This is a genomic window from Saccharopolyspora karakumensis, from assembly GCF_004349225.1.
GTDB lineage: Bacteria > Actinomycetota > Actinomycetes > Mycobacteriales > Pseudonocardiaceae > Saccharopolyspora > Saccharopolyspora endophytica.
Map to the genome: position 1 here is coordinate 1 of NZ_SMLA01000052.1, position 49,614 is coordinate 49,614.

Sequence of the window (49,614 nt, forward strand, 5' to 3'; positions counted from 1 at the left end):
CCCGGGGAGAGGGGGCGTTCGGCCGGTTTGGGCGTGGCCGCCGGGGGTTGGCCGTTGGTGCTGGTGGGGGCGGAGCCGTTGAGCGGGGAGGAGTTCTTCTTGAACTCCTCGAACGGGTTCTCGCCGTCCAGGAGGTGCTTGGTCACCGCCGTGCGCGGGTTGAAGTTCCGGACGCTGCGGAGCTCATCGAGCGGCTTCTTCAGCTCGTCGAACTCGGGGCCGATCTCGGAACGGATCTGCTCGCGGGCACCGGTCGCGTACTCCTTGACCTGGCGGACCGCCTTGCCCAGCCACGCCGCACCCTCGGGCAGCCGCTCCGGGCCGAGCACGAACAACCCGACCAGCGCGAGGATCAGGATCTCGGGCCAGCCGACGCTATCGAACACCTCTCGACTCCTCTGGGATCCTCGTGGCTCGCGAACCGACGCCGAGCTGCCGACATCGCCAGCGTACCGACCGGGTGACGCCGGTCGAAGGGGGGAACTGGCGCAACTTCGCGCCGTGTCCTCCCGGTGGCCCGCTGTTCATGCCGTTGTGATCGGTCATTTCAGCGTCACGTCGAGCACCAGCTCGCGGCCCTGCCGGACCACGGTCACGGGGACGCGTTCGCCGACCTGGTGCCGGTCCACCGCCACGATGAGTTCGTCGGCGCTACCGACCTTGCGGTCGCCGACCTTGATGATCACGTCGCCTTCGGCCATCCCGCCACCTGCGGCGGAACTGCCGTCCTGCACGTTCTGCACCTGAGCGCCGTCGGCCAGCCCGTCGCTGACGGACTTCACGTTGACCCCGAGGTCGGCGTGCCGGACGGTGCCGGTGCGGATGAGCTCCTGCGCGATGCGCCGGACGTCGTCGATCGGGATCGCGAACCCGAGTCCGATCGAGCCGCCCTCGCCGCCCGAACCGAGCGTGCGGATCGCGCTGTTGATGCCGACCACCGCGCCCGAGCCGTCGACCAGCGCGCCACCGGAGTTGCCGGGGTTGATGGCCGCGTCGGTCTGGATGGCGTCGATGACCGCGTTGGTGTCGGTGCCCTCCCCGGCCAGCCGGACCGGTCGGTGCACCGAGCTGACGATGCCGGTGGTGACGGTGCCCGCCAGGCCCAGCGGCGAGCCGATGGCGATGACGTCGTCGCCGACCCGCAGCGCGTCCGAGTCGCCGAGCTGGGCGACGGTCGGGTTGGAGACCTCGACCTTGAGCACCGCGAGGTCGGTCTTGACGTCCCGGCCCACGACCCTCGCCGGGGCCCGGGTGCCGTCGTGGAAGACCGTCGAGACCTGCGCGTTCGGGGTGTCGGCGGCCATCGAGACGACGTGGTTGTTGGTGACCACGTAGCCGCCGCCGTCGATGACCACGCCCGAACCGGAACCGCCCTGCCCGCCGATGCGGACCTCGATGGAGACCACCGCCGGAACCACGCGCTGCGCCACCTGGGACACCGCGCCGCGCGGCCGGTCGCCCGCGCCCTGATCGACCTCGGCGAGCGTGACGTCCGGGTTGATCAGCGGGTTGCCCTCCTCGGCGGTGATCCGGCCGAGGAAACCGCCCACGAGGCCGACGAGCAGCGCGACCACGCCGAGGATCGCCAGCGCGCGCGGGTGCACGCGGTGGCCGAAGAGCACTTCCCGGGCGCTGAGCAGCGGTCCCCGTTCGCGTTCGCCGTCGTCGTCGGGCTGCTCCTCGGACACCGCGGGCGGGCCGAGGATCGCGCCGGCCGCCGGGTCCCGCCACGGGTCCCGGTCGCCGGAGTTCCACAGCGCCGGGTCGGCTTCGTTCTCCGGGGTCATGGGCTTCTCGCCCGGCGCGCGCTGCAGGGGGTCGTCGCTCTGCGGCGGGCGGCCGAACGCCTGGACCAGCGCATCCGGCGGGGGAGGGGCCTGTTCGATCCCGCGCGCGGCCAGACCGTGCTCGTCGGGGTCGAAGCTGCCCGACACGCCCTGGGGTCGGGCGAAGGCGTTGCGCTGCGACGGGTCGACCTCGGGCCGATCCAGGGGGCGCGGCTGGAGCCGATCGGACGTGTGCCCGTTGCTGTCGTGGGACTGGGAGGGAGCGGCGGCGAATCGGTCCGCGGGCACGCCGCGGCCCGTCATGGCGCCGCCCTGCCACGGGTGCACCGGCTCTGCCCCCTGCTGACCTCGTGCAGGGCCGTCCCGGCGCGCGTCGGGACCCTGCGCGGGCGTTCCTGGCTGGTCGCTCATCGCTCCCCGGGCTGTCCGATCGGGCTCGTCACATCGAGTGGATCACACGGGCGCGCGGCCCGCCTCACCGGCATGGTGCCGACGAACCCATTTTGCCCGCAGCTCGGTGAAGTCCGCGTGGAGTGGGCGCGAAATCGCCAGCCCGCTACTCGGGGGGCGGCGCGGTGGAGGCGACAGCCGGTGGTGCCGGCGCGGGCGGCGCGGGCTGAACGGCTGCGACCTGCGGTTTCGGTGCGGCCGAGCTCGCCGGGACGCTCTCCGACGGAAGCGCGGTGCTGCCCCCGGCCGGGATGACGGCGTTGGTGAAGGCCCCACCGGGAAGCGGTACGGGAGCACCAGGCAGTGGGTGCCCGTCCTCGTCGGTGATGGGCAGGTTCATGAACGCCAGGGCACCGAGCACCAGCCCGGAGAACACGACACCGGCGCCTTGCTTGGTGCGCCGGGAGGCCCGCCGGTCGGCGGAGTCCTCCGGCCGGTCGTCGTAGGAGGTGACGCTGGTGCCCAGCGGCTGCTGCGAGCCGCCGAGCGGCGTGGACGACCCCAGCACCGGTCCGCTGCCGAAGCGCTTCAGGCGTTCGGGGCGGGACACGGTGACGAGCTGACCGTCCTCGGTCAGAGCGAGGTTCTCGGGCTGTGCGGGGAGTTCGGCGCTGGAGGGGATGGCCTGCAGCGCCTGCAGGAGCTCCGGCGAGACCGACGGGGTGTCGGCCGCGCGGACCGCCGCGCGGGCCTGCCGCTGAGCGGCGGCGTCCGCCGTGCACGCGGGGCATCCGGCCAGGTGGGCCACCGCGCGGTCGTGGGCGCTCGGGCTGAGCTCGCCGTCGACGAAAGCGACGAGAGCGTCCAGCGCGAGGTGCTGCTCGGGCAGCCCCCACCCCCGCAGAACCGTCATCCGTCAATCCTCCCGGCTTGTTCGCGACGCGCTTCGAGCGTGGCCTTCAGCATCTGGCGCCCGCGGTGGATCCTGCTGCGCACGGTACCCAGCTTCACGCCCAGGGTGGTACCGATCTCCTCGTAGGAGAGGCCCTCGACGTCGCAGAGCACGATGGCCGCGCGGAACTCCGGCGGCAGCTGGTCCAGCGCCGCCTGCAGGTCGGGATCGAGGTGGGTGTCGTGGAAGACCTGCTCCGGCGTCGGACCGCCACCGGGCAACCGGTCGGTGTCCTCCGGCAGGCCCTCCATGCGCAGGCGGGACCTGCGGCGGGCCATGTCCAGGAACAGGTTGGTCGTGATCCGGTGCAGCCAGCCCTCGAACGTGCCCGGCTTGTAGGACGCCAGGGAGCGGAACACCCGGATGAAGGTCTCCTGGGTGAGGTCCTCGGCGTCGTGCTGGTTTCCGGACAGGCGGTAGGCGAGCCGGTAGACCCGGTCCGCGTGCTGCCGAACCACTTCGTCCCAGCTGGGCGGGGTCCAGGCGGCTTCCTCCGCGCCGGGGGAGACGGTGCTCGGCGTAACGCTCTTCTCGTGGGACCGGTCGGTGCCGGGGGCCACGCTCATCGGCTGTGTTGCCATCGGGCGAAAAGCCACCTCCTGTGGGCTTGCATCTACCAGAACGACTGGGGCGGGAGCGTTGTTCCCGCGCCCCGTTCACCGGTGAGACGCCGATGGGTGTCGGTTTATGACGGCTACTGTCGTCCTCCCTGGTGAAACCGGCATGAAAGCGGCCTGAGAAGGGCCTGAGAGTCTGGGTGAGGCTGCTCTCACCCGCTCGGCCCTGCACCCTTGATCACCCAGCGTGACGGAATGTCGCGCATGGAAACGGCCGTCTAACGATGTCGTCCGGAAACATCATCTTCGGGCGGAACGCCGATAACCTTTCGCGTTGTGATACCCGAGAGGTCGGTGGCCCGCTACTCGATGAGCGGCTGCGAGGTGGGTGAGCGGACACGTGCCCGCCCGATCGGCGATGGTCCGCAGGGCCAGCCGGTCGGTGCGTCGTCGCTGCACGTGCTGCAGTTCCTCGCTGCCGCGCTGCGGGCCAAGGCCGTCGTCGAGATCGGCACGGGATCCGGTGAGAGCGCCCGCTGGCTGCTCCGCGGGATGGTGCCGGACGGCGTGCTGACCTCGATCGACGCCGACCCGGCCAACCACCGCACGGCTCGGGCCGCGCTGCGCGAGGAGGGCATCGCGCCCGCGCGCACGCGGCTGATCAACGGACGTGCGGTGGAGATGCTGCCGCGCTTCACCGAGGGCGGCTACGACCTGGTGTCGGTCGGCGTCGCCAGCACCGACTACCCCGATTACCTGGAGCTGGGCGCGCGGCTGCTGCGGCCCGGCGGGGTCATCGTGTTCGCCGGGGTCCAGCTCGGCGAGCACGACCACCGCAGCGCGCTGGCCGCGGCCATCCGCGCGCTGGTCAAGGCCGTGCAGGACGACGAGGGCCTGGTGCCGGTGACACTGCCGACCGGCCCAGGCCTCCTCGCCGTCGCGAAGCGCTGACGTCTCGCTGTTGCAGGCTCATCTTGCTCAGCGGTGCGAGTGGCGGAACCTCAGCGGTCCTCTGGCTCCGGGAGCCGCAACTGATGTATGTCCAATACACGGCGTTGCGGCTGTCCTCACCAGAGAACCGCTGAGGACCCGCGGCGGTGCGAGCTGAGTCCCACACCTGAGACAGCGGCTGCCGCCGCTGTCGACGAAGGCGAGAAAGCCTAGGCCGGGGACACCGACAGGAGCTTGCCCGCCAGGCCGCGGGCTCGGGTGCCGAGGCGCTTGGCGATGTCGCTGAGCGCCACGCCTGCCGGGGAGTCCGGTTCCTGCAGCACCAGCGGCTCGCCCGCGTCGCCGCACTCGCGCAGCCTCGGGTCCAGCGGGATCTGGCCCAGCAGCGGCACCTCGGTGCCCAGCGCGCGGCTCAGCGAGTCGGCCACGATCTGGCCGCCGCCGGAACCGAAGACCTCCATGCGCTGGCCGTCGGGCATCTCCATCCAGGACATGTTCTCCACGACGCCCGCCAGCCGCTGGCGGGTCTGCATGGCGATCGCACCGGCGCGCTCGGCGACCTCGGCGGCGGCCTGCTGCGGGGTGGTGACCACCAGGATCTCGGCGTTGGGGATCAGCTGGGCGGTGGACAGCGCGACGTCGCCGGTGCCCGGCGGCAGGTCGAGCAGCAGCACGTCCAGGTCGCCCCAGAAGACGTCGGAGAGGAACTGCTGCAGCGCGCGGTGCAGCATCGGTCCGCGCCAGACCACCGGGGTGTTGCCCGGGGTGAACATGCCGATCGAGATGACCTTCACGCCGTGCGACTGCGGCGGCATGATCATCTTCTCGACCTGGGTGGGCTTGCCGCCGGCTCCCAGCATGCGCGGCACCGAGTGGCCGTAGATGTCGGCGTCGACGACGCCGACCGACAGGCCGCGGGCGGCCATCGAGACGGCCAGGTTGACCGTGACGCTGGACTTGCCGACGCCGCCCTTGCCGGAGGCCACGCAGTACACGCGGGTCATCGAGCCCGGCTCGGCGAAGGGGATGCGCGGCTCCTCGGCGTCGCCGCGCAGGCTGCGTCGCAGCTCGGTGCGCTGCTCGTCGCTCATCACGTCGAGCTCGACCTGCACCGAGGACACGCCGTCGACGGCGGAGACGGCGTCGGTGACCCGCTGCGTGATCGTCTCGCGCATCGGGCAGCCCTGAACCGTCAGGTAGACCCCGACCTCCACCGCGCCGCCGTCGCCGATGGACACGCCCTTGACCATGCCCAGGTCGGTGATCGGCTTGCGGATCTCCGGGTCCTCGACCTTCGTGAGGGCCTGTCGGACGGCTTCCTCGGTCGGTGCGGACTGCGTACTGGTCACGGTTACCTCGACAAGCGTTGGTGAACGTGGTGGGGACGGGAGCGAATCCCGCCGAACCAGAAAAGGGTCTCACACCCCTATTCGGCAGTTCCCATGTTACGGACGAGTAGCCGCCGCGGGGCAAGACCATCGCCGCCGGTAGGGCCGTTACCCGATGTGCTTGACCGGGGGCGCTGAGGAGTCAAGGGGATGCGGACAGTAATATCCGTCACGTGGCCGAGACGGCTCTGGACCGATTACCGACTCGAAACGAATTGCTGGCGTACCGCAGTTTTCTGCGCGCACACGCCCGGGTCACGCGCTGCCTGGAAGGCGATCTGATCGCCGAGCAGAGGCTGACACTGGCCGCCTACGACGTGCTGGAAGCGCTGACCGAAGCGCCGGAGCAACGACTCCGGATGACCGAACTCGCCGATGTCGTGCTGCTCTCCCGCTCGGGGGTGACCCGACTGGTGGACCGGCTCGAAAAACTCGGACTGGTGCGTCGCGTGCGGGTCGACTCCGACGGGCGCGGCGTGCAGGCGGTGATCACCGAACGGGGTGAGGGACGGCTGCGGATGGCCGCGTCGACCCACCGCCACGGTGTCGCGCGCTACTTCCTCAACGCCGCCGACGGCGAGCTGGAGACCCTGGTGCGCGCCTGCGAACGCCTGGCGGACGGGGGTGTGCCCTCGCCTCCTGGTCAGCGTGCGCAAGCATGAGCGGGTGAACTCCCTGATCAAGGCGGTCGGCCTGGTGCTCTGCGTCGACCAGCGGTTGTTGCTGGTGCGCTCCCAGGACCAGGTGGCCTTCTACCTGCCCGGCGGCACGATCGAACCGGGCGAGACCGAGCAGCGCGCGCTGCAGCGCGAGGTCGCCGAGGAGCTCGGGGTCGTCCTGCGCGAACCCGAGCTCCTCGCCCGCTACCGCACCGACGCGGTCGGCCGCGGCGACGGCGTCCAGGTCGATCTCGCCTGCTACACGGGCGCCGTCGACGGCGAACCGGTCGCCTCGGCGGAGATCGCCGAGCTCGGCTGGTTCACCCGCGCCGAGTACGCCGAGCACCGCGTCACGGCTCCGGCGATCGTCGAGCTCTTCGCCGACCTCGACCCCGGGCTATGACGTGTGCCCCCGGCCGGTGCGGGCCCTGCGCTTCTCCTGCGGGCTCTCCAGGCCGGGGATCTCCTCGCGGAGGCGGTCGAGCTCGCTGCGGATGTAGTCGCGGGTGGCGACCTCTCCGAGGGCCAGCCGCAGCGCCGCGAGCTCGCGCGCGAGGTAGTCGGTGTCGGCCTTGGTCTGCGCCGTCCGAGCCCGGTCCTCCTCCAGCGAGACCCGGTCGCGGTCGTCCTGCCGGTTCTGAGCGAGCAGGATCAGCGGCGCCGCGTACGAGGCCTGCGTGGAGAAGCACAGGTTCAGCAGGATGAACGGGTAGGGGTCCCAGGCGTACCCGACCGCGAGCAGGTTCACCGCGATCCAGCCGATCACCAGCACCGTCATCCAGAACAGGAACTTGCCGGTCCCCAGGAACCGGGCGATGCGCTCGGAGAACCGCCCGAACATCTCCGGGTCGAACGAGACGTTCAACCGGCGTTCGGCGCGGGGCTGGTCCAGCCGGCGGTGGGTGAGCAGCTCGGGCATCAGCGGGCCTCCTGGGACGTCGGCTCCTCCGGTTCCCGGTCGGGCAGGCCGCTGTGCCGCCATCCTCCGGGGAGCAGGTGGTCGAGCAGGTCGTCGACGGTGACCGCCCCGATGAGGTGCTCCTCGTCGTCGAGAACCGGCCCGCACACCAGGTTGTAGGCGGCGAAGTAGCGGGTGAGCTCCGACAGCGGTGCCAGCGGCGGCAGGCTCGCGAGGTCGGTGTCCAGCGCGCCGGCGACCAGCGTGGACGGCGGTTCGCGCAGCAAGCGCTGCAGGTGCACGCATCCCAGGTAGCGGCCGGTCGGGGTGGCGCTGGGCGCGCGGCAGACGAAGACCATGCTGGCCACCGCGATCGGCAGTTCCGGGTTGCGGGCCATCGCCAGCGCCTCGGCGATCGTGGCGTCCGGGGTGACCACGAGCGGTTCCGGCGTCATCAGGCCGCCCGCCGTGTCGGCGGAGAACTTCAGCAGGCGCTTGACCGGCTCGGACTCCTCCGGGGCCATCATCTCCAGCAGCCGGACCTTGTCGATCTCGGGCAGTTCGGCGAGCAGGTCGGCGGCGTCGTCGGGATTCATCGCTTCGAGGACGCTGGTGGCGCGCTCGTCGTCGAGGTAGGCGAGCAGGTCCTTCTGGTCCTCCTCGGGGAGCTCCTCGACGATGTCGGCCAGCCGCTCGTCGTCGAGCGCTTCGGCGACCTCGTAGCGCCGCTTGCTCGGCAGCTCGTGCAAGGTGCTCGCGACGTCGACCGCGCGCATCGTGTCGAACATCGACAGCAGCTGCTGCACGCCCTGCGGGCTGCCGGTGACCTCGGCGAACTCCAAGCCCTCCACCTGGTCCCAGTCCAGCACCTTCGTCGGCCCGCGGCGGCCCAGCCTGCCGGTGCGCTCGCGGACCGCGAGCTTGGTCAGCTGCCAGTCGCGGGTGCGGGTCTGCTCCAGCGCGGAGTCGACCAGCACCGCCGAGGCCGACTCGATGCGCACCTGGGCGTCGAGCAGCTCGCCGAGCACCAGCATCTCGTTGGGGCGCTTGGTGAAGGCCCGCAGGTTCACCGAGCCGGTGGTGAGGGTGACCGCGGCGGCCTCGATGCGGGTGACCCGCAGCATCGGCACGAAGATCCGCCGCCGGGTCGGCAGTTCCACGACCAGGCCGAGGACGCGCGGCGGTTGCCGCCGGACGCTGAGCGCGGCGACCACGTCGCGGACCCGCCCGATGGGTTCGCCGTCCGGACCGAACACGGACAGTCCCGCCATCCGGGCGGCGAAGACCCTGGTAACGGCCACCATGTCGATCAGGCTAGGGACAACGCGCCCACCTCGCCGGACGGCGTGATAGACACCTGGCATGAGCATGGTGGAAGGTGCGCGGCGCAGCTGCCTGGCGGTGCCGGGGTCGAGCGCGAAGATGATCGACAAGGCGCGCGGGCTGGCGGTCGACCAGTTCTTCCTCGACCTGGAGGACGCGGTCGCCCCGCTGGCCAAGGCCGAGGCTAGGGACCGGATCGTCGGCGCGCTCAACGAGGGCGGCTGGGACGGCAAGATCCGGTCGGTGCGGGTCAACGCGCTGGACACCGAGTGGACCTACCGCGACGTGGTGACCGTCGTCGAAGGCGCCGGTGCCGAGCTGGACTCGATCATCCTGCCGAAGGTCTCCGCACCCGACCACGTGCGCTGGCTGGACCTGACGCTGTCGCAGATCGAGCGCGCGCTGGGCCTGGAACCCGGCCGCATCGGCATCGAGCCGCAGATCGAGGACGCGCGCGGGCTGGTCGAGATCGACGCCATCGCCACCGCGTCGCCCCGCGTGGCCGCGCTGATCTACGGACCGGCCGACTTCATGGCCTCGATCAACATGCGGTCGCTGGTCGTCGGGCACCAGCCGCCCGGTTATGACGTCGGCGACGCCTACCACTACGCGCTGTTCCGCATCCTCACCGCGGCGCGCGCGGCCGACGTGCAGGCCATCGACGGGCCGTACCTGCAGATCAAGGACGTCGACGGGTTGCGCGCGGTCGGCGGTCGTTCCGCCGCGCTCGGCTTCGACGGCAAGTGGGTGCTGCACCCGGCCCAGGTGGACGCGGTCAACGAGCTCTTCTCGCCGCGCCAGGAGGACTACGACCACGCCGAGAACATCCTCGACGCCTACGAGTGGCACACCTCCGCCGCGGGCGGCAAGCGCGGTGCGGCCATGCTCGGCGACGAGATGATCGACGAGGCCTCCCGCAAGATGGCGCTGGTCATCTCGGGCAAGGGACGCGCCGCCGGGATGTCGCGCACCGACCGCTGGACTCCTCCGGAAAGCTAGGAGTTCGGGGGTGCGGCCGCGGCTGCTGTTTCAGGTGTGGGACTCAGCTCGCACCGCCGCCACGAAACCGTGCATTGGCATACATCAGGAGTGGCGCCCGGAGTCCACGAAGCCGCTCAGGTTCCGCTCCCCGCACCCCTGAGCAAAGCAACCCCGCACCACCTCTGAACCCGGTACGTTCGTGATCGTGGATTCTGGGGACGAGCTGCGCTTGGCGCTCGCCATGCGCGGTGGTGCGAGCATGGCGGTGTGGATCGGCGGAGCCGTCGCCGAGATCAACGCGCTGCGCGAATCGTTGGACGGCACCGGGGAATCCGAGCACCCGTGGGCCGCGCTGGCGCGGTTGGCCGGGTACCGGTCGGTGAGCGTCGACGTGCTCGCCGGGGCCTCGGCTGGTGGCCTCAACGCGGCGCTGATGTCGGCGACGCTGGTCTACGGGATGCCGTTCGAGCGGATGCGGCGGACGTGGATCCAGCTGGCCGACCTGGAGGCGATGGCCCGCCCGGTGCCGAAGTTCTGGCAGGGCGGACCCGCCTCGCTGCTGGAAGGCGACGACTACTTCCGCGCCGAACTCGCCCGCGTCATCCGCGACAACGCCCCACCCGCCGAGCAGCAGCCGGGCCGCCGCGCCGACATGCTGCTCACCGCGACCCTGCTGGATCCGCTGGTGGAGCCGCACTACGACGCCCGCGTCGGGCCGATGCCGCTGGAGCGGCGGGCCGCGCGGCTGACCTTCCACCACGAAGGCCGGGCCGGCGACCCGCTCTCGGACTTCGGCGACCTCGACGACACCGCGCTGCGCCTCGCGCACGCCGCGCGCGCCACCTCGTCGTTCCCGTTCGCCTTCGAACCCGCGAAGGTGAGCTCCGGGCCGGGCGAACCACCGGCCGGTGAACCGAACATGCTGGGCCTGTTCTCCGAAACCAGCACGGGCACAACGCCGTTCCGGGTGATCGACGGCGGGGTGCTGGACAACATCCCGGTCACCGCCGCGATCGAGGCGATCGCCCAGGCCCCGGCCGATCGGCCCACCCGGCGCTTCCTGCTGTACCTCAACCCCGATCCGGTCGTCTCGCACGGGCAGCGACGCGGTTCGGGGCGTGCCGTGCCGGTGACGGTCGCGGCGCTGCGCGGCCGGTTCACCCAGGAATCCCTGCTGTCGGACCTCGACGAGCTCGCCGAGCACAACCGGACGGTCGACGGGAACGCGTTGCGCCGCAAGGCCTTGTTCGCCCCGGTGCGCGAACGTCCCGAGCGGTGGGCGGAGCACGTCGCCTCCGTGGCCGCCGATCACGCGGTGGTGCGCGCGGAACTCGACGCGCAAGCGGTGCACGCGCTGCTGACCGACCCCTCGGATTCGGAGGACGGCACGCTGCTGCCGCCGGTGATCGGTGAACCGCTCGCGGAGTGGTCGGCGCGCACCCGAGACCTGCTTCCCGACCGGCTCGCGGCGCTGGCCCGGCAGGCCGGTCCCGAGATCTTCGACGACGCGCACGGGCTGCGCGCCGCCGTGCAGGAGTGCCTGGGCTGGGCCTGGGACATCGAACGATCCGCGCAGGTCGGTGCGTGCAAGGCGCAGCTGTACCGGCTGCGGGCCTTCGCCGGGGTGCTGGCCGGCCACGCCGACCGCTACTGGATCAACGGCGCGCGGCTGGAACCGATCGTGGAGACCTCCGAGCTCGACGACTGGGTCCGCAGGGTGCAGGGCCGCCGGGAACGCCTGCAGCACCGGCTGCCCTCGCCGATCGAGCCGCTGCTGGGAGCGGTGCTGCGCGCGGTCTCCGACGGCGACGGGTTCCAGCAGGCGCTGGCCGAGTTCGCCGCCGAGCTCCAATCCATGGTGGAGTCCGCGGGCGCGGACGCGGCCCCGGACGCCGACGGGGTGGACGCGGTGGCGCGGGCCCGGGAGGTGCTGCACGGCATCGCCGACCGGCTGGCCGAAGCGGCTCCGGCCAGGCCGGATTCCGTCGCGGCCGAACAGGTCGGCTACGCGCTGCTGGAGACCACCGGACGTCGTCCCGAGGTGCTGCGGCAGCTCGTCGTGCTGACCGCGCCGCTGGACGTCGGCCGCGCGCCGACCACGTGCATCGATCTGCTCCGCGTGGTCAGCGACGAGCACACCCCGCTGCCGTTCACCGCGCTGCGCCGCGACGGCGCGCTGCGCATCGAGGACAAGATCCGCGGCCTCGACCTCGGCAACTTCGGCGCGTTCCTGTCGGCGAAGTGGCGCGCCAACGACTGGATGTGGGGCCGGATGGACGCCGCCGCCACGCTCGTCGGCATGCTCGCCGACCCGCAACGCCTGGTGCGGCACGGCGATCCCGAGCGGCTGAGCGAGTCGCTGCGGGCCGTCGTCAGCAGTCCGACCGAGGCCGAGCTCGGTGCGCTCGACGAGTCCCGGGCCGAGCGGTGGCGCGGGTTCCTCGCCGAGGTGTGGGCGCGTCACGCGGGCGAGGTCCGCGCCGAGCTCGACGCGATGTTCGCCGCGCCCGACGACCAGCACCCGCTGACCGAGACCCGCAGGCTGCTCACCGAGCGTCTGCAGTGGACGATCGCCGCGGTCGAGGTCCCGCACGTCGAGTCGGTGCCGACAGGAGCGGCCCCGCACGGCGGTGCCGAACCGCCGGTGCCGCAACCGGACGAGCTGTCCCGCTCGGTGGAGAGCTTCGACGTCGGCCGCCAGCGGGTCCGCGACCTGGGTGAGACGCGCCTGCTGTCGCTGGCCACCCGCTTCGGCCTGCTCGGCCACCGCGCGGCCCAGCCGTCCGGGGCCGGTGTCCTGCGGTTCCTGGGACGTGCGGCGATGGCGCTGGTCAAGCCGCTGCTGATGCTCGCCGCGTTCGCGGTCGCCGCGCCGAGGCGAGCCGCGCTGCTCGGGTTCCTCTCGGCCTTCGCCCTGACGATCACCGCAGGTGGTGCGATGTTCGGCCCCGCGACGCTCCTGCCGGGCGACTGCCCGCCGAGGGCGATGTGCGCGGTGCGGTCGTCGACCAGCGGACCGGCGTTGATCGACTTCTCCGGTGCCGACGTCGGCGACTGGGCTCCGCTGGCCGGGCTGCTGGTGCTGGTGTTCGCGATCTGGGCAGGCCGCTGCTTCACCAGATCGTTCGGCAGCGGACTCGCGCGGTGGGCCCCGGCGCTCGCGGTCTGCGCGCTCCTGCTCGTCGCGGCGCTCGGCGCGCACAGCACCGGCCTGCGCCTCGGTCCGCTCGGGGTGGTGCTGGCCGCGACCGCCCTGACCTGGTTCGCCGCGGTGGCCTACCGCGTGCCCGCCAGGACCGGCGCGACGGTCCTGACCCCGCTGGTCGCGCTGGGCGTGCTCGGGCTCGTCGCCGAGGACGGATCGGACGTCGGCACCTGGCTGAGCCTCACCGCGCCGGCCCTGGCCTACGTCCACGTCCTCTACGCGAGCACCGTCGACGTCCTCAACCCGCGTCCCAGGCCGGCCTCCGCGGGCCCGGCCGCACCCGCGGGCTCCCGCCGAGCACCCAGCGCCGACCTCGTACCGCGTGCTTGACGCAGGTCAGCGGCCCGCTCCCGGCCCGTCACCCCCCGAGGACGCCCATCCCCTCCTCACCTGAGCGGGGTGGGTATCGGGTGCGCATCAGTGCGGGGACGTTCATGATCTCGGGGGGATGCTGCGAGGTAGCCTGGTCGTAGGGGCGGTTCGTCCCGGGATTTGCAGTTCAACGGAGGTGTCAGCGGTGTCCAACCCCTTTACCGGCGCGAGCCGGCCGGCGCCGGGCACACCCAACCTGCCCACGCCACCCACCGGCTGGCCGATCGGTTCCTACGGCAAGTACGAGGAAGCGCAGCGGGCCGTCGACCACCTGGCCGACAGCGACTTCCCCGTCCAGGAAGTCACCATCGTCGGCGTCGACCTGATGCTGGTCGAGCGCGTGACCGGCAGGCTGACGTGGGGACGCGTGCTCGGCGGTGGGGCCGCCTCGGGCGCCTGGTTCGGCCTGTTCGTCGGCCTGATCATGGGCATGTTCACCCCGCAGGGCAGCTGGATCGCCCCGGTGCTGGCCGGTCTCGGCGCGGGCATCGTGTTCGGCCTGGTCTTCGCCGCCGTCGGCTACGCCTCCACGCGCGGCCGCCGGGACTTCTCCTCGGCCAGCCAGCTGGTCGCGGGACGCTACGACGTCCTCGCCCAGCCGAAGCACGCCGAACAGGGGCGGGATCTGCTCGCCAAGCTCGCCATGCGTCCTCCGGCTTCGTAGGTCTTTCGACGGTCTTGTTGGTTGGTGGTGTGGGGTCACTGGCAACCACTCAGTGGTCCTGTTGCCGGGCGGCGCGGGTTTACTGACAACTACTCAGTGGTTCCTTTGCTCGGCGGTGCGGGTAGCGGAACCTGAGCGGCTCTCTGGCTCCGGATCCGAGACTTGTGTATGGACCAATACACGGCGCTACGGTTGTCCTCCCAGAGAGCCGCTGGCGAACCCGCGGCGGTGCCGGTTGCTCAGGTGGGGTAGTGAGAACGCACCTCCGGTGCTTGCCTGACGGTGTTTCTGCACCCCTTTCGGCCCCTAGTTTTGGGGCGTCGGGATCGTCTTGGTTTCAACGAAACCCCTGCTCCGGCGGCCGAAACGGCTAAGTGATCCGGGGCTAATGGGGGAGCGGTTGCATCGGTCGTTCACCGGTTCTTCACGGGTTGGCAACAAGGCACGAGAGCGCTTGCCCTCCGTGATCACCGGGCCTTAGCTTTCCAGCCACCGGCTGACCGCCGGTGGTCGTGGTGCGACGGAGCGTTGGCGAGATCCCGGGAGCTCGGTCGCGCTCGCGACCAGGGCACCGGAAGGACTGATGGTGAAAGTTCGCCGCACTCGTACGGCGGCATTGCTGGGCGCGTCCCTGGTGTGCGCGTCGGCGCTGACCGCATGCGGCCAAGCCGCACGTGCCAACACGATCAACCTCTACAGCGCACCCGAGGAGAACCTGCAGCACAACGTCGACCGCTGCAACGCCGCAGCCGCGGGCAAGTACAACATCGTCTACCACAAGCTGCCCCGGGACGCCGACGGCCAGCGCGAGCAGATGGTGCGCCGCCTCGCCGCCGGGGACACCGGCATGGACCTGCTCTACCTCGACGTCACCTGGACCGGTGAGTTCGCCGAGGCCAACTGGGTCCGCGAGTGGACCGGTGCCGACAAGGCCGAGGTCGAGCGGGACACGCTGCCCGGGCCGCTGGAGACCGCGACCTGGCAGGGCAAGCTCTACGCGGCGCCGAAGAACACCAACGTGCAGCTGCTCTGGTACCGCAAGGACCTCGTCGCCGAACCGCCCCGGAGCTGGAACGAGATGATCTCGACCGCCCAGCGCCTCAAGCAGGAGGGCAAGCCGCACTGGATCACGCTCACCGGTGCGCAGTTCGAGGGCCTGTACGTGCACTACAACACGCTGCTGGAGTCGGCGGGCGGGCGCGTGATCGGCGAGGACGGGAAGACCGCCGTCGTCGACCAGGGCGCGGTGCGCGGGCTGGAAGCCCTGCGCGACCTCGGCAACGCGGGCGTCACCAGCCCCGGCATGAACAACTCCGAGGAGGACGACGCGCGGCAGGAGTTCGAGACCGGCCAGTCGGCCTTCGAGCTCAACTGGCCGTTCGTCTACGCCTCGATGCAGGAGGAGAAGCCCGAGCTGGCCGCCAAGGTCGGCTGGGCGCGCCTGCCCGGCCTGGACCCGAACGTGCCCAGCAAGTCCACCATCGGCGGCGCCAACTACGCGGTCAGCAGCTACTCCACCAAGCCGGAGCTGTCCTTCGAAGCCGCGAAGTGCCTGCGCGACAAGGAGAGCCAGAAGTTCTCCGCCATCAACGACGGCGTGCCGCCCACCATCGAATCGCCCTACAGCGACCCCGAGCTGCAGGCCGAGTACCCGATGCACGAGACGATCCTGCAAGCCCTCAAGGACCCGGGGATGCGACCGGTGACCCCGGCCGCGCAGAACGTCTCGACGGTGCTGTCCAACATGCTCAGCCCGATCGCCGAGATCGATCCGCAGGCCACCGCCGAGCGGATGCGCCGCGAGGTGCAGAACGCCTTGGAATCCAAGGGAGTGATGCCCTGATGGCGACCCAAGATGCGCTCAGCGACGGCAAGAAGGCCGAACGCCGGTTGGGGATGCTGCTGGCGGCCCCGGCCGCGCTGGTGATGATCGCCGTGACCGGCTGGCCGATCCTCTACGCGTTCTGGCTCTCCTTCCAGCGCTTCGACCTGAAGTACCCGGACCAGCGCGAGTTCATCTGGTTCGACAACTACATCACCGTGCTCAGCAACACCTACTGGTGGAGCGCGTTCTGGGTGACGATCCTGGTCACCGCCGTGTCGGTGCTGGTCGAGTTCGTGCTGGGCATGTCGCTGGCGCTGATCATGCACCGGGCGCTGGTCGGCAAGGGGCTGGTGCGCACGGTCAGCCTCATCCCGTACGGCATCGTCACGGTCGTCGCCGCGTTCAGCTGGCGCTACGCCTGGACGCCGGACACCGGCTACCTGGCCAACGCCATCGCCCCCAGCGGTGCTCCGCTGACCGAGTACGGAAGCGCGCTGGCGATCGTCATCGTCGCCGAGATCTGGAAGACCACGCCGTTCATGGCGCTGCTGCTGATGTCCGGGCTCGCGCTGGTGCCCGACGACCTGCTCAAGGCCGCGGCGATGGACGGAGCGGGCGCCTGGCAGCGGTTCGTCAAGGTCATGCTGCCGGTGATGAAGCCGGCGATCCTCGTCGCGCTGCTGTTCCGGACCCTCGACGCCTTCCGCGTCTTCGACCACATCGTGGTGCTCACCGGGGGAGCGCAGGACACCTCGTCGGTGTCGGTGCTCGCCTACAACAACCTCATCAAGGGACTCAACCTGGGCATCGGATCGACGATGTCGGTGCTGATCTTCATCGCGGTCGCGCTCATCGCGTGGATCTTCGTGAAGCTCTTCGGCACCGCGGCCCCGGGCAGCGAAGAGAAGGGGAGGGGCTGATGGCCGGCCTCGGCGGGACACCGACGCCCGCGCGCAAAGCCAAGTGGGCCGCGCTCAACGTCATCGTGGTGGCCTACGCGCTGCTGCCGGTGCTGTGGATCCTGTCGCTGTCGTTCAAGACCTCCGACACCCTCTCCGACGGGAACCTCATCCCGCGGGAGTGGACTCTGGAGAACTACGCGGCGATCTTCTCCACCGCCGAGTTCACCCGCGCGCTGCTGAACTCCATCGGCATCGCGCTGATCGCCACGGCGATCGCCGTCGTGCTGGGCACCATGGCCGCCTACGCCATCGCCCGGCTCGACTTCCCCGGCAAGCGAGCGCTGGTCGGGACGTCCCTGCTGATCGCGATGTTCCCGCAGGTCTCCCTGGTCTCGCCGCTGTTCGACATCGAACGGACGGTGGGCCTGTTCGACACCTGGCCGGGACTGATCCTGCCCTACATCACCTTCTCGTTGCCGCTGGCGATCTACACGCTGTCGGCGTTCTTCCGGGAGATCCCGTGGGAGCTGGAGAGGGCGGCCAAGATGGACGGCGCCACACCCGCGCAGGCGTTCCGCCGGGTGATCGCACCGCTGGCCGCACCGGGCGTGTTCACCACCGCGATCCTGGTGTTCATCTTCTGCTGGAACGACTTCCTGTTCGCCATCTCGCTGACGTCGACGGCGAACTCGCGAACGGTTCCGGTGGCGCTGCAGTTCTTCACCGGCGACTCGCAGTTCGAGGACCCGACCGGGACGATCTCCGCCGCCGCCGTGGTGATCACCATTCCGATCATCCTGTTCGTGCTGTTCTTCCAGCGACGCATCGTGTCCGGACTGACCTCCGGCGCAGTGAAGGGGTAAGCAAGTGGCCGACATCGTGCTGGACAAGGTGACCAAGCGCTACCCGGACGGGGCGCTGGCGGTCAACGAGGTCAACCTGGAGATCACCGACGGCGAGTTCGTGATCCTGGTCGGTCCGTCGGGCTGCGGGAAGTCGACCACGCTCAACATGATCGCGGGGCTGGAGGACATCAGCGGCGGCGAGCTGCGCATCGGCGGGCAGCGGATGAACGAGCGCGCGCCCAAGGACCGCGACATCGCGATGGTGTTCCAGTCCTACGCGCTCTACCCGCACATGACCGTGTTCGAGAACATGGCCTTCCCGCTGCGACTGGCCAAGGTGGACAACGCGACGGTGAAGGACAAGGTCGCCGAGGCCGCGAAGATCCTCGACCTGAGCAACCACCTGGACCGCAGGCCGGCCAACCTCTCGGGTGGCCAGCGGCAGCGGGTCGCGATGGGCCGGGCGATCGTGCGCAGCCCCAAGGCGTTCCTGATGGACGAGCCGCTGTCCAACTTGGACGCCAAGCTGCGGGTGCAGATGCGCACCTCGGTGTCGAAGCTGCAGAAGCAGCTGGGCACCACCACCGTCTACGTCACCCACGACCAGACCGAGGCGATGACCCTCGGCGACCGCGTCGTGGTGCTGCGGGGTGGCGTGGTGCAGCAGGTGGGACCGCCGCAGCACCTCTACGAGAACCCGGCGAACCTGTTCGTGGCCGGCTTCATCGGCTCACCGGCGATGAACTTCGTGCCGGTGGAGCTCGCGGAGGGCGAGCTGCGCAGCGCCCTCGGCGACGTGCCGCTGCCGGAGCGGCTCCGCAAGGCCGCGGAGGCCGCCGACGCACCTCGGGACCTGGTGCTGGGCATCCGCCCGGAGCACTTCGAGGACGCCTCCCTGATCGACGACGCGGTCAAGACCAGGGGAGCGACGTTCACCGGTGAGGTGGACGTGGTCGAGGAGATGGGCTCGGACAAGTACGTCTACTTCACGCTGCAGGGCGCCAAGGCCAGCAGCGCGGAGCTCGACGAACTGGCCGCCGACAGCGGCAGCTCCGAGGTGCCCACCGACGACGGCCAGGTCGTCACCCGCCTGTCGGTGGAGTCGCGGGCCCGGGAGAACGAGCAGCTCTCGGTCTGGTTCGACACCGACAAGATCCACCTGTTCAACCCGAAGACGGGCGAGACGATCAGGTAGCGCATGAGAGGGGGACGGTTCTCCGGCCGCGAGGCCTGGAGCGACCGTCCCCTCCGCGCGGTGGTTCAGAGCTGGTTCGCGATGAGCACGAACTCCATGGCGATCCAGCCCGCGATCAGCGCGACGAGAAAGGTGAGCTTGCTGGAGAGCAGGCGAGTCATAGCGGTGCCTCCCTACGTGAGAACGAGATTCTGGTTGCTGCAGATCCGTTTTCACGATGTGGCCCGCGGTCTACCCGGGCAGGGGCCGTCAGCGCGCGCAGGCGCTCGGCGCGGGGACCACGTCCCACATCGCGCCGGGTTTTCGCTGCACCCAAGCGGAGTGCCGGAACAACTTCTCGGCGATCTCCCGGCGAGACACGGGACTTCGTCTCGCGGTGAGGAGTCGCAGCTGGGTGGGCGCGGTGGTGTGCGCTTGCATGTCGGACCTCCTCACTTCCACGTACGACATCGGTTCGAGCGCCGGAATCGTTACAGCCACTTGTTCTTCCGGAAGATCTTGAACAACACCATGCAGGCGACGAGCATCACGACCATCACCATCGGATAGCCGAACTTCCAACCGGTTTCGGGCATGAAGTCGAAGTTCATGCCGTAGATACCGGCGATCATCGTCGGCGTGGAGATGATCGCGACCCAGGCCGAGATCTTGCGCATGTCGGTGTTCTGCTGGAGCGTGATCTTGGCGAGCGTGGCGTCCACCAGCGTGGTCAGCAGCTCGTCGAAGGCGCCGACCATCTCCGACACGCGCGCCAGGTGGTCCTCGACGTTGCGGAAGTAGGAGCGCACGTCCTCGGCGATCATCGGCGTGTAGCCCTCGGCCAGCCGCTGCATCGGCTTCGACAGCGGCTGCACCGCCCGCCGCAGCTCCATGACCTCGCGCTTCATCAGGTAGATCTGCTCGGCGTCGATCTTGGTCCGGGGTTCGAAGACCTCGGCCTCGATCTCGTCGATGTCGTCCTGGATCGCCTCGGTGACGTCCAGGTAGTTGTCCACCACCGTGTCGGCCACCCCGTGCAGCACCGCTGACGGTCCCAGCGCCAGCTGCTCGGGGTCGTCCTCCAGCCTGCAGCGCAGGTCACCCAGCTCGGCGTGCTTGCCGTGCCGGACGGTGATCACGAAGTCCCGGCCGAGGAAGACCATCAGCTCACCGGTGTCGACGATCTCGCTGGTCGCGGTGCGGGTCTCGGTGTCGGCGTAGCGCACCGTCTTGAGCACCATGAACAGCGTGTTGTCGTAGCGCTCCAGCTTGGGCCGCTGGTGCGCGTGCACCGCGTCCTCGACCGCGAGCTCGTGCAGCCCGAAGGTCTCCGCGATGCCGTTGATCTGCTCCTCGGTCGGCTCGTGCAGCCCGATCCAGACGAACCCGGTGCCGCGCCGGCGGACCTCTTCGATCGCGTCGGCGTGGTTCCAGGTCCCGTCCAACCGGTGGCCGTCGACGTAGACGGCGCAGTCCACCACGTAGGCGGACACCGGCGCGGGCTTGCGAGCGACGGGCTGGGCGGCGCGACCGTTGCGGTTGCGCAGGCCGAGCGAAGGCAGGTTCGGCACGGCGGCCTCCAGGGGGTTCCGGGGCCCGGGAACGTGCGTGGCGCGAGACCGGTGGTCCGGTCAGCGTTCGACCGGATCGTCGTCCGGACGCTGCACCGCGGCGGTGTTCCCTCGGGCGGAGATCACTCTCGCTTGCGGGGTATCGCATCCCGGCCGGGCCCCGACGGGCCGGAGGAAACCAACTCGCTCAGATCAGCGACGGGCCTTCTCGGCGGGGATGCGGTTGGTACTGCACGGAAGCGCGCTGTCGGTACTACTGCTCACGATCCCTCACCTCCCGAAGGTCATCCACCACAAGGGGTGGGCACTGCATCAGCCAACCGGGAACCATACTCCGTCCGGGTGGGCTGCTGACAACTGCGTCGAAGTCACGTCACAGGTCGCAGCGATGGCGCGAACGCGAAAGCGGACCAGTCGACTAATTCGGGCACCCGGAAAGGACGCCACTCGGGGGGTCGATCCACCGATCGTCACCTACTCCGTCGGAGACGCGTAACCCGGCGGCATTCCCGCTCACTCGTTGCGGGGTAAACAATCCCAGGACCGCAGCGCCTCGGCCAAACCGGCCGTGAGCGCTCCATTTCGATCGAGTGTGGCGAAAGTCGCACCGTCGGCCCAGATTGCGTCCGCGGCGTCGTCACCAGCGGAAAGCACCCATTCATTGGTCCGGCAGGAGTAGTCGAGGATCTCGAAGGTCCCGCGCGGAGCGGGTCGCTCGACCCGGCCGATGAGATCACCGACCGTGACGACGAGCCCGGTTTCCTCGAAAACCTCGCGCCGTACCGCCGAATGATCGGTTTCTCCGTGCTCCACCCGGCCCCCGGGTATCGACCACTTGCCCCTACCAGGATCATTGGCCCGTTTGACCAGGCACAACCTGCCTCGGGGGTCAAAAATGAGAGCTCCGACGCAGCGGATCACGGGATTCTCAGATACGATCATCAACACGGAGGGTAGTTGGTCCGGGCCTGCCCGGAAACGACTGACCCAAGTGCGGTACAAAGCTGCCGTAATGGGGCGGAGTGCGGTACAACGGATCAGCAGGCGCCTGTGCTACTCAAGGGCTTTTTCGGACGGGGTGCGTCACAGTGAACATGAAGAAAATCCTCACCTGGGCAGTGGTTGCTTTCCTCCTGTTCTTCTTGTTTTCCGCGCCGGACCAAGCCAGCAATGTCGTGAACGGCATCCTGGCCAGTCTTCGTGGGGCTGCAGAAGCTGTCATCACCTTCATGCAGAACCTCTTCCAGGGATAAGGCGAGAATCGCGGGGAGGCGGGTGCGTTGTTCGCTCCTAGGGATCCCGACGAGTACCTGCTGGACTCCGAACGCCGGGTGATCCGGGTTCGGCGTCACTGGGCCAGCTTGGTGTGGGACCTGTTCGAGGCGGCGGGGTTGCTCGTCGGACTCGTGCTGGTGTCGTACCTGCTGCCCGCCGGCAGCTCCTGGCTGTTCCAGAACATCCTCTGGTACGCCGGTCTTGTCGTGCTGATCCGCTTCGCTTACCAGGTTCTCGACTGGTACGTGGAGCGCATCGTGGTGACCGACAAGAGATTCTTGATGACGAAGGGGATCTTCACCACCAACGTGGCGATGATGCCGGTCACCAAGGTCACCGACCTGACCTTCCACCGCTCGCTGATGGGTCGGATGTTCGGGTACGGCACGCTGATCGTCGAGTCAGCGGGCCAGATCCAGGCGCTCAACCGGATCGAGTACGTCCCCAACCCGACCGAGGTCGAGGACGCGATCTCGGGTCTGGTGTTCGGTGACAAGAAGGGCCAGCAGCAGGACCGCTTCTCCATGCTCAAGGCCCGCCGCGCAGCGGTGGGCAAGCGGAAAGCGGCGAAGCTCTAACCACTGTCTCCGTGATCGCCTTGCTTGGCGGTGCGGGCAGCGGAACCTGACACGTCGTCCGGCCTCCGGGCGCCACGACTGATGTATGCCAATACACGGCGTCGTGCCGTCCTCACCCGGACGACGTGTCAGAACCCGGGCGGTGCCAGTTGCTCAGGCGCTCCTGTCGCCTCGCGGCTGCGCCGCTTGCGGGCAGTCCCGAACTCCGATGCGTTGGCGTCGCGTGGCCGGGATCACCGGCGCGAGGCATCCTCGCGGCCGGTCATGGGTCACACTGAGGTGTGCTCATCGACCTGCACGCGCATTCCACCGAGTCAGACGGGACCGACACACCGGCCGAGCTGGTGGCGACCGCGGTCGCTGCCGGGCTGGACGCGGTCGCGATCACCGACCACGACACCACCGCCGGATGGGCGGAAGCCGAACGCGCCGTGCGCGAACTCGGCCGTCCCGGAACGTTCCGGTTGGTCCCGGGCGCGGAGCTGTCGTGCTCCAGCCCCGACGGTCGTGGTGGCAGGGTCACGGTTCACCTGCTGGCCTACCTGTTCAACCCCTCGTCCCCCGCGCTGGTGCGCGAGCAGGCGCGACTGCGCGCCGAGCGCCGCGAGCGGTTGCACCAGATGGCCCACCAGATGGCCTCCGACGGCTTCCCGATCGACCCCGAGGCGATCATGGCCGGGCTGCCGCCGGACTCGCCGGGCGGGCGCCCGCACCTGGCGCGCGCGCTGGTCGCGGCCGGCACGGTCGCCAGCGTCGACGAAGCCTTCGCGAAGTACCTCAGCAGCAGCGGCAGCTACTACCTGCCGCGCACCGACACGCCCGTGCACCGGGCCATCGACATGATCTCCGAGGCGGGCGGCGCGACCGTGCTGGCGCACCCCTTCGCCCACAAGCGGGGTCCGGTGGTCAACGCCGAGGTGGTCGCCGAACTGGCCGATCACGGGCTCGCCGGGGTCGAGATCGACCACCCCGACCACGACGAGCCCACCAGGGCGAAGCTGCGCGAGCTGTCCGCCGAGCTGGACCTGGTCCCCACCGGCAGCAGCGATTACCACGGCACCAACAAGACGATCCGGATCGGCCAGGAGACCACGGACCCCGACTCGTTGGAGCGAATCATCGCCCGCTGCACCGGGAGCAAGGTCATCAGCTGACCTGCCGGTCGGCCGTTCTGCGTAGTGTTGTCGGCGTGCAGCAGCAGCTCGGCCTGGAAGGCATTCCCGGGAAACTCGTGCGGGTCACCCCAGCCCGCCTGTCGACGTGGGCGGGATGCCCTCGCCGGTACCGCATGACCTACCTCGACAGACCCGCGCCCAAGCGCGGAGGGCCGTGGGCCAACGCCACGCTCGGCGCGGTCGTGCACAACGCGCTGAAGGCCTACTTCGAGCTGCGCCCGGACAAGCGCACCCCGCAGCGAGCGGAGCTGCTGGTGCACCGGCACTGGAAGTCCGACGGCTTCGCCGACGCCGACCAGGCCGCCGAGCACCGACGACGCGCGCAGCGCTGGGTCCACGACTACGTGGCGGAGCTGCCCGCCGACTTCACCCCGGTGGCCGTCGAGCGCTGGGTGTCGGCGCCGGTCGGCGAGATCATCGCCGAGGGCCGGGTGGACCGCGTCGACGAGCGGGACGGCGAGCTCGTGGTCGTCGACTACAAGACCGGCAGGCACGGGCTGAGGGTCGACGACGCGAAGAACTCGCTGGCACTGGGCTTGTACGCGCTCGCGGTGCGCACAACGCTGCGCCGGCCGTGCAACCGGGTTGAGCTGCACCACCTGCCGACGGGTACGGTCGCGGCCTGGGATCACACCGCCGAGTCCCTCGACGGACTCCGGGAACGCGCCGAAACGCTGGCGGGTGAGCTCCAGGAGGCAACCGACGCACTGGAATCCGCGTCCCCGGGCTCCAGCACCGTTGCGGAGACGGCGTTTCCGGTCAGGACCGGACCGCACTGCTCCTGGTGCGATTTCCGGGCACACTGCACCGAGGGACAGCAGGCCGCACCGGATCTGCGACCCTGGTCGCTGCTGGGGGACGGATGAGCTTTCGACCGGAGGACGGGCCGATGCACGCACCAGCCCCGCAACGCCGAACACCGCCCCGCACAAGGCACATGCCGCCGGGCGACGGTGCACGCCGGATGCCGCCGCCCCGCCCGCGCCGCGCGGCCCCCGAGGCCCCGCGCAACCGCCCGCACCGCCACGAACTCGCCCGGTCCCGCCAGGTGAGCACCGCGGGAACCACCCTGCGCAGCTTCACCGGTGCGCTGGCGATGGGGTCCCTGGTGCTGGCGCTGGTCCTGATCGGCGTCCAGTTCTGGGCCACCTCGCACGGGCAGCAGGGGCCGGGTGTCGCCTCGGTGATCTCGCAGGTCGTCGCGGGTCTCATCGCCGTCGCGCTGCAGACCTACGCCGACCGCAACCGCGATCGCAACGGCGGCCTGGCCGTGGTCGGGGTGCTGGTCGTGGTGCTGGGATCGCTCTGGTTCTGGTGGTGGTGACGGTCTAGGACCGCCACCCGGTCCGAAGGGCCTTCCGCGTGCGGGAGGCCCTTTTTCGCGGTCAGCGCAGCGCGACCAGGGTGTCCCCGCGCTGTTCCAGCACGACCGGTCCCACCGAGTTGAGCCGGACCGGGCCGGTGTGGTCGCCGCGGTCGACGGGGATGACGCGCTCGCGGACACCGGTCACCGGGTCGAGGACGGCCATGCCGCCCTGCACCGGCATCACCAGCCGGTTCGCCAGCGAGGTCCCCGCTCCCAGCGTGTCCGGGACGGTCCACAGCGGGTCGAGGGTCTTCGGGTCCAGCGCGATCGTGTCCGCGCCGGTGTGCCAGTAGATGCGGCGCCCGATGGCGGTGCTCTCCACCCGCACGTTGTCGTCGCCGGCGAGGGGACCGGTGCGGACCGGGTGGGTGGCGACCACGCGGCCGGTGTTGTCGAACAGCACCAGCTGCGGGGCGTCGCGCATGACCACGGCGACGCGCTCCTCGGTCACGGCCACCACCGAGGCGTCCCGGCTGCCGAGGGAGACGCTGAAGATCTCCTCGGGCTTCTCGTCGTCCTCGGGATGGGTCTTGATCGCGGTGACCCGGCCCGTCTCGCCGGGGCAGTTCTCGATGGCGGCCGCGCGCTCGTGCCCGACCGCGATCGAGGAGTAGGTGCAGTCCGGGCGCTCGATGTTGTTGTTCGGGTTCTTCAGCTGCGGCGGGATGCCGAACTGCTGAGTGCGCACCAGGTCGGAGCGCCAGGTCTCGAAGGAGCGGCGGCCGGTGGCGGTCAGGTAGGTGCCGTCGCCGAGCAGCCGGGTGCCGAACTCGGCGTCGGTGTTGCGCTGCGGGCCGCGCTCACCGGTGGGCCCTCGCAGCGAGGTCACCTCGCTGCAGTTATCGGACTTGGCGAAGACCGCGATGGCCCGGTCCCACTCGGTGCCGATCGTGCACAGCGGGATGTCGCGCGCGTAGCGCCAGGCGACCCGGCCGGTCAGCGGGTCGTGGCCGAGGACCTCGTTGCCGTTGCCGGTGACCACGGCCGGTGCGGCGATCACCGGCACCGGGGTCGCCGCGCTCGGCGCACGCCAGATCTCGTGCAGGGCGCCCGGAACCGAGGTCGGCACGGGTGGTTTCGCCAGCGGCTCGGCCGCGGTCTCCGAGATCGTCGCCCGGGCGTCGCTGTTGAACCACAGCACGCCCGAGCCGATGAGCGCGGCCACCACGATCACCGCGACCGCGACCAGGTCGCCCCGAGTGCGCCGCTCCGGCCGGACCAAACCAACTCCCCCAAAGTCATCGACGGGCTCCCGGCCCGGAGCTTACCCGCGCTCGGGAAAGGGCCCTGACACGAAGAAATCTCGACCCCCTGAGGAGGTCGAGATTTCCGGGTGTTCGCAGGTCAGGCGTTGTCGGTGGACTCCGAGGAGCCCTCGCCGCCACGACGGCGACGACGACGGCGCGGACGGTCGCCCGCGTCGGCCGAACCGGACTCGGCGGCGGCCGGGGCCTCCGACTGCTGCGCGCCGACCTCGGCGTTGACGTCGTCACCGCTGCGGGTGCGACGGCGGTTGCGGCGCCGGGTCGGGCGGGTCTCGGCGTCGGAGTCCTGCCGGGCACCGCTGGTCGGCTCGCCACCGCCCTCGGACTTGCCGCCGCGGGTGCGGCGCCGGTTGCGGCGCGGGCGCTTGGCCTCGCCCGACTCGCCCTCCGGCTCGGCGTCCAGGCCGGCGCGCGTGCGCTTGGCCAGCGGAAGCCGCCCGGTGACGTCGGTCGGGATGCTCAGGTCGGTGAACAGGTGCGCCGAGGTGGAGTAGGTCTCCACCGGCTCCGGCTTGCCCAGGCCGAGGGTGTCGCTGATCATCTTCCAGCGCGGTTCCTCGTCCCAGTCGACCAGCGTGATCGCCACGCCCTCGCGACCCGCGCGGCCGGTGCGGCCGATGCGGTGCACGTAGGTCTTCTCGTCGTCCGGGCACTGCAGGTTGATCACGTGCGTCACGCCGGCCACGTCGATGCCGCGAGCCGCGACGTCGGTGGCGACGAGGATGTCGACCTTGCCGGAGCGGAACGCGCGCAACGCCTTCTCCCGGGCGCCCTGGCCCAGGTCGCCGTGCACGGCACCGGCGGCGAAGCCGCGCTCGGTGAGCTCGTCGGCCAGCTTCTGCGCCTGCCGCTTGGTGCGGCTGAAGACCATCGCGAGACCGCGATCCTCGGCCTGCAGCGCCTTGGCGATCAGCTCGGACTTGTCCATCGAGTGCGCGCGGTAGATGAACTGCCGGGTGCGCTCGTGCACCGCGCCCTCGTCGGCCTGCTCGGCGCGGATGTGCGTCGGCCGGGTCATGAAGGTGCGGGCCAGGGTCAGGATCGGTCCGGGCATGGTCGCCGAGAACAGCATGGTCTGCCGCTGCTCGGGAACCATCCGCAGGATCCGCTCGATGTCGGGCAGGAAGCCCAGGTCGAGCATCTCGTCGGCCTCGTCGAGCACGAGCGTGGAGACCTTGCCCAGCACCAGGTGGCGCTGCTCGGCCAGGTCCAGCAGGCGGCCCGGGGTGCCGATGACCACGTCGACACCGTTGCGCAGCGCGGAGATCTGCTCCTCGTACGGGCGGCCGCCGTAGACGGCGAGGGTCCGCACGCCCAGGTGCTTGCTCGCGTCGGTGAGGTCGCGGGTGACCTGCAAGCACAGCTCGCGGGTCGGGACCACGATCAGGGCCTGCGGGGTGCCGTCGCCGGCACCGCCCACGCGGTGCAGCAGCGGGACGCCGAAGCCCAGGGTCTTGCCGGTTCCGGTGCGGGCCTGACCGATGAGGTCTTCGCCGCGCATCGCCAGCGGGAGCGTCAGCTCCTGGATCGCGAAGGTCCGCTCGATGCCGCCGTCGTTGAGCGCCTTGACGATGTCCGGGTGGACGTCGAGCTTGGCGAACGTCGGCGGGAGGTGCTCTTCGGTGGGCTCGGCCGCGGGACTGCTCGAGATGTCGGGGGCGCCGCCCCCGGTCTGATCTTCGAGGCCGCCAGGGGCCTGGGTGTTCGTGAACGTCAGAATGATCGCCTCTCTCGGTACCTGCGCGCGTTCCTCCCGGTTCGGGCCGATCCCGTGGCGACGTCCTCCCGGCACACGGCGGCCGCCGTTTCGCGGCTGCTCGGAGTGCTCGTGGTCACCGACGTAATGGTGCGCGCCTTCGTTTCGCTACAGCGGCGAGTACCCCGCTGGCTGGTTCGTTGTCTCTTCGGCATCGCATGCGCGCCAAGGCCGTCGAGCCGTTCGCTCGAGCCGCGTCGCGCCGACATGTCCGGGGCCGTCTCGCTCGGGCGCCCGTCGCCCGGTGACGTTTCGGGGAGCCGACCCCACGGTGTTCGACCGCGTCGTCTGGACGCCGATTGCTCCTCCGAGTTCGAGGATACCTGTTCTTCAGCCAAAACTGACGTGGCGCGTATAACTCGGGCGTGCCGACGGTTACGCTCGCAGCCATGAACGAGGCTGACCAGCGGGCCACCATGCCGGGTGAAAGTGACGAACGTTACCAGGAAGGCGTCGTGGACCTGCTCGCGGCGCTGGCCTACGGCGAGCTCTCGGCGTTCGACCGCCTCGCCGAGGACGCGCGCACCGCGCCGACGCTGACCGGCCGAGCGGCGCTGTCGAGCATGGCGGCGGCCGAGATCGGCCACTACCGGATGCTGGAGCAGGCGCTGGCCGCGCGCGGGGTCGCGGTCGACGAGGCCATGCAGCCCTTCGCCCAGCCCTTCGAGGCGTTCAACTCCTCCACGGCGCCGCACTCGTGGCTGGAATCGCTGGTCAAGGCCTACGTCGGGGACGGGCTGGCCGCGGACTTCTACCGCGAGGTCGCCGAGTGGCTGGAGGCCGACACGCGCGAGCTGGTGCTGACGGTGCTGGCCGACACCGGCCACTCCGCGTTCGCCGAGCGCGAGGTGCAGGCGGCCTGCGCCGACGACCGCTCGCTGCGCGACAAGCTGACGCTGTGGGGACGCCGCCTGCTGGGCGAGGCGATCACCCAGGCCCAGCACGTGGTCGCCGAGCGCGACGCGCTGGCCGAGCTGATCATCAAGGGCTCGGGGGACCTCACCGGGATAGGCGCGATGTTCCGCCGCCTGCAGAGCAACCACACCAAGCGCATGGGCCGGCTCGGCCTGGGCTGATTCGCTCTTAGCGAATGGGCAGATCCAGTGCCTCGCCGGGTGGCTGGGATAGCCTTGCGCAGTCACATCGTTTCTAGTGCCCTACGGAGGTTCGGCGTGGAGGTCAAGATCGGCGTCGTGGACAGTCCGCGCGAGCTGACGGTCGACAGCGGGCAGTCCCCGCAGGAGATCGAGTCGCTGGTCTCCGACGCGCTGAAGAACGAGGCGAGCGTGCTGGCGCTGGACGACAGCAAGGGGCGGCGCATCATCATCCCGTCGACCAAGATCGCCTACATCGAGATCGGTCCGGCGGACGTGCCGCGCGTGGGCTTCGGGGTCGGCTGACGCCCGATTCGAGCTGGTCGAGGGGCATCCCGGGTTTCCGGGGTGCCCCTCGACGCGTGTCAGCCGAGCTCGTCGTCGGGGACGACCTCCAGGTAGGTCTCGTCGAGCAGGTCGAGGTTCTCGTCCGGGTCGAGGACCAGCCCGGCCGAGCGCAGCACGCCGTCGATGCCCGACCAGATGACCTGCGCCAGGTAGGTGGTGAGGTCGTCGCGGCTCATCGTCTGCCGGTCCAGCCACCAGTCACCGCTGGCCTGCACGAGACCGACCAGGCCGTGGCTCCACACCTCGACACCGCCGGAGTCCAGGCCCAGCGCGCGCATGTAGCGGCCGAGCAGCCTGGCCAGCGAGTTGGCGATGACGGTCTTCTCGTTGGACACCGGGTCGCTGGCGACGGGCCGGTCGGTGAAGTTGCGCTGCACGACGAACCGGTAGAGGTCCGGGTACTCCTCGATGAGGCCCAGGTAGGCGTCGAGCAGCCGCCGGATGAGCTCGTTGGCGGAGCCGTTGATCTTGAACAGCGGCCGGAGCCGCTGCATCAGCAGGTCGGTGCCCCACTCGCCGACGGCGACGTAGAGGTCGCTCTTGTCGCTGAAGTGCCGGTAGAGCACGGGTTTGCTGACGCCGGCCTCGGCGGCGATGTCGTCCATGCCGACTTCGGCGCCGTGCTCGCCGATCGCGCGCACGGCCGCTTGGACGAGTTCGGCGCGCCGGGCCAGCCGGTGCTCGCGCCACCGCTCCTTGCGGGCGTCGCCCTTGTGCTCGTCGTTTCGGGCAGCCTTGACATGCCGGGCACTGTGACTCACGCTACCTGAGGTTACTGTTACCACCGGTAACACGCAATCTTGATGGAGCGGAATTGCAGACGGTTACTCCCGCCGAGTTCACCACCAGCGACGGCGCCCGGCTGCGGCTGATCGACGAGGGCCCCGCGGACGCCCCGGTCACCGCGGTGTTCGTGCACGGCTGGACGCTGAGCAAGCACACCTGGGACCGCGTCGCCGCCGGACTGCCCGCCGCGGCCGGGCGCAACGTGCGGACGCTGCGCTACGACCTGCGCGGTCACGGCGGCAGCCGTCCGGCCAGACCCGGTGACGCCACCATCCGCCGTTGCGCGGACGACCTCGCCGAGCTCATCGCCGACCGCGTGCCCGAGGGCGAGCTCGTGCTGGCCGGGCACTCGATGGGCGGCATGACGATCATGGCGCTCGTCGAGCAGCACCCGCAGGTGTTCGACCGCGTGCGCGGGGTCGCGCTCGTGGCGACCTCCTCGGGCAACCTCGCCGAGCCCGGCTTCGGCCTGCCCAAGCCCGGTGCGGACGTCTTCAACGCCGGTGAGCGGGTGCTCCGGCGCTACCTGGCGGGTGCCCAGGGGCAGCGGGTCAGCGGTGCCTCCGGCTGGCTGCGACCGGGTGTCCGCTGGCTGCTGTTCGGCAAGCGGCCCCAGCGCGACGACGTGGCGGCCACCGCGTCCTGGCTGGCCGGGTGCCACCCGGTGAACATGGCCGGCTATCGCGAGTCGCTCGCCGCCCACGAGCGCGCCGAGGCCCTGTCGAGGCTCGACGGCATCCCGACCCTGATCTTCGCGGGCGGCTCGGACCGCCTCACCCCGCCCGACCACGCGGAGAAGATCGCCGAGGAGCTGCCGAGCGCCGGGTTCTACCTCTACCCGGGAGCGGGCCACATGCTCCCGCTGGAGCGCACGGAGGAACTCACCGCACGCCTGGCCACGCTGCTCTGACGTCACCCGACCAGGGGGGTTTCGATTTCGCGAAGTTCGAACCCCCCTGCTCGGGAACGGCTCTGACCTGCACGGACACGCCCGGGTGCGAGAGGCAGGTTGGACCTCGTCGGGTCAGGGCGTCTGGAGGGGGAAGCCCGCCAGGCCCTTCCAGGCGAGGGTCGACATCAGGTTGACGGCCTCGTCGCGGGGGATCTTCTGCTGCTCGTCGAGCCAGTCGCGGGCGGTGACCTGGGCGAGGCCCACGAGCCCGACCGCGAGGAGGCGGGCTCGGGCGGCGTCCAGCCCGGCGTCGGCCGTCACGGCTTCGGTGATCGCGTCGATGCAGCCGGAGAGCGAGTTCTCGACGGCCTTCTCCACCGCGGGCTCACCGCGCAGGTCGGATTCGAACACGAGGCGGAAGGCCTGGTCCTCGCTGGCGACGAACTCGTAGAACGCGCCGATGGCCGCGCGCACGCGCAGCTTGTTGTCGGCGGTCGATTCTATCGCCGTGCGGACCCGGCGGACGAGCTCGTTGCCGTGGGTCTCCAGCAGCGCCAGGTACAGCTCCAGCTTGCCGGGGAAGTGCTGGTAGAGGACCGGTTTGCTCACTCCCGCGCGCTCGGCGATGTCGTCCATCGCCGCAGCGTGGTAACCGTTGTGCACGAACACGTACTGCGCAGCTTCGAGCAGCTGCGCCCGGCGCGCGTCGCGCGGCAACCGGATCCCCTTGTTCGGCTGCGCGGTCCCGGTCATCCTCGCCTCTTCCTTCCGCCGCGATCGGTGGCCATGCAGCCCCCAAACTTCCCCGACTCTACTCGCCAGTAAAGCCGCTTACCGCAATCCGTCCGGTTCGGACTGCATCCTGTACCGATGACGACGCGTGCGACCGACGTGAACCTGCACCGGCCTGCGAGGCGGAACCGGCTGGATCGCGACGCCCTGACGCGGGTGCCGCTGGCCGACGGCCTCCCCGCGCTGGATCCCCACCTGCGTCCTCCGGAGGGTCGCAGGATAGACCTGCCCGCGGCCGAGGACTCCGGTACGGCCTGGTTGCACGTCCGCGAGACGGAGGGGCCGCCCGGCGCGGAGACCGCCGTTCACCTGCACGGGCTCGCCGGGTCGTCGACGAACTGGACCGACCTGGCCGCCCAGATGTCCGGTCACCTGCGCAGCGTCGCGGTGGACCTGCCCGGTTTCGGCCGCTCGCAGCCTCCGGCGGGCTTCGGCTACACGCGGCAGGAGAACGCCGACCTGATCATCCGGCTGCTGACCGAGCTGCGTGCCGGAGCTGTGCACCTGACCGGCAACTCCTTCGGCGCGGCCGTGGCCATCGAGGTCGCCGTGCGGCGTCCTGACCTGGTCAGCACGCTGACGGTGATCTCCCCGGCGATGCCGGACCTGCGTCCGAGCCCGAGCCGGATCTCCGATCCGCGGCTGGCCCTGGCCCTGCTGCCGGTCGTCGGACCGCCCACTCGCCGCAGGCTCGCGGAGGTCACCCCGAGGGAACGCGCCGAGCAGCTGGTCCGGGTGTGCTTCGCCGAGCCGGACCGGGTCCCGCCGCACCGCCTGGACGAGGCGGCGGAGGAGTTCGCCGAGCGCGCGAGCTTGCCGTGGGCCACCGCGGCGCTGGCTCGCACGACCGTGGAGCTGATGCGCTCCTGGGTCACGCCGCCGGCGCGCTCGCTGTGGCGGTTGCTGCCCAGGGTCGGCGCGCCCGCACTGGTGATCTGGGGTGACAACGATCGGGTGGTTTCAGTCCGCAAGGCACCACGCACGGCGACGCTGCTGCCGCGTGGACGGCTGCTCGTGCTGCCGCGCACCGGTCACGTCGCCCAGTTGGAACGCCCTGCGATGGTGGCGCGCGCCATCCTGGGGCTCGCGCTGTCCGACACCTGGTGAAAGGCGCTCTTACGCAACAAGGGTGATCTTTTCGGCGGTGCTCACCCCTAGTGGTCGGTGTGACGGAGTTGGCTGGTCGGGCTGTGGCACGCTATTGGGGTGAACCGCCCGCCGCAGCCCTCCAGCGACTCCGTGGAAGACCGCCATCCGGCGGACCGTTCCGCGCGTGAGTCGCGTGGTCTGGCGGACCGGTCGCGGCGGCGAGGTGAAGCACCCGGGGACGAGCCGCTGGCCGCCTCCTGGACGCCCGAGCCGCCGCAGGGCAACTACCGCGCCAGGCACCGCAAGAGCGTCCTGGGCCGCTACGGATGGCGGGTCTACGCGCTGCCGCTGCTGGTGGTCATCACCGCGCTCGCGGTGCTGCAGACCGTGCGCCCGGGCGATGTCAACGCCGCGCTGACCGGGCCGCCGCCGATCGCCGAGCAGGGGCCGGGCGAGCCGATCGTCCGCGAGGCGCCGCCGAGCCAGACCTTCCCGGTCAACATGTTCTCCGCCGACCTGCCTCCCGGCGGTCCGATCCCGGAGACCGGTGCCCGCACCTTCCAGGTGCTGCCCGGCACGTCCCCGGTCGTGGGCTCCGGGCAGCTCTACCGCTACAGCGTGGAGCTGGAGGTCGGCGTGCAGCTGCCCGACCCCAACGCCGAGTTCGGCAACCTGGTGCAGACGACCCTGTCGGACCCGCGCAGCTGGACGAACCCGGAGGCGGGCGGCATCTCGCTGCAGCGGGTCGACTCCAGCGGTCCGCGCCCGGACTTCCGGGTGATCCTGGTCAGCCAGCAGACGGCCCGCGAGGCCTGCGACTACACCGCGGGCGTGCCCTACGACAGCTCGTGCCGCAAGGGCGACATGGTCTACATCAACGCGGCCCGGTGGGTGCGCGGCGCGGTGTCGTTCGAAGGTGACATCGGCAACTACCGCCGCTACGCCATCAACCATGAGGTCGGCCACGTCTTCGCCAACAAGCACGTCGGCTGCCCGGGTCAGGGAGCGCTGGCGCCGGTGATGATGCAGCAGACCTTCAGCGTCGCCAACAACGAGCTGCACGACCTCAACCAGGTCGCCGACCAGGGCACGACGATCGACGCGAACGGTTTCGTCTGCCGCCCGAACGCCTGGCCGTTCCCGGTCGCGCCCGGCTTCTAGGCGCGGCGTCCCGCGAGCCGGCCGCCGTCCCGGATGCTGGGAGTAGTTTGGGTTGGGGAATCGGATCGTTCAGGCTTGCGTTGCAGATTCCGTGTTGCCTTCGAGTCAACACGTGGACGCTTTTGAGGCACCGGCCGCTCTCGCAGCGAGCGGTGCCGCCACCAGAGGAGGAGCTGGGAATGTCCGGCGCAACGTCGCTACCGCCGCTGGTCGAGCCGGCGTCGGAGCTGACCAAGGAAGAGGTCGCGCGCTACAGCCGCCACCTGATCATCCCGGACGTCGGGATGGACGGGCAGAAGCGGCTGAAGAACGCCAAGGTCCTGGTGGTCGGCGCCGGCGGGCTCGGTAGCCCGGCGCTTCTGTACCTGGCCGCGGCCGGGGTCGGCACGCTCGGCATCGTCGAGTTCGACGAGGTCGACGAGTCGAACCTGCACCGCCAGGTCATCCACGGGCAGTCCGACCTGGGCCGCCCGAAGGCGGAGTCGGCCAAGGACTCCATCGCCGAGGTCAACCCCTACGTCCAGGTCAACCTGCACCAGACGCACCTGACCTCGGACAACGCCCTCGACATCTTCCGCGACTACGACCTGATCCTGGACGGCACGGACAACTTCGCCACCAGGTACTTGGTCAACGACGCCGCCGTGCTGCTGGGCAAGCCGTACGTGTGGGGTTCGATCTTCCGCTTCGAGGGCCAGGCCAGCGTGTTCTGGGCCGAGCACGGGCCGCAGTACCGCGACCTCTACCCCGAGCCGCCGCCGCCCGGCATGGTGCCGTCGTGCGCCGAGGGCGGCGTGCTGGGCGTGCTGTGCGCCTCCATCGGTTCGATCATGGTCAACGAGGCCATCAAGCTGATCACCGGCATCGGTGAGACGCTGCTGGGCCGGCTGATGATCTACGACGCGCTGGAGATGAGCTACCGCACCGTCAAGATCCGCAAGGACCCGAACGCCGACCCGATCAACGAGCTGATCGACTACGAGGCGTTCTGCGGGGTGGTCTCCGACGACGCGCAGAACGCCGCGGCGAACAGCACCATCACGCCGCAGGAGCTCAAGGACATGTTCGATCGGGGCGAGAAGTTCGAGCTGATCGACGTCCGGGAACCGCACGAGTACGAGATCGTCAAGATCGACGGCTCGAAGCTGATCCCCAAGGACCGCATCCTGTCCGGTGAGGCGCTGTCCGAGCTGCCGCAGGACCGCAAGATCGTCCTGCACTGCAAGTCCGGTGGCCGTTCCGCCGAGGCGCTGGCGGCGCTGCACAAGGCCGGCTTCGCCGACGCCGTGCACGTCGGTGGCGGTGTGCTGGGCTGGGCCAACCAGGTCGACAAGAGCCTGCCGACCTACTGATCGAAGTCACGCCAGAGCGGTGCACCGGTTCCGAGGAACCGGTGCACCGCTCTTCGCGCACGAGAACCGCTAGATGCGGAGCGCCTGCTGCCCAATCCGCGATCTTCGAGGTAGCGTCTGGCGCGTGAGTGCTACGCCGGAGCCGCCACCGCCGCACGTGTGCGCGGCGTTCGGCGCGCGTGTCGAAGAGCCCGAGGCGCTGGAGGGCGCGGTCGCGTGGCGTTGCGGCGAGATCGTGCTCAAGCCGGCCGCCAACACCGCCGAAGCCGCGTGGGTCGCGCAGACCCTCGACGTGCTGGAACCCGACGACGTCCGGATCTCGCGTCCGGTCCGCTCGACCGACGGCCGCTGGGTGGTCTCGGGCTGGTCCGCCAGCCGCGACGTCATGGGCCGTCCCGAGCCGCGGCACGACGAGGTCGTGGCGATGTCGCTGCGGCTGCACGCGGCCAGCAGGTTCCTGTCCCGGCCGCGGTTCCTGCAGCTGCGCCAGGACATCTACGCGCTGTCCGACCGGATGGCGTGGGGCGAGGAGGACTACGCGCTGCCGCAGGAGAAGGGCGGCAGGCTCTACGACGTGCTGGCCGGTTCGCGGCGCCCGGTGCAGCTGCAGGCGCAGGTCGTGCACGGCGACCTGTTCGGCAACGTGCTCTTCGCAGGCGGCGCCTCGCCCGGGGTGATCGACTTCAACGCCTACTGGCGGCCCGCCGAGTGGGCCGCGGCCGTGGTGGTCGTGGACTCGCTGGCCTGGGGCGGAGCCGATCCGGCGATCGTGGAGCGCTGGTCGCACCTGACCGACTGGCCGCAGGCGCTGCTGCGCGCCCTGCTGTTCCGGCTCGCGGTGCACGCGCTGCACCCTCGCTCATCGGCGAAGACGCTGACGGGCTTGGAGCGCGCGTCGAAGGTCGTGCTCGAAGTCCTGTGACGGGCTTCGCCTCGGTCCGCGCGGGTGGTTGTGTGACGATGGGCGCGTGCAGGACGTTCTGAGCGGTTTCACGGTCGGGATCACGGCGGAGCGCAAGGCCGAGGAGATCGGCAACTTGCTGGCCCGCCGGGGTGCTCGCGTGCTGTTCGGCGCCGCGATGCACACGGTTCCGCTGCCGGAGGACGGCGAGCTCGCCGACGCCACCGAGCGGGTGCTCTCGGCCCCGGTGGACTTCGTCGTGGCGATCACCGGCATGGGTTTCCGGGGCTGGTTCGAGGCCTCGGGCGAGGCTCTCCTGGCGCACCTCGGCGATGCCCGGGTGATGGCGCGGGGCGCGAAGGCCAAGGGCGCGGTGCGCGGGGCCGGACTGCGCGAGGAGTGGACCTCGCCGAGCGAGGAATCCGCCGAGATCCTCGACTACCTGCTGGAACAGGGCGTGGCGGGCAAGCGGGTCGTGCTGCAGGTCCACGGCGACCCGATGCTCGAGTTCCGCCGCGCGCTCACCGAAGCCGGCGCCGAGGTCGTGCCGGTCACCGTCTACCGCTGGACCGACCCGGTCGAGCTGGACCCGCTGGACCGCCTCATCGACGCGGTCGTCGCGGGCGAGGTGGACGCCCTGCCGTTCACCAGCGCTCCCGCCGCCACCAACTTCCTGGCCCGCGCCGACCGCACCGACCGGGGCGAGGCGCTCCGAAAGGCGCTGCGCGACAACGTCCTCATCGCCTGCGTCGGTCCGGTCACCGCCGCCCCCATCGCCAAAGCCGCTCTGCCCCACGAGATCCCGGACCGAGCCCGCACCGCGGCCCTGGTCCGCCTCATCACCGACGAGCTCCCCCACCGCAACACCTGACCCGTTCCAACCTCCCGCGAAGCCCGACGTCACCAGGAATGGTCGCTTCGCGGAGAGGCTCTGGCCTCGGCGGACACGCGGGGGTGTCGTCCTTCGGGTGAGGGGTCAGCGGGACCAGCGGTAGTGGCGCATGTTGATCTTGCCGTCCTGGACCAGGACGCCTTCGGCTCGGAGGAGTTCGAGCTGCCGGTGGCGGATGTGGTCGGCGACGGTGCCGTTGGAGCGCAGCACGCGGTGCCAGGGCAGGTCGGCGGTGTCCTCGGACATGATGCGCCCGACGAGCCGCGCGGACCGGAGACCGGCGAGCTCGGCGACGTCGCCGTAGGAGAGCACTCGCCCAGGGGGGATCGACGCGACCACGGCCCGGACCCGCTCGAACGTCTCCTCATCCACGCACCGAAAGCTACCGCACGGCCGAGCGGTCCCGGTCGCTTCGCGGACGGTCCTGCCCGAACAGTCCATGATCGATGTCGCTCTCGCCGGGTCGATCCGGGCCAGAACAGGAACGGCCCGCCCCGGGTGGGAGGGGCGGGCCGTCGCCTGCGGGGACCGAGCGTCAGCCCTGGAAGCCGGCGACGATCTTGGAGAAGTCCCAGTCCTGCTGGTCGATGCCGCTGCAGGAGTCCACGGCGCCGCCGCTGCACGGGCGGTCGCGGTTGACCGACCAGAAGGTGAAGCGGCCGAGGCCCTTCTCCTTGGCGTAGTCGGCCATCTTCTGGAACGCGGCCTGGTCGACGAGCTCGCCCTCGACGTCGGTCTTGCCGTTCATCGACGAGATGCCGGAGTGCGCGTAGGCGTCGGCGTCGCTGTAGCCGAAGCCGGCCTTGAGCGCTTCCTTGAGGCCCTCGGTCGCGGAGATGGTGTCCGCGGCCATGTCGGAGCCGTTGAAGTCGAACGGCATCTGCGTCCACACGTCGATGTTCGCGCCGACCTCGGCGGCCTTGGCGAACATCGCCTTGCCGTTGTCGTTCGGGCCGGTGGTGGTGGTCGGGAAGGTGACCACGGTCAGCAGGCCGGGGTTGGCCTCCTTGACGATCTTCAGCGCTTCGACGACCTCGTCGCGGGAGGCCTGGTTCTCGAACTCGGTGGCCTCGATGTCGATGTCGATGGCCTTGAGCCCGTAGGCGTCGATCACCTTCTGGTAGGCGCCGGCCAGCTGCTGGGCGTCGCCGCACACCTCGCTGAGCTTGGTGCCGGAGTAGCCGCCGATGGACGGGATCACGTCGCCGCCGGCGCCGCGGATCGCGTCGATGGTGGCCTTGTCCTGGCCGTCCAGCGGGCGCTGACCGTCCCAAGCGGGGTTGCAGCCGCCGTCTGAATTGATGAAGGCGAGGGTGAAGTCCTTGATGCCGGTCGCGTTCATGACATCGGCGGGCGCGGGCGGGCTGCCCCAGCCGTTGTACAGGTACGGCGAGGCGGCGACCGGGCTCGTGGCGGCGCTGGGTTCCTCGGCGCTGAGCGCCGGGGCCGCGCCGAGGGCCAACGTGCCGAGGACGGCGGCGCCGGCGAGCAGGCTCGTGCGGATCTTGCTCACGCTTCCTCCTTCTTCGGGGTTGCGTCGCGCGATCGGGGCTGCGCGAATTCGCAGGTCACGGGCGGGGGAGGCCCGCGATGGGAGGAAATCTGCCAGACCGCAAAATTGGTTTGTACCACCAAACGTCGGAGCGCGATCCCAGCATTCACAGTTGGAAATCCCGGAGAACTCGGGCACATTCCGGCGTGCCCGGAACCGATCTTGTCCCCTCCACGTGGTTCCATTCGGTGCGTGCCTCCCGCGACTTCGCCCGTGCTCGTGCGCCGCGCCGAGACCGCGCGCCGCGCCACGACCTGGGACGAAGCGGGTCGCCGGGCGCTGGAGCACTCCTTCGGGTTCCTCCGCGTCCTGGGCGGTCCGGGAACGGGGAAGTCGACGCTGATCGCCGAGATCGCGGCCGACCGGATCCGAAACCGGGGCGTGTCACCGGAGAACGTCCTCGTGCTCACGTCCAGCCGCCGCGCGGCGTCGTGGATGCGCACCGAGATCACCCGGTTGCTCACCGGATCCGGCGAGGACGTGCGCACCGCACCGGAACCGCTGGTGCGCACCGTGCACTCCTACGCCTTCGCCGTCCTGCGGCTGCAGGCGGTGCGAGACGAGCTCCCGCCGCCGCAGCTGCTCAACGGCCCCGACCAGGACGCCCTGGTCCGCGAACTGCTGGAAGGCGACGTCGAGCAGGGCGCTCCCGACTGGCCGGAGCCGCTGCAGCCGGCCCTGACCGTCCCGGGCTTCGCCGAGGAGTTGCGGGACCTGCTGCTGCGCGCGGCCGAACGCGGCGTCGACCCGGACCGGCTGATCGCCCTCGGGCGCGAGCACGGACGCCCGGAATGGGTGGCCGCCGGACGGTTCGGCCGCCAGTACGAACAGGTCACGCTGCTGCGCGGCGCCGGAGGCTCGCAGGCCCCGGCCCTGGACGCCGCCGAGCTCGTCGGCTCCGCGCGCCTGGCCTTCGCCACCGACTCCGGGCTGCTCATGGCCGAGCAGGACCGGGTCCGGTACGTGCTGGTCGACGACGCGCAGCACCTGGACCCGCAGCAGTACCGGCTGATCCGCACGCTCGGCGACACCGCCACCGAGTTCATCCTCGCCGGTGACCCGGACCAGTCCGTCTACACCTTCCGCGGCGCCGACCCGCGCTGCCTGCTCGACGCCGATCCCGGCGGCACCGACACCGCGGTGCTCACGGTCGATCACCGCATGTCCAAGTCGGTGCGAGAAGCCGTGCAGCGCTTGGCTTCCCGGCTGCCCGGCCACGGTCCGCAGCGCCGCCTGGTCGAACCCGAGCCGGAGTCCCAGCAGGACGAGACGGCCGGCGGCGCGGTGCAGGTGCGGTTGCTGGCGACCGAGGCGCAGGAGGCGGCGTGGGTCGCCGACCAGCTCCGCCGCGCTCACCTGCTCGACGAGATCCCCTGGTCCCGGATGGGTGTGGTGGTGCGCTCCACGGGCCGGTCGCTGCCGGTGCTGCGGCGCGCGTTGCTGGCCGCCGGAGTGCCGATCGCGCTGCCGGTGGACGACGTGCCGCTGTCGCAGCGCGCCGCCGTCCGTCCACTGCTGACACTGCTGCGGTGCGCGGTCCGCCCGCACGAGCTCGACGCCGACGCGGCGGCCGTCCTGCTGTCCTCGCAGCTCGGCGGCGCCGACCCGCTGGCGCTGCGCCGGTTGCGGCGGGGTCTGCTGCGCCTGGAGTCGGCGTCGGGCGGCAGCCGTCCCAGCGGTGTGCTGCTGGTCGAGGTGCTGCGCGACGGCGACCGGCTGGCCGCGCTGGAGGACTCGGCCGCCGAACCGGCCCGCCGCGTCGCGGCTCTGCTGCGCACCGCGCAGGAATCGGCGGACAAGGGTCAGAGCGTCGAGGAAACCCTGTGGCGGGTGTGGAAGGCCAGCGGGCTGGAGAAGCGCTGGGTCGCCCAGTCCGAGCGCCACGGCGTCACCGGCGCGCAGGCCGACCGCGACCTGGACGCGATCGTGGCGCTGTTCGACGCGGCGGCCCAGTTCGTCGACCGGTCTCCCGGCAACGACGCGGCCGGGTTCGCCGACTACCTCGCAGACCAGCAGATCGCCGGGTCCTCGCTGGCGCCGACCGCGCCGCGGGACAACGCGGTCCAGATCCTCACCGCTCACGCCGCCACCGGGCAGGAGTGGGACGTGGTGGCGGTTCCCGGCGTGCAGGAGGGCAGCTGGCCCGACCTGCGGCTCCGCGGCTCGCTGCTCGGTGTCGAGCACCTGGTGGACGTGCTGTCGGGGATGACCGCGGAACGGGTGTCGGCGACGGCGCCGCTGCTGGCCGAGGAACGCCGGCTGCTGCTGGTCGCCGCCAGCCGCGCCCGCCGCAGCCTGCTGGTCAGCGCGGTGCGCGGCGAGGACGAGCAGCCGTCCCGGTTCCTCGACGAGCTCGACGGCGTGGAGAGCGATCCGGATTCCGCGGAACGCCCGATCGCCCGCCCGGAGCGGGGCCTCACGCTGGCCGACCTGGTCGGTGAGCTGCGCCGGGTGGTCTGCGACTCCGAGGAGCCCGAGGAGCGCAGGCGCCGCGCGGCCGGGCAGCTCGCCCGGCTCGCCGCCGACGGCGTGCCCGGCGCCGACCCCGACACCTGGTACGGCCTGCCCGCACCGTCCACCGACGCGCCGCTGGTCACCGGCGACGACCCGGTCAAGGTCTCGCCCTCCACGGTGGACATCCTCGCGAAGTGCCCGCTGCGCTGGCTGGTCGAGCGCAACGGCGGCCAGGACACGGCCGAACTCGCCGCCGTCACAGGAACTCTCGTGCACGCGCTGGTGCAGGCCGCCGCCGACGGCGCCGACACCGACCAGCTCCACCGGGCGCTCGACGAGGCCTGGCAGACCATCGACGCCGGGGCGCCGTGGTTCTCCCGCAAGGAACGCAAGCGCGTCGAGGGGATGCTCAACGCGTTCGTCGTCTGGCTGGTGCAGTCCCGCGCCGAGCTCACCCAGGTCGGCGTGGAGCGCGACCTCGACGTCACCGTGCAGGGCCGCGAAGGCGGTCCCCGGCTGCGGTTGCGCGGCCGGGTCGACCGGCTCGAGTCCGACGCCTCCGGGCGGCCGGTCGTCGTCGACGTCAAGACGGCGAAAGCACCGGTCAGCAAGGGTGACGCCGAGGAACACCCGCAGCTGGCGGTCTACCAGCTGGCCGCCGCGCTCGGCGCCTTCGGCGACGAGCAGGAACCCGGGGGAGCCCGGCTGCTCTACGTCGCCAAGTCCGACCGCAAGGGCTCGGCGACCGAACGCGCGCAGGAACCGCTCGACCAGGAGAAGATCAAGGTGTGGCTCGACGTCGTGCACAGCGCCGCCGAGTCCAGCCTCGGACCGGCCTACGTGGCCAGCGAGAACACCGACTGCCCGCGCTGCCCGGCGCGCACCAGCTGCCCGGTTCACCCAGCAGGTAGGCAGGTTTCGCAGTGATCAGTCCACAGCGGATCGCCCAGGCGCTCGGCCTGCACCAGCCCACGCCCGAGCAGGCCGAGGTCATCGCCGCACCGCCCGAACCGGCGCTGGTGGTGGCCGGTGCCGGGGCGGGCAAGACCGAGACGATGGCCGCGCGCGTCGTGTGGCTGGTCGCCAACCAGCTGGTCACGCCCGAGCGCGTGCTGGGTCTGACATTCACCCGCAAGGCCGCCCGCCAGCTCGCCGACCGGGTCCGCGCCCGGCTGCGCAGGCTCGCCGGGTCCGGCCTGCTCGACGAGGTCGACCCGAGCGGGCAGTTGCGCTCGGCGGTGCTCACCGAAGAACCGACCGTGCTGACCTACCACGCCTACGCCGGGCGCATCGTCGGCGAGCACGGCCTGCGCGTGCCGGTGGAGCCGGGCGCGCGGCTGCTCACCGCGACCGCCTCGTGGCAGCTCGCGCACCGCGTGGTGGCGAGCTGGACCGAAGACCTCGACACCGACAAGGTGCCCACCACGGTCACCAGCTACCTGCTGGCGCTGGCCGGTGAGCTCGCCGAACACCTCGTGAGCCCGGACGAGCTGCGGGTGCACGCGGAGAAGCTCTGCGAGGCGGTGGAGAACGCGCCGCGCGCCAAGGGCCAGCGCGCCAACCTGCCGCAGGACCTGGTGAAAGTCGTCGCCGCGCAACGGCTCCGGATCGCGATGCTGCCGCTGGTCGAGGAGTACGCGCAGCGCAAGCGCCGCGAAGGCGCGATGGACTTCGCCGACCAGATGTCGCTGGCGGCCAACCTCGCCGCCGGTCACCCGGAGGTCGTCGAGGGCGAACGCGCCCGCTACGGCGCGGTGCTGCTCGACGAGTACCAGGACACCGGACACGCCCAGCGCGTCCTGCTGCGCTCGCTGTTCGGCGGCGACTCCGCGTCCCTACCGGTCACGTCGGTGGGCGACCCCGCGCAGGCGATCTACGGCTGGCGCGGTGCGAGCGCTGCGAACCTGCCCCGGTTCACCACCGACTTCCCGCGCACCGAGGCCGACCACCTGGCTCCCGCGCACCGCTACGGACTGCTGACCAGTTTCCGCAATCCCGAAGAGGTGCTGCGGATCGCCAACGCGGTCTCCGAACCGCTGCGCAGGATCGGCCTGGAGGTCGACGCGCTCCGCGCTCGCGAAGGCGCCGAGGACGGCGACATCCGGGTGCTGCTGGCCGAGCACGTCCGCGCCGAGCGAGAGTGGGTCGCCGACCGGATCCACGCCCAGTGGCAGTCCTCGATCGACGAGACCGGCCGACCGCCGACCGCCGCCGTGCTGGTGCGCCGCCGCGCCGACATGGCCGACATCGCGGTCGCGCTGCGGGAACGCGGTCTTCCGGTGGAGGTCGTCGGACTCGGCGGGCTGTTGGACGAGCCGGAGGTGCGCGACCTGGTCAGCGCGCTCCGGCTGCTCGTCGACCCGCTCGCGGGCACGGCCGCGGCCCGGCTGCTGACCGGTTCGCGCTGGCGGATCGGAGCCGCCGACCTGGCGGCGCTGTGGGAGCGGGCGCGGGAGCTCGGCACGCAGTTCTTCGGCGAACCCGAGTCGGACGACGCCACGGCGGTGGTCCACGCCGCGCTGCCGGGCGAGAACGCCGAGCAGGCGGGCCTGGCCGACGCGCTCGACGACCCCGGCCGGCCCGAGCGCTACTCCGAGCAGGGCTACGACCGCATCCGCAGGCTCGGCGGCGAGCTCGCCGCCCTGCGCCGCCGCCTGGACCAACCGCTGCCGGAGCTGGTCGCCGACGCCGAGCGCACGCTGCTGCTGGACATCGAGAGCCTGGCCCGGCCGGGCGGTGTGGGCCGCATCCACCTAGACGCCTTCGCCGACGTGGTCACCTCGTTCGCCACCGCCAGCCCGTCGGCGACGCTGCCGTCGCTGCTGGACTACTTCGCCGCCGCCGAGCGCGCCGAGGACGGTCTGGAACCCGGTGAGGTCGAGGTCGCCGACGACCGCGTGCAGATCCTCACCGTGCACGCGGCCAAGGGCCTGGAGTGGCAGGTCGTGGCCGTTCCGCACCTGGTCAACGACGTCTTCCCCGGCAAGCGCAAGTCCTCGTCGTGGCTGCGGTCGGTGACCTCGCTGCCCGCCGAGCTGCGCGGCGACGCCCCCGACCTGCCCAAGCTGGACGTGGACCGGCTGAACGGGCTGGACCGCAAGGAGCTCGGCGAGGCGCTGGGCATCCACGACGAGGAGTTCGAGGCCCGCAGGCTCGCCGAGGAGCGCCGCCTGTTCTACGTCGCGGTGACCCGCTCGGAGCGCACGCTGCTGCTGTCCGGGCACTGGTGGGGCGAGAGCGGTGACCGGCCCAAGGGCCCGTCGGACTTCCTCACCGAGACCGCGGAGGTCGTGCACGGCGACCGCGTCGGCGTCATCGACGAGTGGTGCCCGACCCCGGACGAGGACGCCGAGAACCCGCTGGCCGACGAGGTCCGCTCCGCCGAGTGGCCGGTGGATCCGCTGGGACAGCGTCGCGAAGCCGTCGCCGAAGGCGCGGAACTGGTCCGCACGGCCCTGTCCGCGGTGGATTCGATCGAGGTGGACGAGGACCCCGATGGCTGGGCGCGCGACGTCGACGTCCTGCTGGCGGAGCGGGCCGCCGCCGCGCAGCGCCGCGAGCAGGTCCGGCTGCCCGACCACCTGTCGGTCAGCCAGCTCGTCGAGCTCGCCGGTGACACCGACGCGCTGGCCCGCAGGCTGCGGCGTCCGCTGCCGTACCCGCCGAACCCGATGACCCGCCGGGGCACCGCGTTCCACGCCTGGCTGGAGCACCGGTTCACCTCCTCGGCGCTGCTCGACGTCGACGAACTGCCCGGTGCCGCCGACGATTCCGCTCCGATGCACGAGGACCTCGCCGAGCTGCAGAAGGCGTTCCTCGAAGGCTCCTGGGCCGACAGGACCCCGCACCGCGTCGAGGTGCCGTTCGAGACCCAGGTGGAGGGGATCGTGCTGCGCGGCCGGATGGACGCGGTCTTCGCCGATCCCGACGGCGGCTGGACGGTCGTGGACTGGAAGACCGGCGGAGTCCCCAGCGGCGACCAGATCCCGTCGCTGTCGGTGCAGCTGGCCGCGTACCGGCTGGCGTGGGCGGAGCTGTCGAAGACCCCGCTGGAGGAGGTCCGGGCCGCCTTCCACTACGTCCGCCACGACTACACGCTGCGACCTGCGGATCTCCGGGACGCCGAAGGTCTTCGCGAGCTCATCACCGCGGTCCCGAAGAACCCTGAAATGAGTACACGTTCGGGTGGTGGAGCTTGAGTTCGGGGTGCGCGGCGGTCGACTATGCCCGCGATGAACACCGACTGGAAGCTCACCACTCCGCCTGAATCCGCAGTGCGCGTGGACGCCGAAGTTCTCGCCATGCGCGCCCCTCTGGTGCGGGTCCACCGCGACGATGAGGGCACCTGGTCCTTCGAGGGCCCGAGCGCCACGGGTCGGGAGTCCAAGCAGACCAAGCTGCAGGCCGTCGTCGGCGCCTGGCCGCACGTGGCGGCGCTGTCCGAACTCGACGCCGGGACGGCCGTCGTCTGGTCCTGGCGGCAGCACGGCTGGGCCGTGGAGTTCGAGTGCGAATGCGGCACCTGCGAGCAGCCGGTGGCCGGCGACATCGATCGCCAGAGCTGGCCCTCGGAACTCCAGCCGCACACGATCATCAGCGTCGAGCAGGTCGCGCTGTCCGGGCAGCGCCCGCTCACCGACATCATCAGCACCCCGGGCGGCATCGCGATGCTCGGCCCCGGCGAGCACCGCCGCACGGTCGACCTGATGACCCCGGTGGCGCTGGCCAACGTCATCCGCCGCTGGCCGCACACTGTCCAGGCGATGCGCGTTCTCCAGGAGAACCGCGGAATGCGCTGGAACCCCGACGGCCTCAACTGGCACGAATACGCCGTCGCCTGACGTTCTCAGGCCGCGACCGCGCTGTTTCAGGTGCGGGACTCAGCCCGCACCGCCGCGGGTTCTCAGCGGTTCTCCGGGGAGGACGCCGCGACGCCGTGCATTGGCATGCATCAGGAGTGGTGCCCGCACCCGGAGAAACGCTGAGGTTCCGCTCCCCGCACCGCCAAGCGCGCCGAGTGACATTTCCACTCGTTTCAGGCGTTCTCCGTGAGTTGCGGGTGCTCTAGGAGCCGAGAGTAGAGGACTTCCAGCAGCCAGCGCCCGAACATCGACGAGCCGAATTCCGCGGCGCGGTTCTCCGGCGGGATCACGAGCTTGCCGGAATCGTCGGGACCGGTCGTGACGACCCCGGCGCCGTAGTAGTCCAGCTCCAGCATGGACAACGCGTCGTACCGCTGCTGACCGGGCAGGACCACCGCGCACGGGGCGAGCGACAGCAGCATCCCGCAGGCGCGCAGCGCGCGGGACGGCTTGGACACCGGAACGAGAATTCCGATCAGGTCGACCGCCGCCACCGGCAGCTGGTCGTGGTGCTCGGGTTCCGACCACGCCTTGAACCACGCCGGGTTGAGCTCGGGCTCCCAGCCGTTGTTCAGGCGCCATTCGTGGACGTCCGGCCGGATGCGGGCGACCGCGGTGAACCGGGTGTCGAGAACATCCACATCCGGTACTAATCTCCCGTCCCAACCGAGAGCGCGGGCCGCGTGCTGAAGCTGCTGCACGGTCGCATGGTAAACGCCCGGACCCCGATTTCGGGATGGTGTTTCCCCATTGATTCGACACAATTCCGGGCGGCCATCTTCCGGATGTGCGGAGCGGTTACTGTTCAACGCCGTGAGTGGTCACAACGTCGGGGAGCGCGACTCATGAATCGAGGTCCCAGCCAGCTGTTCGGCAGGCACCACGCCGAGGAAGAGCTGAGCACCAGGCCCGATCACGCACTCGTGGGTGTCATCCGCATGCCGGGCACCGTGACGAGTCCTGTGCGCTCCATCATCCGCCGCATCCTGGGCGCGATGGTGGCGCTGGCCGCCACGGTCGCCATCGTCTACATCGGCCGGGACGGTTACCGGGATTCGGCGGGTGGCGAGCTCAGCGTGCTCGACGTCGTCTACTACGCCACGGTGTCGCTGTCGACGACCGGTTACGGCGACATCACCCCGGTCAGCGACCGGGCGCGGCTGGTGAACGTGCTCGTCATCACTCCGCTCCGCGTGCTGTTCCTCATCGTCCTGGTCGGCACGACACTGGAAGTGCTCACCGAGCGCTCGCGGCAAGCTTTCAAGATCCAACGCTGGAGGTCCAAGGTGCGCGACCACGTGGTCGTCATCGGATACGGAACCAAGGGCCGTTCCGCGGTCACCGCACTGCTCGGCGAGGGTGCCGACCCCGGCCGCATCGTGGTGGTCGACACCGACCGCGCGTCGCTGGAGTCGGCGTCCGCGCAGGGCCTGGTGACGGTCAACGGTTCCGGTACCCGCTCGGACGTGCTGCGCGTGGCGGGCCTGCCGCGCGCCCGCGCGATCGTGATCGCCCCCGCTCGCGACGACACGGCGGTGCTGGTGACCCTGACCGCCCGCGAGCTGGCCCCGAAGGCGCAGATCGTCGCCGCGGTCCGGGAAGCGGAGAACGTGCACCTGCTGCGCCAGTCGGGCGCGGATTCGGTGGTGGTCTCCAGCGAGACGGCGGGCCGCCTGCTGGGCATGGCGACGTCGACGCCGTCGGTGGTGGAGATGTTCGAGGACCTGCTCAGCCCCGAGGTGGGTCTGGCGATCGCCGAGCGCGAGGTGGAGCGCCAGGAGGTCGGCGGTTCGCCGCGGCACCTGACCGACATAGTGCTGGGCGTGGTCCGCGACGGCGAGCTCTACCGGGTGGACGCTCCGGAAGCGGACGCGATCGAGGCCGGCGACCGGCTGCTCTACGTGCGGAAAGTGACGCCGCCGCAAACGTGACCTTCTCACAACGGGTCTCGGGCACTTCCGGTTCTGGGTCTCTGGGACTATCGGTGTTGTGGGAAGCACGCGAGGTTCGGCCTCGGTGGCGTCGATCCTGCTCGTCCTGGGCGTTCTCGGCGTTGTGGTGGCCGGTGTGACGGTCTGGCCGCTGGTCGCGGCGTCCGGGCAGCGGCAGGTCGCCGAGCGCCGGGCGACGGCGACCGTGGTCGAGCCGCGCCCGTGCGGGGCGCGGGCGGCCGGTGACGTGGTCGAGGTGCAGATCGACGGCCAGACCCGCCGCGCCACCTTCGACGGCTGCGGGCACACCCGCGGTCAGCGCCTGGACGTGATGGTTCCCGCCCGCGCATCGGGGAACCTGCGCGTCACGCCGGTGAAAACCCAGCAGACCGAACTGGAGGCGCTCGCGTGGCGCACCCACATCGTGCTGATCACGCTGGCCGCGGTCGCGGGCGGAGGCTACGGAATCCTGCTGGGCCGCCGCTAATCCACGTCGCTCGGCGGTGAGAGCCACGTGTTGCACTGGGTGATCTCGTTCTTGCTGAACCCCTGCTCGACCCAGGTGGAGTTGGTCTGGATGCTGCCGTGGTCGTCGACGTCGCTGTTCTCGTCGCCGCGCGCGGCGGAGTCGCGCAGCGCGGGGAAGACGAGGTCGTTGCTGACGCCGCCGTTCTGCAGCGCGGCGAGGCTCATCCCCTCGAAGCAGGTGGCTTGCAGCTCGGAGCGCCGGGTGAGTTCGAGACCGGCCTCGGTGTCGGCTCCGGCGTTGGCCGATGCGCTGCCGTAGGCGGCGTTGATGCCGGAAAGCCGTTGCAGCGCATGGCCGAACTCGTGCGCGAACTGCCCGAGGAACACGCCGGCCTCGCTCCTGCCCTCGATCTCGGAGTAGTAGCGCGCGGTCATGTAGATGGTGTTGTCCTGCGGGCAGTACAGCGCCGTCTGGTCCCAGGTCCGCAATCCGCAGGGCGTGCCGATGTCGTCCCCGGTGGTGACGACCCTCGGTGCGTCGGTGGGCAGGTTCGCCTCTTCCAGAGCCGGTTCCCACGCCTGCATCAGGCAGGGCAGCGCGGCCTGGTAGAAGGCGTCCTGCGAGGCCACGTCGGTGGAGAACGCCGGGAGCGAGCACGGCGTGGTGACGGCCCCGTTGCCCTCGATGTTGATCGGGTTGTCCCCGAGCTTCGGCACGGGCTGCTCGGCCTCGAGGTCCTCGGACGTCGAGGTCTGCTCGGAAGTGGTCGTCTCCGCGGTGGTTTCGCCGGTGGTGGTCGGGCTCGCCGCGATGGGTCCGTCCACCGGTTCCTCGGCCCTGTCGGCGGACACGGAAGCGGCGACGGCCCCCACGGTCCCGATCCCGAACAACGCCACCGCCGCCAGCACGAGCCCGACGACGAGCCCGGTGTTGTTCCGCTGCGGCGCCTGCGGCGCGCACTGAGGAACCCGAGGAATCGGCCCGGTCGGCCGCTCCTCGAACGGCACCCACGCCGCATGCCCGTAGCCGGCTGGTGGCGCTTGCCCAGGCGGCGGGCCCTGCCCGGGCCCCGGAATCAGCCCAGGTCGGGAAGGCTGCTGCCACTGAGGGGGCTGCCACTGCGGAGGAACGGGAGGTGTCATGCCCGGAACCCCATCGACCACCGCCGAGACCCCTCACC

46 protein-coding genes are annotated in these 49,614 nt (G+C 70.8%); 28 read left to right on the forward strand and 18 right to left on the reverse strand.

What is annotated here, in order from left to right:
• The 4 genes from tatB to sigE form a co-directional block, all read right to left on the reverse strand.
• Nucleotides 1-386: Sec-independent protein translocase protein TatB (tatB, locus tag E1202_RS25090; RefSeq protein ID WP_132685599.1), on the reverse strand; the 386-nt coding region annotated here is incomplete at its 3' end.
• A 156-nt stretch (nt 387-542) separates the two neighbouring features.
• Nucleotides 543-2,198 carry a S1C family serine protease gene (locus E1202_RS25095; protein ID WP_235878986.1) on the reverse strand — a complete coding sequence of 552 codons (1,656 nt, stop codon included), beginning with the start codon at nt 2,196-2,198 and terminating at the stop codon, nt 543-545.
• A gap of 145 nt (nt 2,199-2,343) precedes the next feature.
• Nucleotides 2,344-3,090 (reverse strand): zf-HC2 domain-containing protein, encoded by a 747-nt coding sequence (locus tag E1202_RS25100; RefSeq protein ID WP_207918907.1) that lies wholly within the window; start codon nt 3,088-3,090, stop codon nt 2,344-2,346.
• Complete coding sequence (sigE, locus tag E1202_RS25105) at nt 3,087-3,710, reverse strand: RNA polymerase sigma factor SigE (protein ID WP_235878987.1); 624 nt, start codon at nt 3,708-3,710, stop codon at nt 3,087-3,089. Before sigE ends, E1202_RS25100 begins: the two co-directional genes overlap by 4 nt.
• 312 nt (nt 3,711-4,022) lie before the next feature.
• On the opposite strand from sigE, the gene E1202_RS25110 reads away from it, so the two are divergent.
• Nucleotides 4,023-4,637: an O-methyltransferase gene (locus E1202_RS25110; protein WP_235878988.1), complete on the forward strand. Its 615-nt coding sequence runs from the start codon at nt 4,023-4,025 to the stop codon at nt 4,635-4,637.
• 209 nt (nt 4,638-4,846) lie between these two features.
• Here E1202_RS25110 and E1202_RS25115 read toward each other — a convergent pair whose 3' ends face one another.
• On the reverse strand, nt 4,847-5,986 hold the full coding sequence (locus tag E1202_RS25115; protein ID WP_132685600.1) for an Mrp/NBP35 family ATP-binding protein: 1,140 nt from the start codon (nt 5,984-5,986) through the stop codon (nt 4,847-4,849).
• Between the two features lie 212 nt (nt 5,987-6,198).
• Between E1202_RS25115 and E1202_RS25120 the strand changes: the two genes are divergently transcribed.
• On the forward strand, nt 6,199-6,687 hold the full coding sequence (locus E1202_RS25120; RefSeq protein ID WP_165943974.1) for a MarR family winged helix-turn-helix transcriptional regulator: 489 nt from the start codon (nt 6,199-6,201) through the stop codon (nt 6,685-6,687).
• Nucleotides 6,674-7,087 carry an NUDIX hydrolase gene (locus tag E1202_RS25125; RefSeq protein ID WP_235878989.1) on the forward strand — a complete coding sequence of 138 codons (414 nt, stop codon included), beginning with the start codon at nt 6,674-6,676 and terminating at the stop codon, nt 7,085-7,087. Before E1202_RS25120 ends, E1202_RS25125 begins: the two co-directional genes overlap by 14 nt.
• Here the strand turns inward: E1202_RS25125 and E1202_RS25130 are convergent.
• Together E1202_RS25130 and E1202_RS25135 are read right to left on the reverse strand one after the other, a co-directional pair.
• Nucleotides 7,082-7,603: a DUF1003 domain-containing protein gene (locus E1202_RS25130; protein WP_132685601.1), complete on the reverse strand. Its 522-nt coding sequence runs from the start codon at nt 7,601-7,603 to the stop codon at nt 7,082-7,084. The genes E1202_RS25125 and E1202_RS25130 overlap by 6 nt on opposite strands.
• Nucleotides 7,603-8,886 (reverse strand): magnesium transporter MgtE N-terminal domain-containing protein, encoded by a 1,284-nt coding sequence (locus tag E1202_RS25135; RefSeq protein ID WP_132685602.1) that lies wholly within the window; start codon nt 8,884-8,886, stop codon nt 7,603-7,605. The genes E1202_RS25130 and E1202_RS25135 overlap by 1 nt, the downstream gene beginning before the upstream one ends.
• Nucleotides 8,887-8,944: 58 nt before the next feature.
• On the opposite strand from E1202_RS25135, the gene E1202_RS25140 reads away from it, so the two are divergent.
• The 7 genes from E1202_RS25140 (at nt 8,945) to E1202_RS25170 (ending at nt 18,894) form a co-directional block, all read left to right on the forward strand.
• The gene (locus E1202_RS25140; RefSeq protein WP_132685603.1) at nt 8,945-9,904 is read left to right on the forward strand and encodes an HpcH/HpaI aldolase/citrate lyase family protein; all 960 of its coding nucleotides are present in this window, start codon (nt 8,945-8,947) and stop codon (nt 9,902-9,904) included.
• 187 nt (nt 9,905-10,091) lie between these two features.
• On the forward strand, nt 10,092-13,421 hold the full coding sequence (locus E1202_RS25145) for a patatin-like protein (protein ID WP_235878990.1): 3,330 nt from the start codon (nt 10,092-10,094) through the stop codon (nt 13,419-13,421).
• A 187-nt stretch (nt 13,422-13,608) separates the two neighbouring features.
• Nucleotides 13,609-14,127: a general stress protein gene (locus E1202_RS25150; protein ID WP_132685604.1), complete on the forward strand. Its 519-nt coding sequence runs from the start codon at nt 13,609-13,611 to the stop codon at nt 14,125-14,127.
• A 583-nt stretch (nt 14,128-14,710) separates the two neighbouring features.
• Nucleotides 14,711-15,970, forward strand: a complete 1,260-nt coding sequence (locus tag E1202_RS25155; protein WP_165943975.1) for an ABC transporter substrate-binding protein — start codon at nt 14,711-14,713, stop codon at nt 15,968-15,970.
• Nucleotides 15,970-16,872: a carbohydrate ABC transporter permease gene (locus tag E1202_RS25160; RefSeq protein WP_132685605.1), complete on the forward strand. Its 903-nt coding sequence runs from the start codon at nt 15,970-15,972 to the stop codon at nt 16,870-16,872. Before E1202_RS25155 ends, E1202_RS25160 begins: the two co-directional genes overlap by 1 nt.
• Entirely contained in the window at nt 16,872-17,717 is an 846-nt protein-coding gene (locus tag E1202_RS25165; RefSeq protein WP_132685606.1) for a carbohydrate ABC transporter permease, read from the forward strand. The genes E1202_RS25160 and E1202_RS25165 overlap by 1 nt, the downstream gene beginning before the upstream one ends.
• Before the next feature lie 4 nt (nt 17,718-17,721).
• Nucleotides 17,722-18,894: an ABC transporter ATP-binding protein gene (locus E1202_RS25170; RefSeq protein WP_132685607.1), complete on the forward strand. Its 1,173-nt coding sequence runs from the start codon at nt 17,722-17,724 to the stop codon at nt 18,892-18,894.
• A gap of 249 nt (nt 18,895-19,143) precedes the next feature.
• On the opposite strand, the gene E1202_RS31565 is transcribed toward E1202_RS25170, so the two are convergent.
• From E1202_RS31565 to E1202_RS25180, 3 genes are all read right to left on the reverse strand, one after another.
• Entirely contained in the window at nt 19,144-19,314 is a 171-nt protein-coding gene (locus tag E1202_RS31565; RefSeq protein ID WP_165943976.1) for a hypothetical protein, read from the reverse strand.
• 50 nt (nt 19,315-19,364) lie between these two features.
• Nucleotides 19,365-20,444: a magnesium/cobalt transporter CorA gene (gene corA, locus E1202_RS25175; RefSeq protein ID WP_132685608.1), complete on the reverse strand. Its 1,080-nt coding sequence runs from the start codon at nt 20,442-20,444 to the stop codon at nt 19,365-19,367.
• 513 nt (nt 20,445-20,957) lie between these two features.
• The gene (locus E1202_RS25180) at nt 20,958-21,386 is read right to left on the reverse strand and encodes an NUDIX domain-containing protein (RefSeq protein ID WP_235876472.1); all 429 of its coding nucleotides are present in this window, start codon (nt 21,384-21,386) and stop codon (nt 20,958-20,960) included.
• A 146-nt stretch (nt 21,387-21,532) separates the two neighbouring features.
• Here E1202_RS25180 and E1202_RS31570 point away from each other — a divergent pair, with 146 nt between their 5' ends.
• The 5 genes from E1202_RS31570 (at nt 21,533) to E1202_RS25200 (ending at nt 24,796) form a co-directional block, all read left to right on the forward strand.
• Nucleotides 21,533-21,697 carry a cytochrome c family protein gene (locus tag E1202_RS31570; RefSeq protein WP_165939939.1) on the forward strand — a complete coding sequence of 55 codons (165 nt, stop codon included), beginning with the start codon at nt 21,533-21,535 and terminating at the stop codon, nt 21,695-21,697.
• Between the two features lie 27 nt (nt 21,698-21,724).
• Entirely contained in the window at nt 21,725-22,297 is a 573-nt protein-coding gene (locus E1202_RS25185; RefSeq protein WP_132685609.1) for a PH domain-containing protein, read from the forward strand.
• Between the two features lie 281 nt (nt 22,298-22,578).
• Entirely contained in the window at nt 22,579-23,451 is an 873-nt protein-coding gene (locus E1202_RS25190; RefSeq protein ID WP_132685610.1) for a PHP domain-containing protein, read from the forward strand.
• A gap of 35 nt (nt 23,452-23,486) precedes the next feature.
• A complete protein-coding gene (locus E1202_RS25195) occupies nt 23,487-24,338 on the forward strand; it encodes a RecB family exonuclease (RefSeq protein WP_132685611.1) in 852 nt (283 codons plus the stop codon).
• Between the two features lie 98 nt (nt 24,339-24,436).
• Nucleotides 24,437-24,796, forward strand: a complete 360-nt coding sequence (locus E1202_RS25200) for a hypothetical protein (RefSeq protein WP_132685612.1) — start codon at nt 24,437-24,439, stop codon at nt 24,794-24,796.
• A 61-nt stretch (nt 24,797-24,857) separates the two neighbouring features.
• Here the strand turns inward: E1202_RS25200 and E1202_RS25205 are convergent, their stop codons facing one another.
• Both E1202_RS25205 and E1202_RS25210 read right to left on the reverse strand, forming a co-directional pair.
• Nucleotides 24,858-26,060, reverse strand: a complete 1,203-nt coding sequence (locus E1202_RS25205) for an Rv3212 family protein (RefSeq protein WP_132685613.1) — start codon at nt 26,058-26,060, stop codon at nt 24,858-24,860.
• 122 nt (nt 26,061-26,182) lie between these two features.
• Nucleotides 26,183-27,754, reverse strand: coding sequence for a DEAD/DEAH box helicase (locus E1202_RS25210; RefSeq protein WP_207918908.1), 1,572 nt, complete (start codon nt 27,752-27,754; stop codon nt 26,183-26,185).
• Nucleotides 27,755-28,248: 494 nt separating this feature from the next.
• Between E1202_RS25210 and E1202_RS25215 the strand changes: the two genes are divergently transcribed.
• Complete coding sequence (locus tag E1202_RS25215; RefSeq protein WP_132685614.1) at nt 28,249-28,935, forward strand: ferritin-like fold-containing protein; 687 nt, start codon at nt 28,249-28,251, stop codon at nt 28,933-28,935.
• A 96-nt stretch (nt 28,936-29,031) separates the two neighbouring features.
• A complete protein-coding gene (locus E1202_RS25220) occupies nt 29,032-29,259 on the forward strand; it encodes a DUF3107 domain-containing protein (protein WP_132672916.1) in 228 nt (75 codons plus the stop codon).
• A 59-nt stretch (nt 29,260-29,318) separates the two neighbouring features.
• On the opposite strand, the gene E1202_RS25225 is transcribed toward E1202_RS25220, so the two are convergent.
• Entirely contained in the window at nt 29,319-30,062 is a 744-nt protein-coding gene (locus E1202_RS25225; protein WP_132685615.1) for a TetR/AcrR family transcriptional regulator, read from the reverse strand.
• Nucleotides 30,063-30,115: 53 nt separating this feature from the next.
• Between E1202_RS25225 and E1202_RS25230 the strand changes: the two genes are divergently transcribed.
• Complete coding sequence (locus E1202_RS25230; protein ID WP_132685616.1) at nt 30,116-30,997, forward strand: alpha/beta fold hydrolase; 882 nt, start codon at nt 30,116-30,118, stop codon at nt 30,995-30,997.
• 114 nt (nt 30,998-31,111) lie between these two features.
• Here E1202_RS25230 and E1202_RS25235 read toward each other — a convergent pair whose 3' ends face one another.
• Nucleotides 31,112-31,732, reverse strand: coding sequence for a TetR/AcrR family transcriptional regulator (locus tag E1202_RS25235; RefSeq protein ID WP_132685617.1), 621 nt, complete (start codon nt 31,730-31,732; stop codon nt 31,112-31,114).
• 117 nt (nt 31,733-31,849) lie between these two features.
• Between E1202_RS25235 and E1202_RS25240 the strand changes: the two genes are divergently transcribed.
• The 5 genes from E1202_RS25240 to E1202_RS25260 all read left to right on the forward strand — a co-directional run bounded on the left by E1202_RS25240 (nt 31,850) and on the right by E1202_RS25260 (nt 37,145).
• Complete coding sequence (locus E1202_RS25240) at nt 31,850-32,878, forward strand: alpha/beta fold hydrolase (protein ID WP_165943977.1); 1,029 nt, start codon at nt 31,850-31,852, stop codon at nt 32,876-32,878.
• Nucleotides 32,879-32,977: 99 nt separating this feature from the next.
• Nucleotides 32,978-34,021, forward strand: a complete 1,044-nt coding sequence (locus E1202_RS25245; protein WP_235878991.1) for a DUF3152 domain-containing protein — start codon at nt 32,978-32,980, stop codon at nt 34,019-34,021.
• A gap of 179 nt (nt 34,022-34,200) precedes the next feature.
• Nucleotides 34,201-35,373 (forward strand): adenylyltransferase/sulfurtransferase MoeZ, encoded by a 1,173-nt coding sequence (gene moeZ, locus E1202_RS25250; RefSeq protein WP_132685618.1) that lies wholly within the window; start codon nt 34,201-34,203, stop codon nt 35,371-35,373.
• Nucleotides 35,374-35,497: 124 nt separating this feature from the next.
• Nucleotides 35,498-36,295, forward strand: a complete 798-nt coding sequence (locus E1202_RS25255) for a TIGR02569 family protein (RefSeq protein ID WP_235878992.1) — start codon at nt 35,498-35,500, stop codon at nt 36,293-36,295.
• A gap of 46 nt (nt 36,296-36,341) precedes the next feature.
• Nucleotides 36,342-37,145, forward strand: a complete 804-nt coding sequence (locus E1202_RS25260) for a uroporphyrinogen-III synthase (RefSeq protein WP_132685620.1) — start codon at nt 36,342-36,344, stop codon at nt 37,143-37,145.
• A gap of 105 nt (nt 37,146-37,250) precedes the next feature.
• On the opposite strand, the gene E1202_RS25265 is transcribed toward E1202_RS25260, so the two are convergent.
• A complete protein-coding gene (locus tag E1202_RS25265; RefSeq protein WP_132685621.1) occupies nt 37,251-37,538 on the reverse strand; it encodes an MGMT family protein in 288 nt (95 codons plus the stop codon).
• Between the two features lie 163 nt (nt 37,539-37,701).
• A complete protein-coding gene (locus tag E1202_RS25270; protein ID WP_132685622.1) occupies nt 37,702-38,679 on the reverse strand; it encodes a chitinase in 978 nt (325 codons plus the stop codon).
• Between the two features lie 231 nt (nt 38,680-38,910).
• Between E1202_RS25270 and E1202_RS25275 the strand changes: the two genes are divergently transcribed.
• Genes E1202_RS25275 through E1202_RS25285 form a run of 3 tightly spaced genes read left to right on the forward strand, consistent with a single transcriptional unit; the run spans nt 38,911 to nt 46,013 of the window.
• Nucleotides 38,911-42,099 (forward strand): ATP-dependent helicase, encoded by a 3,189-nt coding sequence (locus E1202_RS25275; protein ID WP_235878993.1) that lies wholly within the window; start codon nt 38,911-38,913, stop codon nt 42,097-42,099.
• Complete coding sequence (locus E1202_RS25280; protein WP_132685623.1) at nt 42,096-45,371, forward strand: ATP-dependent helicase; 3,276 nt, start codon at nt 42,096-42,098, stop codon at nt 45,369-45,371. Before E1202_RS25275 ends, E1202_RS25280 begins: the two co-directional genes overlap by 4 nt.
• A 33-nt stretch (nt 45,372-45,404) precedes the next feature.
• A complete protein-coding gene (locus E1202_RS25285) occupies nt 45,405-46,013 on the forward strand; it encodes a hypothetical protein (RefSeq protein WP_235878994.1) in 609 nt (202 codons plus the stop codon).
• A 194-nt stretch (nt 46,014-46,207) separates the two neighbouring features.
• On the opposite strand, the gene E1202_RS25290 is transcribed toward E1202_RS25285, so the two are convergent.
• Complete coding sequence (locus E1202_RS25290; protein WP_132685625.1) at nt 46,208-46,735, reverse strand: hypothetical protein; 528 nt, start codon at nt 46,733-46,735, stop codon at nt 46,208-46,210.
• 144 nt (nt 46,736-46,879) lie between these two features.
• Here E1202_RS25290 and E1202_RS25295 point away from each other — a divergent pair, with 144 nt between their 5' ends.
• Nucleotides 46,880-47,965, forward strand: coding sequence for a potassium channel family protein (locus E1202_RS25295; RefSeq protein ID WP_132685626.1), 1,086 nt, complete (start codon nt 46,880-46,882; stop codon nt 47,963-47,965).
• A gap of 58 nt (nt 47,966-48,023) precedes the next feature.
• Nucleotides 48,024-48,452, forward strand: coding sequence for a hypothetical protein (locus E1202_RS25300; RefSeq protein WP_132685627.1), 429 nt, complete (start codon nt 48,024-48,026; stop codon nt 48,450-48,452).
• Here the strand turns inward: E1202_RS25300 and E1202_RS25305 are convergent.
• Entirely contained in the window at nt 48,449-49,441 is a 993-nt protein-coding gene (locus E1202_RS25305; RefSeq protein ID WP_235878995.1) for a neutral zinc metallopeptidase, read from the reverse strand. The two genes, E1202_RS25300 and E1202_RS25305, sit on opposite strands and share 4 nt — an antisense overlap.
• Nucleotides 49,442-49,614 lie beyond the last annotated feature (173 nt).

Bases quoted from the DNA above. Each gene is read 5' to 3' on its own strand.
- E1202_RS25235 (WP_132685617.1), bottom strand. From the start codon at position 31,732: ATGACCGGGACCGCGCAGCCGAACAAGGGGATCCGGTTGCCGCGCGAC.
- E1202_RS25200 (WP_132685612.1), top strand. From the start codon at position 24,437: ATGCCGCCGCCCCGCCCGCGCCGCGCGGCCCCCGAGGCCCCGCGCAAC.
- E1202_RS25285 (WP_235878994.1), top strand. From the start codon at position 45,405: ATGAACACCGACTGGAAGCTCACCACTCCGCCTGAATCCGCAGTGCGC.
- E1202_RS25100 (WP_207918907.1), bottom strand. From the start codon at position 3,090: ATGACGGTTCTGCGGGGGTGGGGGCTGCCCGAGCAGCACCTCGCGCTG.
- E1202_RS25295 (WP_132685626.1), top strand. From the start codon at position 46,880: ATGAATCGAGGTCCCAGCCAGCTGTTCGGCAGGCACCACGCCGAGGAA.
- E1202_RS25165 (WP_132685606.1), top strand. From the start codon at position 16,872: ATGGCCGGCCTCGGCGGGACACCGACGCCCGCGCGCAAAGCCAAGTGG.
- E1202_RS31565 (WP_165943976.1), bottom strand. From the start codon at position 19,314: ATGCAAGCGCACACCACCGCGCCCACCCAGCTGCGACTCCTCACCGCG.
- moeZ (WP_132685618.1), top strand. From the start codon at position 34,201: ATGTCCGGCGCAACGTCGCTACCGCCGCTGGTCGAGCCGGCGTCGGAG.
- E1202_RS25140 (WP_132685603.1), top strand. From the start codon at position 8,945: ATGAGCATGGTGGAAGGTGCGCGGCGCAGCTGCCTGGCGGTGCCGGGG.
- E1202_RS25095 (WP_235878986.1), bottom strand. From the start codon at position 2,198: ATGAGCGACCAGCCAGGAACGCCCGCGCAGGGTCCCGACGCGCGCCGG.
- E1202_RS25155 (WP_165943975.1), top strand. From the start codon at position 14,711: ATGGTGAAAGTTCGCCGCACTCGTACGGCGGCATTGCTGGGCGCGTCC.
- E1202_RS25160 (WP_132685605.1), top strand. From the start codon at position 15,970: ATGGCGACCCAAGATGCGCTCAGCGACGGCAAGAAGGCCGAACGCCGG.
- E1202_RS25130 (WP_132685601.1), bottom strand. From the start codon at position 7,603: ATGCCCGAGCTGCTCACCCACCGCCGGCTGGACCAGCCCCGCGCCGAA.
- E1202_RS25240 (WP_165943977.1), top strand. From the start codon at position 31,850: ATGACGACGCGTGCGACCGACGTGAACCTGCACCGGCCTGCGAGGCGG.
- sigE (WP_235878987.1), bottom strand. From the start codon at position 3,710: ATGGCAACACAGCCGATGAGCGTGGCCCCCGGCACCGACCGGTCCCAC.
- E1202_RS25135 (WP_132685602.1), bottom strand. From the start codon at position 8,886: ATGGTGGCCGTTACCAGGGTCTTCGCCGCCCGGATGGCGGGACTGTCC.
- E1202_RS25215 (WP_132685614.1), top strand. From the start codon at position 28,249: ATGAACGAGGCTGACCAGCGGGCCACCATGCCGGGTGAAAGTGACGAA.
- E1202_RS25180 (WP_235876472.1), bottom strand. From the start codon at position 21,386: ATGATCGTATCTGAGAATCCCGTGATCCGCTGCGTCGGAGCTCTCATT.